At 47.0% G+C, this 57,671-nt stretch carries 51 protein-coding genes (1 of these 51 cut by a window edge); 29 read left to right on the top strand and 22 right to left on the bottom strand.

Annotation, left to right across the window (positions count from 1 at the left end):
* The 3 genes from KN811_RS13555 to KN811_RS13545 form a co-directional block, all read right to left on the bottom strand.
* Positions 1 to 35, bottom strand: the beginning of a protein-coding gene (locus KN811_RS13555; protein WP_187963678.1) for an asparaginase. Its footprint begins 994 nt before the window's first position; only the first 35 of its 1,029 coding nucleotides appear in the window; the start codon lies at positions 33 to 35; the stop codon falls past the left edge of the window.
* Between the two features lie 120 nt (positions 36 to 155).
* Positions 156 to 1,289: a 1-acyl-sn-glycerol-3-phosphate acyltransferase gene (locus tag KN811_RS13550; RefSeq protein ID WP_247716500.1), complete on the bottom strand. Its 1,134-nt coding sequence runs from the start codon at positions 1,287 to 1,289 to the stop codon at positions 156 to 158.
* Positions 1,290 to 1,571: 282 nt separating this feature from the next.
* Entirely contained in the window at positions 1,572 to 2,339 is a 768-nt protein-coding gene (locus KN811_RS13545; RefSeq protein ID WP_187963676.1) for a TatD family hydrolase, read from the bottom strand.
* A gap of 207 nt (positions 2,340 to 2,546) precedes the next feature.
* On the opposite strand from KN811_RS13545, the gene KN811_RS13540 reads away from it, so the two are divergent.
* Positions 2,547 to 3,023, top strand: coding sequence for a retropepsin-like aspartic protease family protein (locus KN811_RS13540; protein WP_187963675.1), 477 nt, complete (start codon positions 2,547 to 2,549; stop codon positions 3,021 to 3,023).
* A 314-nt stretch (positions 3,024 to 3,337) separates the two neighbouring features.
* Complete coding sequence (locus KN811_RS13535; protein ID WP_187963674.1) at positions 3,338 to 4,048, top strand: LexA family transcriptional regulator; 711 nt, start codon at positions 3,338 to 3,340, stop codon at positions 4,046 to 4,048.
* Positions 4,049 to 4,114: 66 nt separating this feature from the next.
* Here the strand turns inward: KN811_RS13535 and KN811_RS13530 are convergent, their stop codons facing one another.
* The 7 genes from KN811_RS13530 to KN811_RS13500 form a co-directional block, all read right to left on the bottom strand.
* On the bottom strand, positions 4,115 to 5,185 hold the full coding sequence (locus tag KN811_RS13530) for an alanine racemase (protein WP_187963673.1): 1,071 nt from the start codon (positions 5,183 to 5,185) through the stop codon (positions 4,115 to 4,117).
* 2 nt (positions 5,186 to 5,187) lie between these two features.
* Positions 5,188 to 6,612 (bottom strand): sodium:solute symporter family protein, encoded by a 1,425-nt coding sequence (locus KN811_RS13525; RefSeq protein WP_187963672.1) that lies wholly within the window; start codon positions 6,610 to 6,612, stop codon positions 5,188 to 5,190.
* A 6-nt stretch (positions 6,613 to 6,618) separates the two neighbouring features.
* The gene (locus KN811_RS13520) at positions 6,619 to 7,062 is read right to left on the bottom strand and encodes a GNAT family N-acetyltransferase (protein ID WP_187963671.1); all 444 of its coding nucleotides are present in this window, start codon (positions 7,060 to 7,062) and stop codon (positions 6,619 to 6,621) included.
* Between the two features lie 314 nt (positions 7,063 to 7,376).
* Positions 7,377 to 8,540 (bottom strand): acetyltransferase domain-containing protein, encoded by a 1,164-nt coding sequence (locus KN811_RS13515; protein ID WP_187963670.1) that lies wholly within the window; start codon positions 8,538 to 8,540, stop codon positions 7,377 to 7,379.
* Between the two features lie 11 nt (positions 8,541 to 8,551).
* Positions 8,552 to 10,939, bottom strand: a complete 2,388-nt coding sequence (locus tag KN811_RS13510) for a TonB-dependent receptor (RefSeq protein ID WP_187963669.1) — start codon at positions 10,937 to 10,939, stop codon at positions 8,552 to 8,554.
* Between the two features lie 170 nt (positions 10,940 to 11,109).
* Positions 11,110 to 12,909 carry an IucA/IucC family protein gene (locus KN811_RS13505; protein WP_187963668.1) on the bottom strand — a complete coding sequence of 600 codons (1,800 nt, stop codon included), beginning with the start codon at positions 12,907 to 12,909 and terminating at the stop codon, positions 11,110 to 11,112.
* Between the two features lie 20 nt (positions 12,910 to 12,929).
* On the bottom strand, positions 12,930 to 14,735 hold the full coding sequence (locus KN811_RS13500) for an IucA/IucC family protein (protein WP_187963667.1): 1,806 nt from the start codon (positions 14,733 to 14,735) through the stop codon (positions 12,930 to 12,932).
* A gap of 160 nt (positions 14,736 to 14,895) precedes the next feature.
* Between KN811_RS13500 and KN811_RS13495 the strand changes: the two genes are divergently transcribed.
* From KN811_RS13495 to KN811_RS13480, 4 genes are all read left to right on the top strand, one after another.
* Positions 14,896 to 16,578: a pyridoxal phosphate-dependent decarboxylase family protein gene (locus KN811_RS13495; RefSeq protein WP_247716499.1), complete on the top strand. Its 1,683-nt coding sequence runs from the start codon at positions 14,896 to 14,898 to the stop codon at positions 16,576 to 16,578.
* A gap of 109 nt (positions 16,579 to 16,687) precedes the next feature.
* Positions 16,688 to 18,010, top strand: a complete 1,323-nt coding sequence (locus KN811_RS13490) for a lysine N(6)-hydroxylase/L-ornithine N(5)-oxygenase family protein (RefSeq protein ID WP_187963666.1) — start codon at positions 16,688 to 16,690, stop codon at positions 18,008 to 18,010.
* A gap of 11 nt (positions 18,011 to 18,021) precedes the next feature.
* The gene (locus KN811_RS13485; protein ID WP_187963665.1) at positions 18,022 to 19,419 is read left to right on the top strand and encodes an MATE family efflux transporter; all 1,398 of its coding nucleotides are present in this window, start codon (positions 18,022 to 18,024) and stop codon (positions 19,417 to 19,419) included.
* A 95-nt stretch (positions 19,420 to 19,514) separates the two neighbouring features.
* The gene (locus KN811_RS13480) at positions 19,515 to 20,111 is read left to right on the top strand and encodes a GNAT family N-acetyltransferase (protein ID WP_187963664.1); all 597 of its coding nucleotides are present in this window, start codon (positions 19,515 to 19,517) and stop codon (positions 20,109 to 20,111) included.
* Between the two features lie 28 nt (positions 20,112 to 20,139).
* On the opposite strand, the gene KN811_RS13475 is transcribed toward KN811_RS13480, so the two are convergent.
* Positions 20,140 to 20,619 carry an acyl-CoA thioesterase gene (locus KN811_RS13475; protein ID WP_187963708.1) on the bottom strand — a complete coding sequence of 160 codons (480 nt, stop codon included), beginning with the start codon at positions 20,617 to 20,619 and terminating at the stop codon, positions 20,140 to 20,142.
* A 338-nt stretch (positions 20,620 to 20,957) separates the two neighbouring features.
* Here KN811_RS13475 and KN811_RS13470 point away from each other — a divergent pair, with 338 nt between their 5' ends.
* The 3 genes from KN811_RS13470 to KN811_RS13460 all read left to right on the top strand — a co-directional run bounded on the left by KN811_RS13470 (position 20,958) and on the right by KN811_RS13460 (position 22,949).
* Positions 20,958 to 21,446 (top strand): c-type cytochrome, encoded by a 489-nt coding sequence (locus KN811_RS13470; RefSeq protein ID WP_187963663.1) that lies wholly within the window; start codon positions 20,958 to 20,960, stop codon positions 21,444 to 21,446.
* A 245-nt stretch (positions 21,447 to 21,691) separates the two neighbouring features.
* Positions 21,692 to 22,276 (top strand): GDP-mannose pyrophosphatase NudK, encoded by a 585-nt coding sequence (nudK, locus tag KN811_RS13465; protein WP_187963662.1) that lies wholly within the window; start codon positions 21,692 to 21,694, stop codon positions 22,274 to 22,276.
* Positions 22,277 to 22,283: 7 nt separating this feature from the next.
* Positions 22,284 to 22,949, top strand: a complete 666-nt coding sequence (locus KN811_RS13460; protein ID WP_187963661.1) for a VOC family protein — start codon at positions 22,284 to 22,286, stop codon at positions 22,947 to 22,949.
* A gap of 109 nt (positions 22,950 to 23,058) precedes the next feature.
* On the opposite strand, the gene KN811_RS13455 is transcribed toward KN811_RS13460, so the two are convergent.
* The 3 genes from KN811_RS13455 to KN811_RS13445 all read right to left on the bottom strand — a co-directional run bounded on the left by KN811_RS13455 (position 23,059) and on the right by KN811_RS13445 (position 26,508).
* Positions 23,059 to 23,991, bottom strand: coding sequence for a TIM barrel protein (locus tag KN811_RS13455; protein ID WP_187963660.1), 933 nt, complete (start codon positions 23,989 to 23,991; stop codon positions 23,059 to 23,061).
* A 152-nt stretch (positions 23,992 to 24,143) separates the two neighbouring features.
* Positions 24,144 to 24,785, bottom strand: coding sequence for a gluconate 2-dehydrogenase subunit 3 family protein (locus KN811_RS13450; RefSeq protein ID WP_187963659.1), 642 nt, complete (start codon positions 24,783 to 24,785; stop codon positions 24,144 to 24,146).
* Between the two features lie 10 nt (positions 24,786 to 24,795).
* On the bottom strand, positions 24,796 to 26,508 hold the full coding sequence (locus KN811_RS13445) for a GMC oxidoreductase (protein ID WP_187963658.1): 1,713 nt from the start codon (positions 26,506 to 26,508) through the stop codon (positions 24,796 to 24,798).
* Between the two features lie 145 nt (positions 26,509 to 26,653).
* Between KN811_RS13445 and KN811_RS13440 the strand changes: the two genes are divergently transcribed.
* The 9 genes from KN811_RS13440 to KN811_RS13400 all read left to right on the top strand — a co-directional run bounded on the left by KN811_RS13440 (position 26,654) and on the right by KN811_RS13400 (position 36,239).
* A complete protein-coding gene (locus tag KN811_RS13440) occupies positions 26,654 to 27,664 on the top strand; it encodes a sugar phosphate isomerase/epimerase family protein (RefSeq protein ID WP_187963657.1) in 1,011 nt (336 codons plus the stop codon).
* A gap of 115 nt (positions 27,665 to 27,779) precedes the next feature.
* The gene (locus KN811_RS13435) at positions 27,780 to 29,009 is read left to right on the top strand and encodes a nucleoside permease (protein WP_187963656.1); all 1,230 of its coding nucleotides are present in this window, start codon (positions 27,780 to 27,782) and stop codon (positions 29,007 to 29,009) included.
* 263 nt (positions 29,010 to 29,272) lie between these two features.
* Positions 29,273 to 30,406, top strand: a complete 1,134-nt coding sequence (locus KN811_RS13430) for a Gfo/Idh/MocA family protein (RefSeq protein WP_187963655.1) — start codon at positions 29,273 to 29,275, stop codon at positions 30,404 to 30,406.
* A gap of 188 nt (positions 30,407 to 30,594) precedes the next feature.
* Positions 30,595 to 31,734 carry a Gfo/Idh/MocA family protein gene (locus KN811_RS13425; RefSeq protein ID WP_187963654.1) on the top strand — a complete coding sequence of 380 codons (1,140 nt, stop codon included), beginning with the start codon at positions 30,595 to 30,597 and terminating at the stop codon, positions 31,732 to 31,734.
* A 69-nt stretch (positions 31,735 to 31,803) separates the two neighbouring features.
* Entirely contained in the window at positions 31,804 to 32,871 is a 1,068-nt protein-coding gene (locus KN811_RS13420) for a sugar phosphate isomerase/epimerase family protein (protein ID WP_187963653.1), read from the top strand.
* 33 nt (positions 32,872 to 32,904) lie between these two features.
* Positions 32,905 to 33,666 (top strand): 3-keto-disaccharide hydrolase, encoded by a 762-nt coding sequence (locus tag KN811_RS13415; RefSeq protein ID WP_187963652.1) that lies wholly within the window; start codon positions 32,905 to 32,907, stop codon positions 33,664 to 33,666.
* Positions 33,667 to 33,857: 191 nt separating this feature from the next.
* On the top strand, positions 33,858 to 34,580 hold the full coding sequence (locus KN811_RS13410) for a 3-keto-disaccharide hydrolase (RefSeq protein ID WP_425596666.1): 723 nt from the start codon (positions 33,858 to 33,860) through the stop codon (positions 34,578 to 34,580).
* A gap of 21 nt (positions 34,581 to 34,601) precedes the next feature.
* Entirely contained in the window at positions 34,602 to 35,057 is a 456-nt protein-coding gene (locus KN811_RS13405) for a GNAT family N-acetyltransferase (protein WP_247716498.1), read from the top strand.
* Positions 35,058 to 35,102: 45 nt separating this feature from the next.
* On the top strand, positions 35,103 to 36,239 hold the full coding sequence (locus KN811_RS13400; RefSeq protein WP_187963650.1) for a P1 family peptidase: 1,137 nt from the start codon (positions 35,103 to 35,105) through the stop codon (positions 36,237 to 36,239).
* Positions 36,240 to 36,250: 11 nt separating this feature from the next.
* On the opposite strand, the gene KN811_RS13395 is transcribed toward KN811_RS13400, so the two are convergent.
* Positions 36,251 to 37,111 (bottom strand): aminotransferase class IV, encoded by an 861-nt coding sequence (locus KN811_RS13395; RefSeq protein ID WP_187963649.1) that lies wholly within the window; start codon positions 37,109 to 37,111, stop codon positions 36,251 to 36,253.
* A gap of 236 nt (positions 37,112 to 37,347) precedes the next feature.
* Between KN811_RS13395 and KN811_RS13390 the strand changes: the two genes are divergently transcribed.
* The 3 genes from KN811_RS13390 to nadD all read left to right on the top strand — a co-directional run bounded on the left by KN811_RS13390 (position 37,348) and on the right by nadD (position 39,471).
* Positions 37,348 to 38,205 (top strand): YicC/YloC family endoribonuclease, encoded by an 858-nt coding sequence (locus KN811_RS13390; protein ID WP_187963648.1) that lies wholly within the window; start codon positions 37,348 to 37,350, stop codon positions 38,203 to 38,205.
* Between the two features lies 1 nt (position 38,206).
* A complete protein-coding gene (gmk, locus tag KN811_RS13385) occupies positions 38,207 to 38,797 on the top strand; it encodes a guanylate kinase (RefSeq protein WP_187963647.1) in 591 nt (196 codons plus the stop codon).
* Between the two features lie 86 nt (positions 38,798 to 38,883).
* The gene (gene nadD / locus KN811_RS13380) at positions 38,884 to 39,471 is read left to right on the top strand and encodes a nicotinate (nicotinamide) nucleotide adenylyltransferase (RefSeq protein ID WP_187963646.1); all 588 of its coding nucleotides are present in this window, start codon (positions 38,884 to 38,886) and stop codon (positions 39,469 to 39,471) included.
* 78 nt (positions 39,472 to 39,549) lie between these two features.
* On the opposite strand, the gene KN811_RS13375 is transcribed toward nadD, so the two are convergent.
* Complete coding sequence (locus KN811_RS13375) at positions 39,550 to 40,548, bottom strand: NAD(P)H-dependent glycerol-3-phosphate dehydrogenase (RefSeq protein WP_187963645.1); 999 nt, start codon at positions 40,546 to 40,548, stop codon at positions 39,550 to 39,552.
* A 225-nt stretch (positions 40,549 to 40,773) separates the two neighbouring features.
* Between KN811_RS13375 and KN811_RS13370 the strand changes: the two genes are divergently transcribed.
* The 7 genes from KN811_RS13370 (at position 40,774) to KN811_RS13340 (ending at position 50,951) form a co-directional block, all read left to right on the top strand.
* On the top strand, positions 40,774 to 41,181 hold the full coding sequence (locus KN811_RS13370; RefSeq protein ID WP_187963644.1) for a hypothetical protein: 408 nt from the start codon (positions 40,774 to 40,776) through the stop codon (positions 41,179 to 41,181).
* A gap of 359 nt (positions 41,182 to 41,540) precedes the next feature.
* Positions 41,541 to 43,955 carry a penicillin-binding protein 1C gene (pbpC, locus tag KN811_RS13365; protein ID WP_187963643.1) on the top strand — a complete coding sequence of 805 codons (2,415 nt, stop codon included), beginning with the start codon at positions 41,541 to 41,543 and terminating at the stop codon, positions 43,953 to 43,955.
* A 157-nt stretch (positions 43,956 to 44,112) separates the two neighbouring features.
* Entirely contained in the window at positions 44,113 to 44,616 is a 504-nt protein-coding gene (locus KN811_RS13360) for a GbsR/MarR family transcriptional regulator (protein ID WP_187963642.1), read from the top strand.
* A gap of 12 nt (positions 44,617 to 44,628) precedes the next feature.
* Positions 44,629 to 45,756 (top strand): efflux RND transporter periplasmic adaptor subunit, encoded by a 1,128-nt coding sequence (locus KN811_RS13355; RefSeq protein WP_187963641.1) that lies wholly within the window; start codon positions 44,629 to 44,631, stop codon positions 45,754 to 45,756.
* Positions 45,757 to 45,765: 9 nt separating this feature from the next.
* Positions 45,766 to 48,915: an efflux RND transporter permease subunit gene (locus tag KN811_RS13350; RefSeq protein WP_187963640.1), complete on the top strand. Its 3,150-nt coding sequence runs from the start codon at positions 45,766 to 45,768 to the stop codon at positions 48,913 to 48,915.
* A gap of 22 nt (positions 48,916 to 48,937) precedes the next feature.
* Positions 48,938 to 50,341 (top strand): efflux transporter outer membrane subunit, encoded by a 1,404-nt coding sequence (locus KN811_RS13345; protein ID WP_187963639.1) that lies wholly within the window; start codon positions 48,938 to 48,940, stop codon positions 50,339 to 50,341.
* A 13-nt stretch (positions 50,342 to 50,354) separates the two neighbouring features.
* Positions 50,355 to 50,951, top strand: a complete 597-nt coding sequence (locus KN811_RS13340) for a TetR/AcrR family transcriptional regulator (protein ID WP_187963638.1) — start codon at positions 50,355 to 50,357, stop codon at positions 50,949 to 50,951.
* Between the two features lie 113 nt (positions 50,952 to 51,064).
* Here KN811_RS13340 and KN811_RS13335 read toward each other — a convergent pair whose 3' ends face one another.
* On the bottom strand, positions 51,065 to 51,553 hold the full coding sequence (locus KN811_RS13335) for a YciI family protein (RefSeq protein WP_425596665.1): 489 nt from the start codon (positions 51,551 to 51,553) through the stop codon (positions 51,065 to 51,067).
* Positions 51,553 to 52,023, bottom strand: a complete 471-nt coding sequence (locus tag KN811_RS13330; protein WP_187963636.1) for a CYTH domain-containing protein — start codon at positions 52,021 to 52,023, stop codon at positions 51,553 to 51,555. The genes KN811_RS13335 and KN811_RS13330 overlap by 1 nt, the downstream gene beginning before the upstream one ends.
* Before the next feature lie 48 nt (positions 52,024 to 52,071).
* Here KN811_RS13330 and dinB point away from each other — a divergent pair, with 48 nt between their 5' ends.
* A complete protein-coding gene (gene dinB, locus KN811_RS13325; protein ID WP_187963635.1) occupies positions 52,072 to 53,154 on the top strand; it encodes a DNA polymerase IV in 1,083 nt (360 codons plus the stop codon).
* A 195-nt stretch (positions 53,155 to 53,349) separates the two neighbouring features.
* On the opposite strand, the gene pyk is transcribed toward dinB, so the two are convergent.
* The 4 genes from pyk to fabF form a co-directional block, all read right to left on the bottom strand.
* Positions 53,350 to 54,780, bottom strand: coding sequence for a pyruvate kinase (gene pyk / locus KN811_RS13320; RefSeq protein WP_187963634.1), 1,431 nt, complete (start codon positions 54,778 to 54,780; stop codon positions 53,350 to 53,352).
* Between the two features lie 2 nt (positions 54,781 to 54,782).
* Positions 54,783 to 55,250: an IPExxxVDY family protein gene (locus KN811_RS13315; RefSeq protein WP_187963633.1), complete on the bottom strand. Its 468-nt coding sequence runs from the start codon at positions 55,248 to 55,250 to the stop codon at positions 54,783 to 54,785.
* A 97-nt stretch (positions 55,251 to 55,347) separates the two neighbouring features.
* Positions 55,348 to 56,079 carry a ribonuclease III gene (gene rnc, locus KN811_RS13310; RefSeq protein ID WP_187963632.1) on the bottom strand — a complete coding sequence of 244 codons (732 nt, stop codon included), beginning with the start codon at positions 56,077 to 56,079 and terminating at the stop codon, positions 55,348 to 55,350.
* A 16-nt stretch (positions 56,080 to 56,095) separates the two neighbouring features.
* Positions 56,096 to 57,346, bottom strand: a complete 1,251-nt coding sequence (fabF, locus tag KN811_RS13305; RefSeq protein WP_187963631.1) for a beta-ketoacyl-ACP synthase II — start codon at positions 57,344 to 57,346, stop codon at positions 56,096 to 56,098.
* Positions 57,347 to 57,671: the final 325 nt, after the last annotated feature.

Here is a 57,671-nt window from a genome sequence, read left to right as displayed (position 1 = left end):
GTATATATGAGGAGGATGTCTGATCTTTTACCCATTCTGCAGCACAGTTTTACAGTTTCGTCTATATTTGTTTTCGGAAAATCGGTGATTTAATTAGTGTACAAGGAGGTTTTTGTTGCTCACCTTCCTGCACTTTATGCCTTCAGGCAGGTTAGTTAGTCCTCTTCATATTTCATCCGGTTCACCACGGGATTGGCATACATGGCGAGAAAATTCTGCCGGGCCACATGATTTCCTTCCCCTACTCTTCGCTCCAGCCTTCTTTCGAATTGCCGCTTTTCTTTTTCGTTGTACTTGTCTGCATATTTCGCAGTGCCGTTCAACAGGTCATAAGCGAGGTAATTGGTGGGCCACAGCCGGTAGTTTTTATGGATTTGCTCGTCAATGTGATCGGCAAGCATCTGAAACTGCCTGTTTATCGGTTCATTCCTGTTCTTTATTTCATCCAGTTCGGTATCCAGGACATCTCCGATTTTTATACAGATACGTTTTTTTTGTCCCAGGGCTCCCTTTAAAATGGAATTAAAGTCTTCGTTACTGGTCTTCACATATTCGAGGTCGTAATGCCTGGCCATCAGTTCGGGCATTTTCAGCAGGTCGGTCGGGTCGTATTCATAGGAGATGGACACCGGAGCGATCCGCAGCTTCTTAAAATAGTCCATGATCTCCTCTTCATCGCTGGCCAGTGCGAGCATCTTAAGCACACCCTGTTGTGTCTGGTCGTTACCATCCTTTGTTCTTCCTTCTCGCTGGGCGATCCATACCGATCGGTTCTCGTCCTTCAAAAGATGCCGTATGTACCCCGATACGTTCCTGGAACTCTCCAACATTTCGCGGGGAGACAAACCTCTCTGTATCAAAAAATTCCTCACCAGCTTGGAAAGTGCCAGCAGGAAAGGTTTCTTAACCAGATTATCCCCTATGGCCGATGCCGTCATGACCAGGTGGTTCTCTAACAAGGCCACATTGAGAAGGGAAGTATCCATAACAATATCGCGGTGATTGGATATAAAAAGGTAGGATGTGTCCGGTTTAAGTTTTTCAAAACCGGAGGTAAAAAAGCCTTCCGAACTTTTTTCAAGCACGTTCTTTACGCTTTGATATATTACCTTAGCCTGAAAATCGCTTACGGAATTGCAGGAGGCGAGTATCTCCCCTATTTCTTCTTGCGACTTGTCCGGAAAAGTAAAATAAAGCAACGCACGGATCATTGGATGATCCTTGTGCTCTTCCAGAGCTCCTCTTACCTCACTGTCCAGATAGGGACGAATTTCTTTATAATTATCCAAATGATCAATCTTTATAGAATGGCCTAATCTCCACGATGACAAGACAATGAAAAAAACAGCACCATTAAAATCGTGAACAACAACCATCTATGGCCGGCAACAAATTTAAGCACATAGAGCAAATGAACAAAAATTTATTGACTTTACCGTTTGTAAGGGATTTAAAATTCCGGACAAACACATCATAAAATCATAATTTATGGGCTGAAGGTTGCAGGTTACAAGTTGCAGGTTGCTGATTTTAATTCAACCCGCAACCTGCAACTCCGGATACCAAACCTTTTACACCCCAAAAACCGCTCTGGAATTTTGTGTGGTGATCTCCGCCACTTCTTCGGGGGACATCCCGTAAATTTCACTCAGCTTCTGCAAAACGTTAACAATATATGCGCTTTCATTACGCTTGCCCCTGTACGGCACCGGGGCCAGGTAGGGCGCATCGGTCTCCAGCACAATATGTTTTATATCCACTTCATCCAGGAACCGGTCTATCCTGCCGTTCTTAAAGGTCACCACTCCGCCTATGCCCAGTTTCATATTGTAGGAAACCGCCTGACCGGCCTGTTCGCGATTGCCTGTAAAACAGTGAAAGATACCGAAAAGGTCATCGCCTTTTTCTTCTTCGAGAATATCAAAAACCTCATCAAAAGCCTCCCTGCAATGTATTACTATGGGGAGCATATGCTCTTTAGCCAGTTGTATCTGCCACCGGAATGCATCCTGTTGCTGTTTTATATAACTTTTGTCCCAGTAAAGATCTATCCCTATCTCCCCTATGGCATAGTATTTATGCCGGGAGAGCAACTCTTTTACATGGTTCAGTTCGTCCCGGTAATTTTCCCTGACATGGGTGGGGTGCAAACCGGCCATCAGGAAAATACGGTCGGGATAATCCTTTTCGAGTTGCAACATCCTTTCTGTATAGGAAGAATCGATAGCGGGAATAAAAAATCGCTCTACACCCGCCCCCAGGGCACGTTGTATCATCTCGTCCCGGTCTTCATCAAAAGATTCGCTATATAAATGTGTATGGGTATCGGTAATTATCATGAGGCAAAAATAAAAACATTAAAACTATCTTTGCACATCCTTCGACTTTAGTTTATCCTGAGTTTAACCGAAGGACTCAGGAGCCAAAAAACCGAAAAGCAACAACCAGACATCAACACAACACATTTATTACAAGCGTATTACAACGATAAAACAACAAAAACCCCAAAGTAAAATCGCCTTCAAAATTTTGAAATAAAAAAATACATGAAAAATTTAAAGACCTTCCTTCGCGAAAAAGGTTTTGTACGGGTACCCCTGGTACTCACCAACACTAATCACTTTGAAATAAAGGCGGAAATCAACGGTATCGAAGGCCGTTTTATACTCGATACCGGGGCCTCCAGCACCTGTGTAGGAACGGATTGCATAGCACATTTTAACCTCAGCTCAGAAGACTCGGAGGTGAAAGCCGCCGGGGCGGGAGCTAACAATATGGATACCCGGATCTCCAAAAAGAACAGCCTTTCCATCGGTTCCTGGAGCAAAAAGAAAGTGAAACTGGTCTTGTTTAACCTGTCTCACGTCAACGAGGCCCTGGTGCAGCACGATTCCCTTCCGGTCCATGGTATTATCGGGGCCGATGTTCTGAAAAAAGCAAAGGCCATTATCGATTACGACAAAAAATGCGTCTACCTGAAAAAAAGCCGCAATAAGAAGAACGGAACAACTGCACAGACATAAAGGTCATTGACCTGGAATTGATTGAGTTTTATGGATATTCACAGGGATTCCCAGAGGCTTTCCAGTGAGAAGAAGATACGACCGAAAATCAACATCGAGACACTGCAAATCACCACAAAACAACATCGCGAAAAAACACTTTCCCGGCCTACAAGTGGCAAAAAATAATTATCTTTGAAAAGCCCCCTGCATCTTTCCGCCTGCTTAGGCGCATTTCTAAACACCAAATAATTAACCTGAATATCATTTCACTGTCCCTTTACCCATGGGAATGAATCAGTGATATGATCTCTTAAATTCAAACAACCCATCCTATGAATGTTATTTCCGTGTCAGAAAAGAAAAAGAAGCATCCGGTCGAAACAGAGACAGTATTGCAAAGACTGAAAGATCGTCTGGGCATCCGGACCAATGTCGAATTATCCGACATCCTGGATATAAAGCCCAACACCCTTTCTACCTGGAAGAAAAGGAACACACTCGATTACAAGAGGATCCTAAACGTCTGCCATACCTACAGGCTGGACATTAACCGATTGTTTTTCAATCACAACACTCCCCCGTCTCCCAGATCAGGGAGAGAAAAAAGGGGCTTTTTCGTAGTTCCCAGGGAAGAATACTACCCGTACGTGACCAATTACCGGGATCCATCTTACATCAACACGCTCCCGAGGTTTGACTTTCCCTTTGTTTCCGGCAGTAAGGTCCGCGCTTTCCAGATCGTGGGTTCGGGGATGTCTCCCCGGCTCAAAGACGGAGATTTTGTCGTCGGGGAATATGTCGAGAATACCGATGCTATTACAGACCATTATATATATGTATTGGTGAGCAAGGTAAAAGGAATCTTTATCAATAGAGTGAAACAAGATCCTGAATCGCCCGGTTTTCTCCTTCTTATCAACGACAGAAAACAGGTTTCCCCTGGCGTCAGGATGTCTGCAGACGAGATTGTGGAATTATGGAAAATAAATTCTGTATTCTCTCTCGACCTCATCGGGGAGCGCGGCAAGAGCAAAGTGCTGTAAGTGTACACTCCCGGAGCCTGTTAGCACTACCGGAAAAGGACGATTTGAATATGCAGTAAACAGGCTCTAGTCCAGCCGCTTTTCGATATACTTGGAATTGAGAAGGCGAAGGGCTCCCATGTAGTTGATGTGAAAGGGCACCATATCTCCTGCCTTGATATTATGCTTATTCGTCCCCACATCCAATACGATCATGTCGGAGCTCCCTCCTTCCAGGTGATATTCTTCGTAAAGGGGTCTTATATTATCGATCTCTATATCCAGTATCCCGATATCAACCAGCACCCGGACACTGGTCTCAGAATAGTCTTCTATTTCAAAAACCGGGGTTTCACCGGCCACATTAGACCCTACATACCCGGTGGGATTGATCGGTTTTTCCATCACCTCCAGCACTTCGGCATAGAGCATAAAAACATCCTGTTTCATCCCTTCCATGGACGAATCGTCAAACAAATTGTTTCCAAAGAACAGGCTTTCCCCTATCCGGAAGTGATTAACGCCTTCGGGCACCAGGTTTTTGAGCAATAGTGGCAGGGTTACCGAAGTGCCCAGCGACACCCAGGGGATCTTTTTGTTGAACTTCGCCTCCACGAGCTGTTCGTATAAACTCAACTGAATGAGCTTATCGTGAGATGGCATAATGCCGTTGAGACAATTCAGATTGGCCCCGATCCCCATGACTTCCACAGCTTCCAGATCGAACACCCTGGCGTAGAAATCCACAAAATCTTCCCGCATCACCCCCTCGCGAAGGTCCCCCATTTCTATCATAATAACGATCTGATGCACCTTACCCGCTTTCTGTGCATACCGGTTTATCATCTCAATGGTTTCGAACTGGGTGTTAAAGGAAATGTCTGCTACTTTGATCAGTTTTTCCACATGGCGTTGTGGCGGGGGTTTAATATATCCTGTCTTGATCTTCGGATTGATCTTTTTCACCATCTCAAGGTTGCTCAACCGGGAATCGAAAATACAATCGGGATGTAATTTAATCACCTGCTCCAGGAAGAGTTTGCTTCCGCACAACACTTTGGTCACTACCCCCCAATCCTTACCGTGGCTTTTAAAGAGCTCGTCTAAAAACAGAAAGTTATGTTTCAGTGCACGTGTATTCAGTTTGAGATATGCCATGGTTACTTTGCTTGACTGTTAACCGCCAGAAAAACTATGGCGGATAAAGTGATCCCCACGATGATCGGGTCAAAACCAAACGGAATGGGAATACTATCAAATATACTAAAAGTCAGCGTACCGACACCTCCTGCGAGCATGGCCGCCAACGCTGCCGCAGGTTTCACTTTTTTGGCAAACAACATGCCGAGAACGGGAACAAAAAGGCCCGATACCATAAAAGCATAAGAATTCAGCATCAGGGTCAGTACATTTTGCATCTGGTAAGCGAGAAGAATGGCCAGCACACCGATGATGAGGGTGATCGCTTGTGATACCCGGATCACATTCTTGTCTGTACTCTTCAACCCCAGGATATCGGTGACAAAATTGCCTGAAGCCGCCATCAGGCAACTATCTGCCGTAGACATGATCGCCGAGAAATAGGCCGACATCATCAGCCCTGTCAATCCCACCGGGAGTATGGAGCGCAATAGCAGTGGTAGTCCCATTTCCGAATCGGTTTCGGCCATGATACTGCCCGAGGCAAAGCCATATTCGGCAAACATCCCGGCATCTGCCGCGACACGGGCAAACACTCCCAGCAACACCCCCATAAAAGCCATCACCGGATATTCGAACAAACCGGCAATATACCAGGCCCTTTTGGCCGTTCTTTCATCTTTACAGGAAAATATGCGTTGATAGAGCGTCATCCCTATAAACCATATAGGCACTATCGTTATCAGCCAGTTGATGAACTGCACCCCTGTGAGGTTGGTAAAGCTCAGAAAATCGTCCGGCAGGCTTTCTCTTATGACTGACATGCCTCCTAGCTTTATATAGGCCATGGGAATCCCGATGCAAATAAGGCCTCCCATAAGGAGCAGCCATTGAAAAGTATCGGTATAGATCACGGCTTTTATACCTCCGGCGACAGTATAGACCACGGCCACCACTCCCATAATGATCAGGGCATTCTCCATGCTAAGGGCCGGAAAAGTACCTGTTGCCAGTTTGGCACCTGCCAGGAGTTGAGAAGAAGTAAAACCGAGATAGCCTACAAAAGAAATGATCCCGGCCAGAAAAGCCACATGTTGCCCGTAGAACTGCCGTAACAGTTGTGGAAAGGTGAGCAGCTTGTGCATATGCCCCATCTTTATCACCTTGGGGATGAGGAATACCGACGCTAGCCACGCCCCTACAAGTCCGGTGAAAAGCATCCAGGAGCCGGATATCCCCATCACAAAACCCAGGCCGCCCAGGCCTATGGAAAAACCACCTCCCACATCGGTGGCCACTACGGAGAGCCCCACGTGAAAACTGCTCATATTCCGTCCGCCCACATAATAGTCTTCATTGCTTTCGTTTTTGAGATAGTAATACCACCCCACGATCATGACTCCTATGATGTAGGCACAGAAAATAGCGATATCAATGAAACTCATGTCCCGTTATTTGGTGAAGCGCATTTCGAGATACTTGTTTACAAATCCCAGTTTTTCATACAGGTGTTTTGCAGGATTGTCGGGTTCTACATGAAGGGCTATATCGCCATCGGCAAGATCAATGGCTTTCTGCATCAGTTTTTTTCCGATGCCCTTTCCCCTCATATCCTTGTGTGTGGCAATATATACGAGTATGTTTTCAGGAATATAGCCTTTCATTCCCGTACTGTTAACCACGGTCACGGCAACAATCTCTTTTTGCTCTTTGCCTACCAGGACAAACCCGCCCATAGAGGGAATGGTATCCCGCATGGCAAAATCGATAGCTTTGAGAATGTATTCTTTGTCATCGCCGTAATTTTCGAGATGGGTATGCAAAAAGTCCGCCACCTCCTGTTTTTGGTCATCCGACAGTTTTTGATTGGGATTATAAATAACAAACGTCATCATACAGGTAGTACTTTATAGATTGTGGAAAAATGGAAACAGGACAAAAGAGGTCCACACTCTTTCCGCAGGCATGGATTGCCGGAAAGACGAATTGCGAAAAGATTAGGGCGGGGATACGGTCTTGAAGAACTTTTTCAGAGAAGCAATGTCCACAAAAGTTCCCCAAACCCGGTTCCGATAATCGATTTTGACTTTTTTATGCATTACCAAACAAATATAGGGAATAATAGAGAAAATGATTTTTTACCGCTAAAAAATCGCCAATAATATATGATTTCTTAAAATTCTCCTCCAAATACAGCCACTTCGGACGGTCACCGGCGGAGCAATTTTCCTTTTAACATTTGAAAGTATTTAAGCAAAAAATACAATATCAGCATAAACCCCATCCAGATGAAGTACACGATTCCCAGCTTGTACCCGTAATCTTTTAACGGACTGCCATTACCATAAGAGGCAGGTATGATGATCATATCCTTCCAGTTATTGCCCTGTAACCGGAGTACAAGGGCTGCTGCAGCATGAATGAGATACGTACTGGAAAGGTAACAAAATACGGGCGTGTTTCCAAAGACCGTAAAAAAGGAGGCCAGCCTACCGTTCTTTACCTTATCGGAAGCAAGCAGGAAAAGCCATACGGGTCCCAGGGTAATAAGCAGAAAATCGAGAGAAGCCGGATATTTGGTAAGGTTTAAAAAAGACATTACGGTACGTACCGGATCTTCCTGAACGGCCCAGGGGTCCGGGTCGCCATAGATTTGAGCACCTCTCCACAGAAAAAAAAGGACAATGGCCGCTATACCAAGGCGAAACAGCCATTTTCTCCTCGTACTACCATCATATTCCCCGGAATACAAAGGCCCCATTCCATATCCCAGCAGCATCACACCCAGCCAGGGGAACAAGGTGTAGTTAATGACAAAGACCCTTTCCCCGACCAGGAAAATCTTGTGCTGATGAAATATATACCAAACTACTGATATAGCACCGGTCCCCTCCATCCGGACATCATCCAGCACATGGTGCAGCGCGATAATAACCACACCAATTGCAACAAGCCACCTCACCGGAAGATATATCAGGACGGAAAAGAGCAGCAGGCAAAGACCTATCCCCCCGAAGATAAACACCCCTACGGTGCGATAGTATATGTCAAAAGTCCAGGAAAAATTGTCCGGCATCAATTCCAGTACCAGAAAGCCTGTCCCCAGCAACAATAAATACCGGGAGAGCCCGGGTTTTGGCCTTTCTCTACCGGCCAGGTAAACGGTAATTCCCGTAACCAGATATATAGCGGGAACAAAATAATGGGAAATAAACCTGGTAAAAAACAGGAATGGGGTGGTTTCCGGACCATAGGGATCGGTATTCCAGAAATGAAAGAACAATCTCGTATGGTCCAGAATGGCCAGGGACATTACCACCCCCAGCAGCAGGTTAAGCGGTTTTGTAATTCCGGACGCTTTGGGGACGATCATAATCGGAATATTTAAAACTTAAAACTGATCCCTGCAATAAAATTCAAGGGTTTCTGCGGCCGGAAATAGACCCCGTCGCTGATCCAGTATTCTTCGTCCAGCAGGTTGTCCAGTTTCAGGCTGATGCGATATTTGGACCGGTTATAGAACAGGGTGGTATTCAGTTTGGTATAGGAAGGCAGGGTGTATTCATTGGCACCGTCTACATAAACCTCGGAGACCATTTGCCCTCCCGCACCGATGCCAAAACCCTCCAGCGCTCCCTGAAGCACAGTGTAACTGGCCCATAGGTTACCCACCTGTTCCGGGGCACCCGTGGTCCTCTTGCCGAGGATAGCGGCATCTCCTTCGGTATATTCATTATCGTTATAACTGTACCCGGCAACAAGGTGTAACCCGGGAAAGGGATTGGCTATCACTTCTGCTTCCACCCCCTTGCTCTGCTGCTTTCCACCTTGTACCCTGAAAGCCTGCGGACCGTTGGCTCCGTCGACTTCCCGCATCTCCGTGTACAGGGCGTCACTGACCCGGATATCATAGTAGCTCGCCGTAGCGCTCAGTTTGTCTCCGAAGAGTTTTACTTTTATTCCTCCCTCCCACTGATTGGCCTGTTGTGGCTCAAAATCGGAGCTGGTGCCATCGGGATATATAACATTGTCCAGGTTTTTAAAACCGTTCATATAATTGACAAAGACAGATACCTGCTCTTTAACCGGCTGGAAAACCACCCCGAATTTGGGAGAAAATGCCAACTGATCAAACTCATCCGGGCCGGACCAGGCACTTTTCTTTACGAATTTATCGGCACGCAGGCTTGCCATGACCATCAACTGATCGGTAATATCCAACATATCGGAAACATATAAACTATAAGTATTTTGCTCTATGCGTACGGAGGATATGGCCTGCTGAGAGATCAGGGTATCTACCGATTGCTTTCCTATTTCGTTTATCGGGGAATTGATATCCACTACATCAAGAGGGATCCACTTATAACGTATATCCCGGTAATCGTTCATATAGTCCAGCCCGAGAAGCAATCTGTTCTTCATCCTGCCCAGTTTAAAATCGCCGATAAAGTTTTGTTGTAACTGCGTACGGCCGGTCTTGTCCGGAACATATACCCCAATGGCCCGGGAAACCGTATTGTCTGATGTCCAGGAGTTGATAAAATTATAAAGATCGTTATAGGCGCCATTACTCCAGGCCAGTTTGGTCTGCGAAGTCCAGTTCTCCGATATTTTATAGTCGGCTTGTAAAAGGATATTACCGGAACTTCGATTGCTGGCCAGGGAATTATTGATCAGCGACTGATCGTAATCCAGTTTCAGGTTTTTGATGTTTTTGGTTTGCAGATCTCCTGTAACGTTCCATCCCGCATAGGCAGTCCCTTTGATCAGCTGAAAATCTGCCCCGAGGGTAAAGGTAAGCCTGTCCGACGGTTTATAGATAAAGCTGGGGGCGAAGACATAGGTATTGGCATACCCCTGGTTCTGGAAAAAATTTTCTTTCTGTACCGCTGTATTCAACCGGAACAAAACTGATTTATCTTCATTGAGCGGTGTATTTATATCAGCAGTAAGGCGGCCCAGGTCCCAGCTACCGAGCTGAAAGGAGACCTCTCCTCCGAATTCTTCATAGGGTTTCTTGGTTACGTAGTTGACGATCCCCCCAAAGGAAGTGAGCGTTCCCCCGAACAAGGTTGAAGACGGCCCCTTGATCGTCTCTACCCGGTCTACTATGGCCAGGTCTACTGTTGTGGCCAATGAGGTCACCATCCCGTCCCTGAAGTTATAATTGGCCAGAAAACCACGGGAGAAAAACGCCGGCATACCGGCTCCCGTCTTGGCCGGGGCTGCTCCGGGGATATTGATAAAGGCTTCTTCCAGGGTAAGGGCCACCTGCTCCTGGATGAGTTCTTTGTCCACCACATTATATACCTGCGGGTTTTCCATATATTCCAGGGGCATCCGGGCTACATATTCACTGGCTTTTTTGGATAGTTTCCTGTACTTGTCACCCACCAGCAAAACCTCGTTCAGGGCTTGGGTATATTCTTCCAGCACCAGGTTCACTTCCAGTACTTCCCCTTCCTTCAGGACAATTTCTTTCGGATCCGAATTACTGTTAAAATAGCTGGCACGAAGCCTGTGGGTTCCCGGACGAATTCCGCTCAGTACATATCTGCCGTTTTCATCGGCCTGTGTCTGTTTTCCCCCGACAATCCCTACCGTGGCAAAAGGAATAACCGCTCCGCCGGGAGTGGATACCGTCCCCTTGATCTGTCCGGTATCCTGCAAGGGATATCCGTATCCCCATGCCGTACAGAAATGCAGGGCCAAAACACATAAACAGGATTTAACTAAAGTGCTACCGTGTAAGGTTAGAAATGATTTCATAGTTTTTAACATTGATTTTTGTTTGGTTTTGAGGTCAGATGTCCGAGGCGCGAAGTCGGAAGTGTTATTTATAATTAATTCTACTTCGGACCCTTCGACTGTGCTCAGGGCATTGCTTCAGACTTCGGACTTTTTCGTCCATAACACAAGCGGTTAAGTATTCACGGTATTTATTTCTCAAAGCGGGCTACGGGGTTGGCCACATTCTCTATATATTTCACATTAAAAGGGGTGGCCCGGTTACGAAGCTGCCTGTTGTTCCGCAATTGCAGGCGATTCAATGCATCGGGACTGATCTCCGGGACAAAAAGATCGTATTTCCGGATCTTTTCCTCCAGCTGCGGATGCGCCAGACCGTAATTGTGGATACATTCGGCTATCAGCTCCCAGAACCGTTCTTCCGGGTATCCGGCATGTTCATGGAGTATGGCCGCAATAAACCGGAAAATGGAATCGAACAGCTGTGTAAAAATGGGCCGGACCCTTTCCCCGTCAGATACTTCGACGGCGATACGCCTTATTTCTTCCGGCAGGCCTGCACCCTTGTTCATTACGGACACTTCTTCTCCCAGGTCTTTCATAATGGCCCGTACGGGAACGTGATCTTCCATCACCAGGATAAGGTTTTCCCCATGGGGCATAAAAACGAGATCATATCGGTAAAAGCAATGCAACAACGGGCTCATATAGCAGTGCAGATATTGCCTTATCCAAGGGTCAGTGTCCAGCCCGGAAGCCCGGATAAGTTCGGGAAGAAAAGCTGCACCTTCTGTGTCTGTATGTAATAAGGCTGCCATCGTCATCAATCGCTGGCCTTTTTTCATTTTGGGCAGAGGGCTTTCCCTCCACAGGCAGGAAAGCATTTTTTTGTAAGGGCTGTTTTCCCGGGTCGATCTTTCACAATTCATGTTGGTATAGCCTGCCCCGGCGATCTCCCGTAACACGCAAAACCCGGTTTCCCGGAGATAGCTATCTCCTTCCACCAGTTCCTCTACCCATTTGCTTACGGGCGGGTTGGTTTGCATAAAACCGGGGGAAAGGCCCCGGACATACCCCATATTCAGTATGGAAAGTGCTGTTTTTACATAGAATTTATCCGGGTTGCTCACATTAAAAAATGTACGGATAGACTGCTGTGGCAGGTATTCGTCCTTTCCGGGACCGAGATAGACAAGACGGCCGGCGGCAATATCCGAAGCAAAAACAATGGCCAGTTTGTTATACCACTGCCAGGGATGTACCTGTATAAAAATGTATTCGTCCGGGTCCAGGCCCTTTTTGGTAAGCAGTCCCCGGAACAATCCCAGTAACTCTTCTCCCAGTTCTTGCAGGAGGAGTTGTTGATAAGTCAGGGGTTCTATACTGGTAAATACCGTCCTTTCACGGTGCCCTGCCACCCAAATGAGTGAAAAGGCACTGGCTGCTTCAGGGGCATAATCCCGGTAGTCGGCCGTATCAAAACCTATGCGGCCATTATTGGCGATAAACCGGGGATGTCCGGTCATGGCCCTTTCTATCTCCTGGTATCCGGCATGAATAAGATCTCCGGAGCGAACGGTGCTCTGCATATGCATATACGCACTTCCGCAAAGGGTACTGCTCACCTCTTCCATATATACGGGCAGGGATTGTTCGTCTATGCCCATCGCTTCCCTGAACTCTACAACAAAACGGAGGGAATCGAGCCTGTCTGGTTTTCCCTCTGTATATTTTTCGAGAGAATCCCTGTCTATATACCAATGATTGAGAGATCCAATCTTGGCCCGGAAGCGGTATTGTACGTTAAAAGAAAAGGCATGGAGCACATAATGCCCCCAACCTTCGTTTTCATATTGTTTTTCCGGAATGATAATGTTTTCGTGGGCAAACTCGGAAATGACCTTGCATAAGTGCAGGCGGTTGACCCTGGCCCAGATGACCGGTGTGATGTGGGAAACAGCTTCCCGGGGGGACAAAGTTTCTGTTATCATGGCAGGTTCTTGTTGAAAGATTAAACGGTAGTTGTCTTAAAGGCAGCCAGGGGATTTTTCATGGCCCCTGCAAACTGCTGTTTTTTAAAGGGGTCTGCATTGTCCATCATTTTCTGGTTATCCCTGATCTGCAGACGGTTGAGGCAGGTTTTTACCATTTCAGGGGCAAACAGGTCGCAGGCGTCATATTTTTCTTCCCGTTCCGGAAACCTTTGCTGGTACTCCCGGACACATCCGGCTACGAGCTCCCAGAACCCCTCTTCCTTATAATTACAGTGCTCTACAAGGATTTGCCCCAGGAAACGGAAAAAACAATCGAATATCTGGGTGAATATGGAAAGTACTTTCAGTTCCTCAGGGACCTGTATTGCTACTCGTTTTACCGCTTCAGGCAGGGTGTCCTTCCAGTTTACAGCGGCTACCTCCTCACCTACGTCTTTCAGTATCACCTTTACGGGCACATGATCTTCCAGCACCAGTATGATATTTTCCCCGTGAGGCATAAAACGGATATCATACGTATAAAAGCAGTGAAGGAGCGGGATCAGATAGGCAGAAAGGTAGTGCTTCAGCCAGTCTGAAATACTCAGCCCGGAGGCATCTATGAGTTCCGGCAACAGGGCTGTTCCGTACATATCCGTATGCAGCAGGGACGCCATGGTCATCAGGTGCTGACCAGGTGCCACCTTTTGGGCCGGGCTTTCGCGCCAGAGAGCAGAGAGCATTTTTTTATAGGCACTGTCCGATTGCAGGGCATCTTCGTAGTAAGTATTGGTATAGCCGACAGTAGCCACTTCCTTCAAAATGATGAATCCCTTTTCCTCCAGGTAGTCGTCATTTTCCACAATACCGGCCACCCATTCGTTAATGGCCGGGGTGGTACGCATAAAGTAAGGTGACAGCCCTCTCATAAAACCCATATTAAGGATAGACAAAGCAGTTTTGACATAGTGTTTTTCCGGATGACTGACATTAAAGAATGTCCGGATAGATTGCTGCGGAAGGTATTTGTCCGGCCCGTAGCCCAGGCAAACGAGATACCCGGCGGCTATATCTGCGGCAAAAATATGTGACAGCTTGTTGAACCACTGCCAGGGATGTACGGGAATAAAGAAATAACGTTCCGGATCAAGGCCTTCTTTGGTCAATATCCCGTTAAATTCGGCCCTGGTCTCTTTTCCCAGCTCTTCCCGGATCAGTCTATCGTAATCGAGCCCCCGTACTGAGGTAAATTCCAACCTGTCCCTATGCCCTGCGAGCCATATCAGCGAGAGAGGGGCAGCAGATTCGGGGGCGTATTTGCGATAATCGTCCGTATCAAAACCGATACGGCCATTATTGGCCACAAAACAGGGATGGCCGGCTATCATAGCGTGCTCAACCTCCTGGTACCCGGCATTGGTGAGTTCTTTTGCCGTAGGTCCCCCTAGGGAATGCACATAGCAGGCGCCATAAAGCGTACTGCTCACTTCTTCGAGGTAGGCAGGCAGAACCTTATCATCAAAGCCCAGCACATCCTTGAATTCAATAATAAATTCGATAGAATCCAGTGGAGCATCCCTACCTTCTGCACTTTTTGTAATGGAATCGGGAGCAATATACCAGTGATCCAGGCTCAGTATCCTGGCACGGAAGTGGTATTCCGCAGCATTGTCCGGAATTTTAAGCCGGTATATCCCCCAGTCATCGTCCGAATCCAGTAATTCGGGTTCCAGAAGGCGTTCATGGGCAAATTCGGAAATGATCTTTCTCAGGTGAAACCGGTTGACCCGGGGCCATATGCCGAGGTGGTTCACAGTTTCTTCGGGGCGGAGGGTTTTCCTCATATTTTTATAATTTTTTCAGTAAAATTTATTTTTATTTAGTCTAAATATATACATTTGCATCGACAAAACTAATATTATTTAGACTAAATAGCAATAATAATTTAGATTTTTGTTTGCACGTACGGAAGCCCCAAATCACTGTCTGCCGAAAATACAGTCAATGACGATCATATTCCCGGTTATCCGGAAATGGCCCGTACCGAACACCCTGAATCTGTACCATTTAACCAATATCAAAGCTATGATGGAAAAAAAATCCTGCTCTGAAGTTTCCATGTCCGGCGTACTTACAACCGGGCTTTCCTCCGATACGTTTAAAGATATTTTCCACGGAGGGGCTTCCCTGTCCTACGACGAAGCCATTGATCGTGCCAAACAGGTAGTGCTCAACTTTCTCCGGCAAAAGCAGCAGCCTTTCAGCGGAGTCAGGCCGGCAGACCTTCATACTCCGTTTTCAGAGATCGACATGGACATCCCTCTGGACAACTACGAAGAGCTGATGAAAGAGGTACAACGGCTCTATACCGACCACGCCGTTGCCTTTCATCTCCCCCATTACATTGCCCATCTCAACTGCCCGGTGGTAATCCCGGCCCTTGCTGCGGAAGTACTGATAAGCGCCATCAATTCTTCACTAGACACCTGGGACCAGAGTGCAGGTGGCACACTTATGGAACAACGATTAATAAGTTGGACCGCCGAACAGTTAGGGTTCGGTACCGATGCCGACGGGGTATTCACCTCCGGGGGTACACAAAGCAACCTTACGGGACTTTTACTGGCCCGTGACCACTATGCTAGGAAAAGGCTCGGACACTCGGTCAAACGATCCGGGAATCCACCACAGGCAGCGCGCTTTCGCGTTTTTGCCTCGGAAAAAGCCCACTTCAGCAACCTGAAAAACGCTTCGCTTCTCGGTTTGGGAGAACAAGCTATTGTAGAGGTAGGAACAGACCACCGTTTCCGTATGGATCCCGAGGCACTGCAAAATGCCCTGCAAAGGGAAATACAGGCCGGTAATATTCCCATAGCGATCGTCGCCACGGCCGGGACCACTGATTTTGGAAATGTGGACCCGCTGGATGAAATAGGCAGTATAGCCCGGCAATACGGGCTCTGGTTTCACGTAGATGCCGCCTATGGCAGTTGTTTACTGTTGACGTCCCTTCACAGGCACATGCTCAACGGTATAGAGCTGGCGGACTCCGTTACCATAGACTATCACAAATCCTTTTTTCAGCCCATAAGCAGCAGCGCAGTGGTAGTACGGGACAAAAGAACCCTTCAGATCATTAAGCACCATGCCGATTACCTCAACCCGGAGGACCAGGATTACGAAGAGTTCCCGGCACAGGTAAACAAATCGGTTTCCCAGACCACACGCCGGTTCGATGCCCTTAAGCTATGGTTTACCCTGCGCCTGCTCGGAAAGGAAAAACTCGGGGATTATATCGATACCATCATCCATACCACCCGGCAGGCCGCCCGGATCATTGAACACGACCCGGAACTGGAATTGCTCACCCGTTCGGACATCAGCGTATTGCTTTTCCGTTATATCCCCGATCAACGAACGACCTCAGACCTCTGTAAATTGAACGAATACATCCGAAAAAAAACTTTTAGCGACGGGAAAGCCCTGGTGGCAGGTACCCGGGTCGACGGGAAATTCTACCTGAAGTTCACCCTGCTGAACCCCATCACCACCGAAGAAGATATCCGTAGCATACTGGACATCCTCAAAGGCCATGGCAATTCTTATAAAGAGGAGAAAAAGATTCCCGTATCCGCAGGCACTTCCATCCAGGATTATCCGGGACCAGGACAGGTGTATACAAACTAATCCCAACAAAGACATTCGGCATGGCTAAAGGGGAATTTCCAGCAGGACTTTCTTTCAACACATCCCATCCGTTACGCTAAAACCCGATAACCCTCGAAATAAATATGTTATGAAAAACAAGGATAAATATGATATTATAGGCATCGGTACAGGTCCGTTTAACCTCGGACTGGCTGCATTGATGCATCCCGTAAAAGACGTCTCTGCCCTGTTCCTGGACCGGGCGGAAGGTTTTAACTGGCATCCGGGCATGTTGCTTTCTGATTCCAGGCTGCAGGTACCCTTTCTCGCCGACCTGGTGACCCTGGCAGATCCCACTAGTGAATTCAGTTTCCTGAATTACGCCAAACACCACAAAAAGATCTATTCTTTCTATATCCGGGAAAACTTTTTCCTGCTTCGCAATGAATACAATATGTATTGTCAATGGGTGGCAGAACGATTGCCCGCCATACGATTCGGAAATGAGGTCCGGGAAGTGCTTTATAACAACACCGAAAAATGCTATGAAGTAGTATCGCAATGTACCTCGACAGGTGAGGCAAAGGCCCGTTACGCCAAAAAGCTGGTCCTCGGAACAGGCACGGTTCCTTTTGTTCCTAAGGGTTGTGAAGGTATCCGGGACAAAGCCATTCATTCCGCGGCCTACCTGGATCACAAACAGGCATTACAACGCAAAAAATCCATCACCATACTGGGCAGCGGTCAAAGTGCCGCCGAAATCTATTACGACCTGCTCCTGGACATTGACCACTACGGGTACGAACTACACTGGATAACCCGGTCCCCACGCTTTTTTCCCCTGGAATACAGCAAACTTACCCTGGAAATGACCTCGCCGGACTATGTGGATTATTTCTATGCGCTTCCTTACGAAAAGAAACAGAGGCTGCTTTCCGAACAAAAGCAACTGTACAAAGGCATTAATACCGATCTTATCAACGATATATACGACCTGCTATATACCAAACGATTATCCGCTCCGGTACGCACTTCCCTGCTGACCAATTCCGAATGCCGGAACGCCGCCTATACGGAAAACCGCTTTACGATGGAACTCTACCAGACAGAACAGGAAAAGGAATATACCTTCAACACGGAGGGGCTTATACTGGCCACAGGCTATACTTACAGGATCCCGGAGTTCCTGGAACCTGTTTCCGATCGTATCCTGTGGAATAAGGAAGGAAAATACGATGTAGGCAGGAACTATACGATAGACAGGGATCACAATGAAATATACGTTCAGAATGCAGAACTGCACACCCACGGTTTTGTAACACCGGACCTGGGGATGGGCGCATACCGGAACTCAAGGATCATCAACAGTATTTCGGCCAGGGAAATATACCCGGTGGAAAAACGGACCGCCTTTCAACAGTTTGGTACGGAACACACAGATGTTTTTGCAGAGAAACTGTTCATGTCGTAAACAACAGAGAAATGCCCGCTAAGATCCAATCCTTATTCGGTCTATTCAAAACAGCGGTCCGGGGGACGGAAAAGGATTTCACTTCCGGCAACGTGGCCCGGGCCACTTTTCTGCTGTCTTTTCCTTCCATGATGGAACTGGCACTGGAATCCCTGTTCGTAATGGTGGACCTCCTTTTTATAAGCAGCCTGGGCGAAAGTGCCGTTACCATATCGGGAATTACCAATTCGGTAATTATTCTTTTTCATTCGGTTGCCGTGGGCCTAGGTATCGCCGCCACGGCCATAATTTCCAGGCGTGTCGGGGAAAAGAAAGGCCGTGAAGCAACATCTGCTGCGGTGCAGGCCATTTATTCGGGAGTAGTCGTCGCCCTTTTATTCAGTGGCACGGGAATGGTTTTTCACAAAAACATACTGAAATTCGCCGGAGCATCGGAAAACATGGTCCTGGAAGGGAGCAGCTATACGACCATTATGTTCGGAAGCGTGCTGTTCATGGTCCTGCGGGTATTGATGAATGCCATATTCCGGGGTGCGGGCCAGGCTGCAATGGCCATGCGTTCCCTGTTGCTTTGCAATGCCATCAATGCAGTGTTGTGCGCCGTTCTTATTTTCGGTCCCGACCCCTTCCCTGCCCTCGGCCTTCCGGGAGCGGCCTGGGCCACCGGGTTTGCCAACCTTGCTGCCGTTCTATACCAATACATTTACCTTCGAAGAGATCAAAGTGTATTGTCTTTTGACAAACAACAGTGGAAACCCGTTATAGCGGTCATGAAAAAACTATGGCGCCTGGGAGCCGCAGGAACAGCCCAATATCTGGTACCTGCATCGAGCAGGTTTCTTATGATCGCTGTGGTTTCATTACTCGGAGAAAGCGCCCTGGCGGGTTATGTCATCGCCAACCGTATTATCCTGTTCACTGCCCTGCCCGCCTGGGGCATCGCCAATGCGGCAGGCGTACTGACGGGGCAAAACCTCGGGGCAGGCCAGCCGGAAAGGGCAGCACGGTCTGTCTGGATCACCGGGATATTCAATATGGCATTTCTCAGTGCCATTGCCCTTGCGCTTTTATTGTTCACAGACTCGGTGGCTTCCCTGTTTACCGATGATCCGTCTGTCGCAAAAAACACCGTGCTGTATCTCCGCTATATGGCCATCGCCTACCTCTTTTTCGGATATACCATGGTGATCTCCCGCTCCCTGAATGCCGCAGGGCAGATCAATACCGTTACCCTGCTTTATATACTGACCTTCTACATCGTTCAACTTCCGGCAGCCTACATACTGGCCATCCTTTTGAACGGAGGCCCCAAAGGCATCTTTATTGCTATTGTAAGTTCGGAAGTCATTCTGGCATTGTGTTGCATTGCCGTATTCAGAACAGAAAAATGGAAATCTATAAAACTATAAACTGCTATGAAATGCCCATTAACAATTTGTGCAAACCAGCCGATATGTTCTTTGGGCATTACATCTGACCTATGAAAAACAAATAAAAAAAACAGATGAAACATATTGAAAATTCGCTATCAGGCCCCGGCATATTCACAAGATCCGTCCCGGGCCTCGGAGATTTTTCCCTGTCCCCGTTTAACCTGGAACAGGATTGCCACGACCTCCACCGCTGGGTCAACCATGAACGTGCAAAATACTGGCAAATGCTCAACACAAGTGTTGATGATGTAAAAAAGGCTTATGACGAATTGATAAACAGCAGGCATACCGATGTTTTCACCGGATATTTTAACGGGAAAAAGAGCTTTTTGCTCGAACGTTACTACCCCGGGCTCACCTCTTTAAAAGAACATTTTGAAGTACAGGATTCCGATATGGGCATGCATGTTCTCGTAGCTCCGCCCGAACGCCGGATCCCTTCATTTACCCGGCATATATTCACCACCATACTCGATTTCCTGTTCAGTGAAGAAAGGATACAGAGAGTTGTCGTGGAACCCGATGTCAGGAACAAAAAAATACACCGGCTCAACAAGCGCGCGGGATTTGTATACCAAAAACAGATCTCCCTGCCGGAAAAGGACGCTTATCTGGCATTTTGCAGCAGGGAACATTATATTTCAGCCCGATCCGGGATCCCGGACTAGCAGGGCAATAAGCATCCCGATAACTCCATTATCCTTCCAGATCTTTCGGCTTTTTACCGAATTTACGGGTGTCTTCGCTGGTGAGCACCTTAAAGCCTTCGGTCTTAGGCAGGTGGTCGAGGATATGTAGAAAATCGGGGGGAAGCCCGGTGAGTTTCCTCGTATTCATATCTATCCAGGCCCCCATCATTTCGCAGTGGGCAAAATTCCTCCCTTTGTGGTCATAAAAATTGTGGTGAAATTCAAAAAACCTGCCGTCCTCGCTCGTGCCGGCCAACTCCAGGGACACTTTAACCGGTTTTCCGGGAAAGACCTCCCTGAAATAATACACATGCTCATAAAACACTACCGGCCCTACACGGTGTTTTGCCAGTTCTTTTTGAGTAAGCCCGTTCGCTATAAGGAATGACATACGGGTATGACTCATAAAATTGATATAGGCCGAATTGGCCAGGTGACGGTTGGCATCAATATCGCTCCACCGTATATCAAATTCTTTGAAATACATCATCGCTCTCTTTTAAATCTTATGCACGCATAATAGTTGTAAAGGTAAGATTTTTTTTAGTTTTTGGAGTTTTGGAGTTAAGGAGTTTCAAGCCGGTTATCAGAGAGGTAAGAACATCCTCATAAACTCCCAGACTCCCGAACTCCAAAACTAAACAACGCTTCCAAATATCACAAAAAGAGATTTAAAATATACTAAAACACCCGGAAGAATCTGTTTTATTACTTATATTAGTGGCTTAAAACCATTAATAACGAAAAAGCCGGTCCGGATATATCTCATTATCCGAGTTAAAAGTATGTTTTACGACTTATCCCCCGGCTGCAAACGCTTAACAGATGAAAAAAATATTGCTAACAATGGCACTGGGCACTGCCATGGTATTGGTAAGTTGCGGAGAGAAAAAAGAGAAAAAGGAAAAATTCAGCTACGAAAGAACAAAGACCGAAAAGAAAGCCGACAATGCAGGTGCAGAAGCCTCCAAGGTCCCGGTTGACCTTGATAATAAGGGAATAGGCCCTATTGAGGAAGTAGAATTCGGGGATATCGACCAGAACATGGTGTCCCAGGGAGAAGAAGCATTTAAAACCAAATGCACGGCCTGCCATAAAGTAGACCAGAAATTCATAGGCCCTGACCTGCAAGGGATTTACGAACGCAGGAGCCCGGAGTGGGTGATGAACATGATGCTCAATCCCGACGTCATGCAAAAAGAAGACCCCATTGCAAAAGCCCTTGTAGAAGAATACAACGGCACCCTGATGCTCAACCAGAATCTCACGGAAGAAGAGGCCCGGGCCATTGCTGAGTTTTTGAGAACACTTTAGACAGGGCTTTGTTTATTTTCCCGGACAAACACGCTATATGCAGAAAGATGGGGCTAAATCGTGATCGGTGTTCGATGTTACAGGTTACAGGTCACAGGTTGGATTAAAACTTACAACCTGCAACCTACAACTTTAAACCTTGAACCACTCCGTGCTTCAATTATAATTTTATGACATATATGATCCATCCCTCTTCCCTTTTTTTGGGAATGAGGGATTATTTTTTGTAAATTAAGGGAAGAATTATGAGTAACTCCAAAATAAGGAACCTGAAGATCGATATCCTGTCGGATAACTGGTACATTTTAAAGAAAGCCACTTTCGAATACCGGGAGAAAAACGGAAAATGGCAGGTCCAGCAACGGGAAGCATACGACCGTGGCAATGGCGCCACCATACTGCTCTATAACCAGCAGAACAAAACCGTTGTACTCACCAGGCAATTCCGGATGCCAACCTACCTCAACGGTAACGACACCGGAATGATGATCGAGGCTTGTGCAGGGCTGCTGGACGAAGACAGCCCGGAAGAGTGCATCAAACGGGAAGCGGAAGAAGAAACAGGATACAGGATCACCGAAGTCCGCAAGATATTCGAATCCTATATGTCTCCCGGCTCTGTTACGGAGATCATTCATTTCTTTACCGGCGAATACACCCCGGAGATGAAAGTGAGCGAGGGCGGCGGAGTAGCCAGCGAGCACGAAGAGATCGAGGTCCTCGAAATACCTTTCGAGGAGGCCATGAACATGATCGCCGACGGCCGGATAAAGGATGCCAAGACCATCATGCTCCTGCAATATGCCCGGATAAACGGACTGTTTTCCTGAAACCAAAATGAAACTAAAAGAGATACACCTGTTAACAGACGACCTGTCGGGGACCGAAAATTTTTACCGCAAGGTCCTGGGGTTCCGTGTTGCGCCCGGCGAGGCATCGCTACTCCGTATCGAAGCGGGAATGACCACACTGTTTTTCCACAGGTCAGAGGGGCTTCACCCCGTATATCACCTGGCTTTTGACATTCCAAACAACAGGCTGAAAGAGGCCCATGGCCAGATGAAGGAAAAAGTGCACATCCTGCCCGTGTCACCCGGAAAGACCATAGCAGATTTCACAAGCTGGAACGCAAAGTCCTTCTATTTCTATGATAACAATGGAAATGTACTGGAATACATTACCCGCTACGATCTGAAAAATGTATCGGGCAGGACATTTGACGGGTCTTCTGTGCTTCATCTAAGCGAAATAGGCCTGGTGACAGACGATGTTCCGAAACTGGCCTCGGCCATAACCTCCGAATATGGCGTAGACCTGTATCCCAAGCAACCGCCACAGGAACACTTTACCGTTATGGGGGATGAAGACGGCCTGTTTATCCTAGCGAGCAACAGGAGAAACTGGTTCCCAACAGACAAAAGATCCACGGCCTACCGAACCAAGGTTATATTTACCACAAACCAGCGCGACTGCGAATTTACCCTGGACCCGGAAAAAAAGTAAGAGGGTATCTAAAAAGTCTTATAACTCCTCGTCATTCTCAACTTGTTTCAGGTTGACGGAAATGCTACTTTTTAGACTCCCTCTTTTTACATGTGATGCGCCTATTGGTTTACAGAAAGTCGTCTACTTTTTTATAGGCTTCTATCACGGCAAGTTCGCCTTCGGTATCCGGCCTGGAATTTCCATGTTCCATACCTACTATACCCTTAAACCCTTTGTCGTAAATGTATTTGAATACGTTCCTGTAGTTTATTTCGCCCGTAGTGGGTTCGTTTCTTCCGGGGTTGTCGCCTACCTGGAAATAAGCGATCTCGTCCCAGCTGGCTTCGATATTCGGGATAAGGTTACCTTCGGTGATCTGTTGATGATAGATATCGTAGAGTATCTTGCAGGAAGGCGAGTTTACAGCCTTACATACTTCATAGGCCTGCGCAGACTTGGTGAGGAACATCCCGGGGTGGTTCATATAATTGAGCGGTTCCAGGACCATGGTTATACCGTGCGGTTCGAGGATCCCGGCCGCCTGTTTCAGGGATTCCACTACATTGGCTGTCTGATAACCGGGTTCTTTCCTGAGATCTACATGACCGGGAACAACAGTTACCCATTTGGCATTAACCCGTTTGGCCACCTCAACGGACTTCCGGATGTCAGACAGAAATTCTTCGCGTTTCCCTTTATCCCCGCTGGCCAGGTTGGGTTCAGACCAGTATATTTTATGGGCTACGAACACCCCCATCTCTATGTCAAGGTCCTGCATGGTTTTGGCCATAGCTTCCTGCACATTGACAGAGCGCCCGCTCATACCATTGTCTTCAAGAGCAGTAAAGCCCTGTTCGGCCATGTATTCGAGCTGGGAAATAATATCTCCCCCGGCATTGTGTTTGAACATCCCTTCATGAGGGGCATACTTCAGGTTAAAATTGTGTTTTCCTTGTTGTTTTTCTTTCGCATTCCCTGCAAAACCGAAAGCTCCGGTGGTAGTCACCGAAGCTCCCAGGGTTGCCATAAGAGAATTTTGTACAAATGTTCTTCGTTTCACAATGGTTGGTTTAAACAATCAAATGGTGTCCGGGACCAAAACAAGCTCCGGGCAATAGTTCGCTTCAATTGGGGTTATTGATGGTCGGTATTCGGTGGTTGGTAATTAGCAGTTGATTACTGAATACCGACCACCGGATACCGATTACCATTTTACAGGGACCACAGCTTTCCTCCGGTGGCCTCTTCCAGGGAAATACACCCTTTCTGTTCTTTCGGAATAGGATCGTAGGCAAGAACCTCTTCTCCGATATATTCATTGATCTTAAATCCGTAGATCGTCTTTCCGCGTATTTCTTTAACAAAGCCAAAGACCAGAGCTTCTTCATTTTCGGGAGAAGCACCGTCGTCTGTATCTTTATAATCCCTTAGTTTCCTTTCCAGGTCTTTTCTCTGGCTCTCATCAACTCCCAGGGAAGAAGCTATTACTTTTTCGACCGCTTCGGCCTTGACCCCTGGAAGGTCCTTCGGATCTTTTACGCCGAGTTTATTTACAAAGGCCGCCATACCATCCCTGACCAGTTTCTGATCTTCAGGACTGTATATTTCATTGATGTATTTATCTATAAACTGAGGCACGTTCAATTCTGCAGCACCAGGAAGATCGTCGGTCTTGGGAAGAATGATATCTACCATTTTAGACAATACACTACCTTCTTCGGGAGTAAAAAATTCCGGGGTCCATTCCACTTTCGGGGTTCCCGTACAACTTTGCAATATGCTAAACACGGTCGGGGTAGCTGCAACAAACCCCAGGGAAAGCCCTATATTTTTTATCGCATCTCTTCTTTGCATGGCATTTGTTTTAGAGGTTCATTTTTTTCAGTTCATTTACAGCATGGTCCGCTGCCCTGGCAGTAAGTGCCATATAGGTCAGGGAGGGGTTTACACAACTTGCGGATGTCATTGCCGCACCGTCGGTCACATAAACGTTAGACACGGCGTGTAACTGGTTGTGCGCATTGAGCACGGATGTCTTGGGATCCCTTCCCATACGTGCCGTTCCCATTTCGTGGATACCGAGACCGGGGGCTCCGGGGTTGTCGTAAGGGGTGATATCCTTAAATCCTGCCGCTTCCAGCATATCCACAGCCTGCTGCTTCATGTCTTTGCGCATGTTAAATTCGTTTTCCCTGAACTTGGCATCGAAGGTCACTGTGGGTAAGCCCCATTTGTCCTTTTTATCATAATCCAGGAACATCTTGTTGTCGTGATGCGGTAACATCTCACCGAAGGCGGTCATTCCAACGCTCCATCCTCCTGGCTTTAAGATCTCCTCTTTCAGTTTTGTACCATAGCTCAATTCTTTTACGGACGAAGCCCAATCGCCTCTTCCGCCGCCGCCCTGGTAGCCGTAACCACGCAGAAAGTCTTTCTTGTCGGTATTACCTCCCAGGTTACGGAACCTCGGGATGTAAAAACCGTTAGGCCTTCTTCCCTTATAATATTTGTCTTCATATCCTTCCACTTTTGCCGAGGCCCCCACCCTGAAGTGGTGGTCCATCAGGTTGTGGCCGAGTTCTCCGGAATCGTTACCCAATCCTTCGGGGAAACGTTCGGATTTGGATTGCATCAGGATAGAAGTCGATCCGATCGCGGAGGCACACACAAAGATCACCTTGGCTTTGAATTCCAGCGTTTCATTGCTTTCGGCATCAACGATCCTCACACCCGTAGCGCGTTTTTTATCCTTGTCATACAAGATCTCGTGTACAATAGAAAAAGGTCTCAGGGTCATGTTCCCGGTTTTTTGGGCCGCAGGAAGTGTAGAAGCATTACTGCTGAAATATCCACCGAAAGGACACCCTCTTATACACCGGTTCCTGTACTGACAATGGCTCCTGCCATCAAACTGGCCATCGGTGATATGGGCCACCCTTCCTATGGTCAGTAACCTGCCGTCATCAAATTTCTGAGACATCGCCTTTTTCAGGTCTTCCTCAACACAATAAAGTTCCATCGGAGGCAGAAACTGTCCATCCGGTAATTGCGGAAGTCCCAGTTTTTCACCACTTACTCCTATATATTTCTCTACATAATCATACCACGGTGCTATATCTTTGTACCGTATAGGCCAATCTACCGCTACACCTTCTTTAAGGTTTGCTTCAAAATCAATATCACCATGTCTGTAACTCTGCCTTCCCCACATAATGGAACGTCCTCCTACGTGATATCCCCGCATCCAGTCAAACCGCTCTATTTCATTATAGGGATGTTCCAGGTCATTGACAAAGAAATGTTTGCTGTCCTGCCGAACGGTATAGCCCGTCCTTGCCTGCTTTGCCTGTTTACGAAGATCTTCCTGAGTGGGAGCTCCACCGTTTTCCATATCCCAGGGATCGAGGTGCATGGTAGGGTAATCCTCTATGTGCTTCACCATACGCCCCCGTTCCAGAACCAGGGTCTTTAATCCTTTTTCACACAATTCTTTAGCGGCCCATCCGCCACTCACACCGGTGCCTATAACAATAGCATCGTACTCCTCTTGCGGAGGGTTATAATACATAGTGCCCATTATTTTGTTTTTGTTTTTATATTAGAGTAAGCTCCAAATATATAAATTTTATACATGTTTCAATAAATTTTTTTGTGAGATATACACCTATTACTTTTAAAACTTATTATTTTAGCAATTCTGAAAATCGAAAATATTCACTACAATGAACAGACGAAATTTTATCGAAAACTCGGGTAAAGCCAGTATAGCCTTATCGTTATTAGGACTATATGCTTGCAAAGATTCGAAAAAAAATGCGGAAACCACCACAAAAAATCCCGAAGAAACTGCAGCCGAAACCGAAATTTCTCCCTTTTTTAAACTCTCCCTCGCTCAGTGGTCTATCCACAAAATGATCATGGAACAGGGATTCGACCCCTTAAAATTCGCCGAAAAAGCAAAAGGATGGGGTTTTGAAGGACTGGAATACGTAAATCACCTGTATGCCGAAGAGCTCAAAAAAAATTCCAATACGGCCCTTGCCATTGACAATCTTGTAAAAGAACTGAACCAGCGCAGTGCAGACAACGATATAAAAAACCTCATCATCATGGTAGATGGCGAAGGGAACCTGAGCATCAGGGACAAGGCAGAGCGAACAAAAGCAGTAGAAAACCACCACAAGTGGGTAGATGCCGCTGCCGGACTGGGCTGTCATTCCATACGGGTAAACCTTTTCGGAGAAAAAGAAGCCGATGCCTGGAAACAGTATTCTGTGGAAAGCCTTTCCCAACTTGCGGAATACGCGGGCAAATCCAACATCAATGTGTTGGTGGAAAATCACGGGGGTTTTTCTTCCAACGCAGCCCTGCTCGCAGAAGTCATGCAGGAAGTAAATATGAACAACTGTGGCACCCTCCCCGATTTTGGGAATTTCTGCCTGAAAAGGGAAAACGGCGAGCCCTGGGGAGCTCCATGTGTGGAAGAATATGACAAATATAAAGGAGTCAGGGAATTAATGCCCTTTGCCAAAGCAGTCAGTGCCAAATCCTACGATTTCGACCAGGCAGGCAACGAGACCGTCATAGATTATGTAAAAATGTTGCAGATCGTAAAAGACGCGGGCTATGATCAATATATAGGTGTGGAATACGAAGGAGACCGGCTCAGCGAAGAAGAAGGCCTCCTCGCCACCAGAAAACTGTTGCTGAACGCCTCAAAACAACTTTCATAAACCATCTCTCGGCTCCCTTTGCTTCGACTGTGCTCAGCACAGGCTCTTCCGCTCAGGGGCCACCGCTAGGGAACCGAAAGTCTAATATCTCACATCTAAAATCTAACATCTAACTATGAATGTAAAAACACAATTCCAGCTATCCCTGATGATGTTCCTCGAATTCTTTATCTGGGGGGGATGGTTTGTTACTCTGGGAACATTTCTCGGAAAAAACCTGGAAGCTACGGGAGCACAATCGGCCATGGCATTTTCAACCCAGTCCTGGGGGGCCATTATTGCTCCGTTCATCATCGGACTTATTGCCGACAGATATTTTAATGCCGAAAAAATATTGGGGATACTTCATCTTGTCGGCGCGGTACTATTGTACCAGATGGCCCACACCACCGATTTCGGGGCGTTTTACCCCTATGTCTTAGGCTATATGATCCTCTATATGCCCACATTGGCCCTGGTTAATTCCGTATCCTTCAACCAAATGAGCGACCCCGGAAAACAGTTTCCCTTTGTACGTGTTTTCGGTACCATAGGCTGGATCATAGCCGGGTCATTGATCAGCTTTTTTGCCTGGGACAGTGACCAGGGCGTTAAAGACGGCCTGCTGAGCAACACCTTTTTAATGACGGCAGGTGCCTCTGCCCTTTTGGGTATATTCAGCTTTACACTTCCCAAAACACCACCAAAAGTCGACAAAAATGAAAAAGTAAGTGTTTCCGATATGCTCGGACTTGAGGCCTTAAAACTGCTGAAGGACAAAAACTTCCTGTTCTTCTTTATCGCTTCCATACTCATATGTATTCCGCTTGCATTTTATTATCAGAACACCAGCCCTTTCCTCACTGAAATAGGAGTTGAAAATTCAACCTTCAAAATGTCGTTCGGGCAAATGTCGGAAGTACTCTTTATGCTGCTGCTCCCTTTCTTCTTTAAACGGTTTGGCTTTAAGATGACCATCCTCGCAGGAATGCTTGCCTGGACCGTACGTTATCTGCTCTTTGCCTATGGCGACGCCGGAGAACTTGCGTTTATGCTTATTATAGGTATCGCTTTGCACGGACTATGTTATGACTTCTTCTTCGTATCCGGGCAGATCTATACCGATACCAAGGCAGGAGAAAAATACAAAAGTGCCGCCCAGGGGCTCATTACCCTGGCCACCTACGGCGTAGGTATGCTGATCGGTTTCTGGGTAGCCGGCGAGATCACCGACAAATTCCTGGCGGCCGACGAAACACACGACTGGCAATCGATATGGACATACCCGGCCTTCTTTGCACTTGGGGTCATGGCCCTTTTCGTGCTCTTCTTTAAAAATGAAAAAATAGAATATAAAGACGCATAGGCCCATCCCGAATTGAATATCGGCATAATACTTATGGGGCAAATAAAATCCAAAGCGAAGGAGCTTTATCAGCACCGGAACTTTTTTAAATGTAACAAACGGAAATCCGGATGATCCGGATTTCCATTTAATTTTTTTACCCCTGATTTTTATTTTAAATTTAAGCGCAACAACAAAAAGCCGGAAGACAGAAGTCAGAAGTAATAACTACTTATACTTCGGACACCGGACTTCGGACTTCAGACAAAAAAACAAACTAAAAAATGAGCAATAAAATCAGATTAGGAATTCTCGGAGGTGGTGGCGATTCGTTAATTGGGGTACTGCACCGCGTGGCTTCCTCCATGTACGATAGTTATCAACTGGTAGGCGGCGTGTTCAACCCTGATCTAGACCAGAATATCGGGTTTGCCGAAAAGATCGGTATCCCTACCGACCGGGTATACAAGGATTTTGACACCCTTATCGAAGAAGAGCTCAAGCTCCCCGAAACCGAAAGGATGCAGGTGGTTTCTGTGCTGACCCCCAACTTCCTCCACTTCCCGATGGCAAAAAAGCTGTTGGAAAACGGGTTTAATGTTATCTGTGAAAAACCGATGACCACCACTTATGAGGAAGCCAGGATATTAAAAGATATTCTCGACAGGTCCAACGCCATCTTTGCCGTAACCTATACCTATACCGGGTACCCCATGATACGGCAAATGAAGGAAATGATCGCATCGGGAGCTATCGGCACTGTACAGAAAATCGACGCGCAATACTATCAGGGATGGATCAACCCTATTATCCACGACGGCGAAAAACGCGCTGCAACCTGGCGACTGGACCCTGAAAAGTCGGGGATCAGCTGTTGTATCGGAGATATCGGCACCCATGCTTTTGATATGATAGAATACGTTACGGGCATGGAGGTCAAAGAAGTACTTGCAGACCTCAACTATGTATACAGTGACAATAAAATGGATGTTGACGGTACCGTACTCCTTCGTTTCTCCGAATTTGTAAAAGGCCTGATCAGAACCAGCCAGATCGCCACCGGTGAAGAAAATAATTTTACCGTAAGCATCTACGGAGATAAAGGCGGATTGAAATGGGAGCAGGAAAACCCTAATTACCTCTATCACCTCACGGAGACCGAACCCCTGAAAGTTTTAAAACCCGGGCATGCCTATAACAGTGAATTATCCCTCGACGGCAGTAAATTGCCCCCCGGGCACCCCGAAGGTATCTTCGACTCCATGGGCAATATATACAAAGGTGTAGCAAGGGCCATCAGAAAAGAGAAATACCATCCCGGGGAATTCCCCACCATGAACGATGGTGTTCGCGGTATGAATTTTATAGAAAGAGTGGTTGAGTCGCACCAAAAGGGAAATACCTGGGTAAAAGTATAAGTGATGAACTGCGATTGGCAGGTATAAAATTGATGGAGATTGATTTCGGGAGATGATCGCATTACCTTTCAACCTTTATCAATCTCAGTCAATCTCCTCACAATCCTTAATAACCGGCTCAAAAATTTTATAAGTGTTATGTTTCCACTAAATTCGTGGTAAAATCCAAAAACATACATCAGAACGACATGAGAAAACTAAGAATGGGCATGATCGGTGGCGGCATCGGTTCATTTATGGGAGGTGTTCACCGCAAGGCATCTGCCATGGACGGTATGATAGAACTGGTATGCGGTGCTTTCAGCAGCACATCGGAAAAGTCCAGAGAAACCGGAAAATCGCTTTACCTGCCGGAAGACAGGTGCTATGGTAGTTTTCAGGAAATGATCTCAAGAGAAAAGGAACTTCCCGAAGGGGAGCGTATGGACTTTGTATCCATTGTCACCCCCAACCATCTTCATTTCGAACCTGCAAAAATGGCCCTGGAAAACGGTTTTCACGTAGTATGCGACAAACCCATGACCCTCACGGTAGAAGAAGCCAGGAGCCTGGAAAAACTGGTTCGGGAAACCGGGCTTCTATTTGCCCTGACACACAATTACACAGGCAATGCCATGGTAAAACAAGCCAGGGCCATGGTTAAAAACGGCGACCTGGGAGATATCAGAAAGATACACATACAATACCTGCAGGGATGGATGGCCGCGGAACTCGACGAACAGGCTGCTATAAAACCCTGGAGGGCCGACCCGAAAAAATCGGGCGTAGGAGGTTCCCTGGCCGATATAGGCACCCATGCCGAAAACCTGGTGTCTTACATCACCGGAACAAAGATCACCGAAATTGCGGCCGATCTCGGAAGGGTCGGTGAAGGCCGGGTGCTGGATAACGATGGTAACATCCTTTTCCGGATGGAAAACGGGGCAAAAGGCACCATGTCCATCTCACAGATCGCCACAGGCGAAGAGAACGACCTGGCCATTCGGGTATATGGAAGCAAAGGAAGCATCCAGTGGAACCAGGAAGATTCCACCCGCCTTTATACCAAATGGATAGATAAACCCGAACAAACCCTTACCCCGGACGGAAATGACATTTACGACGAGGTAAGGGCCGTTTCCAGGATCCCCAAAGGACATCCCGAAGGATACCTGGAAGCCTTTGCCACTATTTACAGGAATTTCGGCAGGCACCTGGTCAGCGTTCTGGAAAACAACCCTATCGAAAACCCGGACTACCCTACGGTAAGCGATGGCGTAAAAGGGGTTCAGTTCATATATGCCGCGGTGGAAAGTGATAAGAACAATGCTGCCTGGACCCAAATTTAACCACAAACAGCCTGGCAAGACGTCACCGGATTTTGAAAAGAAAAAAATTAAATATAAAAAGTCATACCAATGAAAACAATAAAAGGCCCCGCAGTATTTCTCGCACAATTCGTAGACAGTGAAGCCCCTTTCAATTCCCTGGACGGAATGTGTAAATGGGCAGCCGGGCTGGGCTACAAAGGCATCCAGATCCCTACCTGGGAAACCTTCCTTATCGATCTCGACAAAGCCGGAAGTGCCGACGAAGCGGAAGGACAGGCCTACTGCGACGAATTAAAAGAAAAAATAAATTCCTACGGACTGGAGATCACGGAACTCTCCACCCATTTGCAGGGGCAACTGGTAGCCGTTCACCCGGCCTATGATATCATGTTCGATAACTTTGCCCCCGACGCCTACAAAAACAATCCCAAAGCCCGTACCGAATGGGCCGTAGACCAGGTCAGCAAAGCGGCATTGGCCAGCCGGAGGCTGGGGCTTAAAGCACATGCCACTTTTTCCGGTTCCCTGCTGTGGCACACCGCACATCCCTGGCCACAACGCCCGGCCGGACTCGTGGAAATGGGCTTCGAAGAACTCGCCAAACGCTGGAAACCCATCCTCGACCTCTACGACGGGAATGATGTGGACGTCTGCTACGAGATCCACCCCGGCGAAGACCTCCACGACGGCGATACTTTCGAAAGGTTCCTGGAAGCGACCAACAACCACAAAAGAGTGAACATTCTATACGACCCCAGTCACTTTGTACTGCAACAACTCGATTACATCACTTATATCGATCACTATCACGAATTCATAAAATCTTTCCACGTCAAAGATTCCGAGTTTAATCCGACCGGCAAAAAAGGCGCTTTCGGCGGATTTAACGACTGGAGGGACCGGGCCGGAAGATACCGCTCGCTCGGAGACGGCCAGGTAGACTTCAAGACCATTTTTACCAAGCTCACAGAATACGGATGCGACGTCTGGGCCGTTATGGAATGGGAGTGCTGTATAAAATCGCCCGAACAAGGTGCACGCGAAGGTGCTCCGTTCATACAAAGCCATATCATCGAAGCCACAGAAAAGGCATTTGACGACTTTGCGGGAGCCGAGATCAATGATGAAAAACTAAAAAAAATACTGGGGCTATAAGATCATCGTCCCGGATAATTAAACACACAAATAATGAAAAAGATTGGATTTTGCGCTCTTTCCCTGCTCTTCCTGGTAGGATGCAAAGAGGCTAACAAAAAAGACACTGAAGAAGCGGCAAAAAAAGAAGAGGCCGCTGTTGTCGAAACCCAGGAAAAACAGGATGGCGAATGGGTATCCCTTTTTGACGGTAAAACCTTCTCGGGCTGGCATGGTTATAATTCCGATGAGATCTCCCCCGAATGGAGCATCCAGGACGGGACCTTGGTACTCACCCCAAACAATGACCGCAAGGTTGAAGGTAAGAACCTGGTTACCGATAAAGATTACACCAACTTTAAGCTCTCCCTGGAATGGAAAATATCCGAAGCAGGGAACAGCGGTGTGTTCTGGGGAGTTAAAGAGGTCCCGGAACTTCACGAACCTTACCAGACCGGACCGGAAATACAGGTCCTGGACAATGAAAGACACCCGGATGCCAAGGCAGGCACTACCCACCAGGCAGGAGCCCTGTACGATATGGTCCCCCCTTCGGAAAAGGTGGCAAAACCCGCAGGAGAATGGAACACCATGGTCCTGAAGATAGACCATAATGCCAACGAAGGCGAAGTATGGCTCAACGGTGTGGAGATCGTCAACTTCCCTGTACACGGCGAGGAGTGGGAAAATATGATAAAAGATTCCAAATTTAACGGCTGGGAAGGCTTCGGAGCCTATAAAACCGGGAAGATCGGCCTGCAACATCACGGTAATGAGGTCTCTTTCCGAAACATAAAGATCAAGGAATTACAATAAAAAACTTCCATGATCAATTCTCATACCCATGGGAAAATGATTAACTTTTTAAATGAACATATACAGAATGGAGGACCGAAGACAGATGACAGGGGCATACATCGGTCATCCGTTACCGGTCACCGGTCATTGATCTTCCGTTTAAAAATAAAAAGATGAAAAAGACATACGTATTAGTCTTCGCCCTCCTTATGAGCGGTATATATACCTACGCACAGAAAAAAAACATGCAAAAAGAACCCACAAAACCCGAAGAAACGGAAATTTACCACCCCGTTCCGCCAAAAGTAACTCCGGCTGCTGATAACGGGGCTCCCAGTGATGCCATTGTTCTGTTCGACGGCAAAAACCTGGACGAATGGGTCAGCGAAAAAAATGGTTCCAAAGCTCCCTGGACCTTAAATTCCGATGGCAGCATGTCGGTAAAACCCGGTGCGGGCGACATACAGACCAAAAAGGATTTCGGAAGCGTTCAGCTTCACCTGGAATGGAAATCTCCCGAGAAAATAAAAGGAGATGGCCAGAACCGGGGCAACAGCGGCGTATTTCTGCAAGACCGTTATGAGATCCAGGTACTGGACAACAATAACAACGACACTTATGTAAACGGGCAGGTAGGCTCCCTGTACAAACAAAGTGTCCCCCTTGCCAAAGCCTCCGTAAAAACCGGGGAATGGAATACATATGATATTATTTTTCACGCTCCCGAATTCAACAATACCGGAGAAAAGATCAAACCGGGAACCATTACCGTGCTCCACAACGGCATTCTGGTTCAGGACCACGTAGAGATCAAAGGGACCACCGAATATATAGGCTGGCCCAAGAACGACCCCCACGGCAAAGCACCGATAAAATTACAGGACCACGGCAGCGAAGTGAGCTTCCGCAATATCTGGGTAAGGGAATTATAACCCTTACCCCTTACTTTACCCATGCTGAACTTTCGAAAAGCGACAGAAAAAGACCTGCCCTTCATCGTGCAGATGCTGGCCGATGACAAGCTGGGGCAAGCCCGGGAAAACTATCGCCAGCCGCTCCCGGAAGAATACCTGGCCGCTTTCGGGAACATAGACAAGGACCCTAACCAGGAATTGATCGTTGTGGAGAACGGAAGTGGAGAAATTATCGGCACACTGCAGCTCAGCTTCATCCAGTACCTCACCTATCGCGGCGGAATACGGGCACAGATCGAAGCGGTAAGGATCAGAAAAGACCAAAGGGGAAAAGGCATAGGGCAGCAGATGTTTGCCTGGGCCATAAAACGCGCCAAAGAACGAAACGCCCATGTACTGCAACTGACCACCGATAAAAAGCGCCCCGAAGCCATTGGGTTTTATGAAAAACTGGGATTCCGGGCTACGCACGAAGGGATGAAACTACACTTTTAACCACCGATACCCATGAACACAAATCTCATAAGTCCCCGATTAACAATGTATTCAAAAGCGGCCCTCTTTCTCCTGCTCTTTTGTTTCCTAGCATCAGGCACATATGCCCAGGAGCGAATAAGGGATTACGGGATTGAAATAGGAGTTATCCCCACGGGGACACAAAATGCCATAACAGATGTTTCAGGGGTAAAAGTAGGGCACACCACTCTGGTAAAAGGCGATTCCATAAGAACCGGGGTCACGGCGATCCTTCCGCATGGAGGAAATATTTTTCAGCAAAAAGTGCCTGCTGCTGTCTTTGTGGGAAACGGGTTTGGAAAACTTGCAGGAAGCACACAGGTCAACGAACTGGGGAATATAGAGACCCCGATCATCCTGACCAATACCCTAAGCGTTGCGACTGCCATGGATGCCGTTATAAAATATACGCTCCGGCAGAAAGGCAATGAGAATGTCCGCTCGGTGAATGCGGTAGTAGGCGAAACCAATGACGGCTACCTAAACGATATCAGGGGCCAGCATGTCAAAACCCGGGATGTGCTTTCAGCGATCAATAACGCTACCGAGAACAATGCACAGGAAGGAAATATCGGAGCCGGAACCGGGACGGTCTGTTTTGGGTATAAAGGTGGAATAGGCACCTCATCGCGAAAACTGCCCGGGAGCCTGGGAGGCTATACCGTAGGTGTACTTGTACAAGCAAATTTCGGAGGGGTGCTGCAGATAGCCGGTATCAATGTTGGAAAAGAATTAAGCCGCTTTGCTTTTAGCGATCAGCTTTTAAACAATGTAGACGGCTCCTGCATGATCGTAGTAGCCACAGATGCTCCCCTGGACCATAGAAATTTAGATCGCCTGGCCAAACGCGCCTTTATGGGGCTTGCCAAAACCGGGGGTATTGCCTCGAACGGAAGCGGTGACTATATCATTGCATTTTCAACAGCCAAAGAAACACAGATCGCTTATAAAACCACACACCTGTTGAAACAAGAAGTCGTCGCCAACGACTATATGTCCCCATTGTTCATGGCCGCTATTGAGGCTACCGAAGAAGCCATTTTAAACGCGCTCTTTACAGCCAAAGCCACCACGGGAAAGAACAACAGAAAGATCGAGGCGCTCCCTGTATCAAAAGTGCTTGATATCTTAAAAGAACATCGTATTATAAAGAAAAAATGATCCTGCCCCTTTTACAGGCTTCCGGTTCGCTTTATAAATTGCTGCTGGAGCTTTTTAGTGATCGTACCTGCCCCCTCTTTCCTGAATTTCAATACGCCATCCATCATCATTTCACCAACAGCCGTGATCTGAACTGTTGTTCCGGCGATAAAAACTTCATCAACATGAGCTGTATCGTCTATATGTAATGCTTTTTCCCTGACTTCGATCCCCAGCTCTTCACATAATTCAATAACAGCTTTCCTGGTTATCCCCGGTAAAATATGATGCCCTTTCGGATGGGTATAAACAATATTATCCTTCACAAAAAATACCGAGGTATGCGATCCTTCCGTAAAAAGGCCATCCCTTTGCAATACATTTTCATAAAATCCCTGGCTGTATGCATCATTATTGAGCCCTACATTGGCCATTAACGAAGTGGACTTTATATCGCACCGATGCCAGCGAAAATCCTCCGAGATCAAAACTTTTACCAGCTTGTTTTCAAAACCCTTCATCACCAATGGAGAAGCATATATCAAAATTGTCGGCTCTGCATCAGCAGGAAAAAAATGAGACCGGGGAGCGATGCCCCTGGTTACCTGCATATATACGGTCCCGTCTCTATGGGTCAGTTCTGCTTTCTCCACGGCTGTTTTCAACACATTTTCAACAGCACTTACCTCAAACCCGATCCGGGTTTCATTTAATCCGTACTTTAACCGGTCTAAATGTTCTTCCAGCAAGAAAAACTTCCCTTCATAAACCGGGATCACCTCATATACACCATCCCCAAACAAAAAACCACGATCAAAAACAGAAACAGATGCTTTTTCACTTTCCATCCATTCCCCGTTAAGATACACGGCCTTCGGATACGTTTTTTTCATTACTAACCATTTAAGCGCTCAAATATAAACCAAGTCTGGTAAAAACCGTATTCTATAACGAATAAGTTCAAGGTTTAAAGTTGTAGGTTGAGCATGCCTGCAACTTGCAACCTGTAACCCGCAACTTTAACCGTTATTGAACCTCATCGCACAGCTTAAGATATGTGTACCATCATCTTTTTTCTTAACTTTTCTATTTTACTTACCTTTGTGCAACTTTTCTTAAAAAAAACCGGATGATACAATCTATGACGGGCTTCGGGAAATCCATAGTACAACTTCCCACCAAGAAAATAACAGTTGAGTTGAAATCACTCAACAGCAAGAGCCTGGATGTCAATGCCAGGATACCTTCCCAGTACAGGGAAAAAGAATTGCAGATGCGAAGCACCATTGCCAATGCCCTCGTACGCGGAAAGGTAGACTTTGGCCTGTATGTAGAGATCACCGGGGAAGAAACCACGTCCCAGGTCAATGAGGCTGTGATAAAGCAATACATGCAACAACTGAAAAACATCGTAAACGGGGACGAGACCGAACTCCTGAAAATGGCTGTCCGCATGCCGGATGCCCTCAAGACGGAGCGCAATAACATCGATGAGGAAGAATATGTAGCTATTGCCCGTGCCCTCGAGGACGCCATTGTTGAGATCAGGACCTTCAGGAACGAAGAGGGCCTTGCCCTCGAAAAAGATTTTCTGCTGCGGATAAACAATATCTCAACTTTGCTCGAACAAGTCAAGGAACTGGACCCCGAACGCATGGTACAGGTTCGGGAACGCCTGGAAAAGGCCGTGGCCGATGTCAAGGAAAATGTGGATAAAAACCGCTTCGAGCAGGAGCTTATTTATTACCTCGAAAAATTTGACATCACCGAAGAAAAAGTGCGTCTGGCCAACCATCTCGAATATTTTCTCAGCTCCCTGAATTCTGAAGATTCTAACGGAAGAAAGCTCGGCTTTATCTCCCAGGAAATAGGAAGGGAGATCAACACCATCGGTTCCAAGGCCAACTACGCACCCATGCAAAAGCTGGTGGTGCAGATGAAAGACGAACTGGAAAAGATCAAGGAACAAGTCTTAAACGTTCTTTAGCATGGCAAACAACAGCGCCAAAAAAGGCAAGCTCATTGTATTCTCCGCACCTTCGGGAAGTGGAAAAACCACCATAGTCCGTCACCTGCTCGGCATTGAAAAGCTAAACCTCGAATTTTCCATCTCCGCCACTTCCCGTGAGCCCCGGGGGAATGAGGTAGATGGCAGGGACTATTATTTTCTCAGTCTCAGGCAGTTCAAGGATCACATCAAACAAGGCGATTTCCTGGAATGGGAAGAAGTATACCGGGACAATTTTTACGGCACCCTGAAAACCGAAATAGAACGTATCTGGGCCAGGGGTAAAAACGTTATTTTTGATATCGACGTGGCCGGGGGGCTCCGTATTAAAAAGAAATTCCCGGAAGAAACCCTTGCCGTATTCGTAAAACCGCCCAGTGTGGATGAATTGAAAATACGGTTGAAAAAGCGAAAAACAGAACCGGAAGACAAGATAAACATGCGTATAGCCAAGGCTTCCGTAGAACTGGCTACTGCTCCGCAATTTGACAGTATCATCAAGAACTACGACCTGGAAACCGCCCTGGCAGAGGCCGAACAACTGGTGGATGAGTTTATCAACAAACATTAAAACAGAAACCTTCAACCCGTCGCCCTGAACTCGCCTGCACTAAGCGCAGCCGAAGTGTCGAAGGGTTGAACTTTAAACTTGAACCTTTGAACTCCAGAAAGAAAACCGGCTTATATTTCGGAACCTTCAACCCGGTCCATGTGGGGCACATCATCATTGCCAATCACTTTGCCGAACACAGCGACCTGGACGAAATATGGCTCGTGGTCACGCCCCACAACCCTTTCAAAAAGAAAAGTTCGCTCCTGCCGGACCACCACCGCCTGGAAATGGTGCACAGGGCCACTGAAAAATACAATGACCTGAAGCCCTGCGATATCGAATTTAAGCTGCCGCAGCCGAGCTATACCGTAAATACCCTGGCACATTTACAGGAAAAGTACCCTCAGCGGGAATTTTGCCTCATCATGGGCGAAGACAACCTGAATGGCCTCCACAAGTGGAAAAACTACGAAATTATCCTGGAGCATCATTCGATCTACGTATATCCGAGGATCACCTCAACCCGGGAAGTTCCCCTGGAAAAGCACCCCCGCATCCATAAAATAGACGCCCCGATCATTGAAATATCCTCTACGGCCATACGCAAAGACATCAAAGCCGGAAAAAACGTCTCCCCCCTGCTCGACCCTTCCGTCTGGCAGTATATCGACCAAATGAATTTTTACAAATAGGGCTTCGGCTCCACTACCAGGCCTGGCTTTAGTTTATCCTGAGCTCGCCGAAGAGCTCAGGATAAACTAAAGCCGGAGTCAATCAAGTTTTTCGGAAAGTTTCCTGAACACCTTCTTGGCCTCCTTGCCTTCATACAGCACATTATACACCGCGTCCATAATGGGGGTTTTAATCTTGCGCTCATGCTTGTTGTTGATAATATGCGCACTTTTGGCCGCGTAATAACCTTCAGCAACCATACTCATTTCCATCATGGCCGACTTCACCGTATATCCTTTTCCAATCATATTGCCGAACATACGGTTACGGGAAAAAACAGAATATCCCGTGACCAGCAGGTCGCCAAGGTAAGCGGAATTGTTGATATTCCTTTTCATCTTGTGCACGCGTTTTATAAAACGCCGCATTTCGCGTATGGCGTTACTCATCAAAACGCTCTGAAAATTATCGCCATATCCCAGTCCGTGTGCAATACCGGCAGCAATGGCATAGATGTTCTTCAGTACGGCTGCATATTCCGTACCGATAATATCGTCAGATATCTTGGTCTTTATATAATCGCTGGACAGGTTTTTAGCCACAGTCCCGGCCTTTTTCTCGTCTGCACAGGCAATGGTGAGGTACGACAGCCTTTCCAGGGCCACTTCTTCGGCATGGCATGGCCCTGTAATGACCCCAATGCTTTCAAACGGAATATTATACCGGTCGTGAAAATGTTCGCCTACAATAAGCCCGGTTTCCGGGACGATCCCTTTGATTGCAGAAAAAATGACCTTGTCCTCCAGAGACACCGTAAGTTTTTCCAGTTCCGAATGCAAAAATGCCGAGGGCACGGCAAAAATGATTATATCGGCATAGGCCACTGCTTCGTTGATATCACCGGTAAGCCTCAGTTGTTCCGTATGAAATTCTACCGCACTGAGATAGTTCGGATTGTGTTTCTGGTGCAGTATATGCTCCCTGGCAAAGGTATTGCGCATATACCATCCTATTTCATCCAGGTTTTCCGACAACATCTTTACAATGGCGGTAGCCCAGCTGCCTCCGCCGATCACTGCAAATTTTGTATCGCTCATGAATATATTTCGTTAAGTATTTTTACTTGTCTTATCCTTTTCCCCGTAAAACAGGAAGAACATCCGCTTTATCGATTTCATTCCCGCATCCTTTATTTCACGGTGCCCCGGCATTCAAAAGTAACCAAAAAACAGGGGATTACATGAGGCACTGACAATCAAATTCTTACATTTTTGGCACGGGAATTGGTGATAGTTCTGTCAAATACCGTAAACATATAAACTATGAAAGGCATAAAACTATTCTTAGGATGTATTCTGATTATGGGAGTCGCAGCTTCCTGTTCCACAGAAGACGATTATTTTGAAGATGATATATCCCTGGACGAACTTTTAATCTCCTATGAATCCTGGTATGTAGATCATCGCATGACCGAGGGGAGACTTGCGGTCCCTTTTCTTGAAGATGCCTTTACAGTATCTTTCTGGGACGGTGTATTCTATGTCAATTACGACAATACCCGAAATGGTATGGGCATAGATGTAGGATATTATACGGCATACGACACTTTTGTAGTTATTGACCATGATACTGACGGTGTTTGGGAATTTGACGTCATACAACATGGAAACAACGAAATAGAACTTTACGACCGTACCTCCGGAACTTCTTATTTCCTCGTAGGCCGTTAATAAAAGAAAACATTTCGGTGGAGTTGATCTCTTATTTTCCCGGAAAACAAGATCTTTAATATGGCAGGCAACTCCTGCCCCAAAATTTTAACATTACATTATGAGACAAAAAACAATCGACAGTCCGAACCCATCGTTATAAATGACAAAACGATACAATGATAAGACGTTGATCCGGACAGGATATAAGAATTTACCGGAAGGTGGTTCGTCGAACACCTGAAAGCAGAAAATAAAGGTTAGTTGATTTTTGGTTGGTTATTTAGTTGGGAAACCGCTCTTTCGTAGAGATACGTAAGGGGCGGTTTCTTTTTTATTGAACTCATTTAAACTTTTTCGCTTCAATCAAAAAAGTTTAAATGAGTTCATATTATTTTTCCGCGTCTCCCGAAAAAAGAATAATTTCATCCGGAAAACAATTTCTTTTGAACCAGGTCCTGTGCTTCATAAAAAAACACCGTATTAAGGCTACGATCCTGGCCATACTCCTCATTGCCTACTATTTTTGCCTGCCGGACCCCTTATTCCGGACACCCACCTCAACGGTCATAGAGAGCAGAAACGGGGCATTGCTTGGTGCCCGAATAGCCGAAGACGGGCAATGGCGTTTTCCCGAAACCGATAGCGTTCCGAAAAAATTCGAACAGTGCATCCTCCATTTCGAGGACGCCTATTTCTATACCCACCCGGGTTTTAACCCCATATCTATCGGTAAGGCCCTGGTCCGCAACATCAGGGCGGGCAATGTGGTCCGGGGCGGGAGTACGCTGACCCAGCAGGTCATCCGGCTTTCCCGGAAGGGGAAAAAGCGGACCTATTTCGAAAAAGTCCTTGAGATCATTCTGGCTACAAGACTGGAACTGCGCCATTCTAAAAAGGACATTTTAAGGCTCTACGCCTCTCAGGCCCCTTTTGGCAGCAATGTAGTAGGGCTGGACGTGGCTGCCTGGCGTTATTTCGGGGTGCAACCCCACCAGCTCTCCTGGGCCGAAAGCGCTACGCTGGCCGTACTGCCCAATGCCCCGAGCCTTGTTTATCCGGGGAAAAACCAGGAAAAATTGCGCATCAAGCGAAACCGTTTGCTGCACAAACTGCGGGAAGCAAAGCTCATCGACTCTACAACCTATCAGCTTTCTATCGCAGAACCACTTCCCCAAAAGCCTTTTCCCCTGCCCCGGACCGCACCTCACCTGCTACAACGTATGGCACGGGAACATCCCGGGCAAAAAGTACGCACCAGTATTGACCCGGCACTTCAGGACCGCGTCAACACTATCGTAAAACAGCACCACGAAATACTGAAGCAGAACGAAGTATACAACGCCGCAGTATTGGTGATGGATGTCCACACCCGTCAGGTCCTGGCCTATACGGGAAATACTCCTACGGACAAAAAACACCAGAAAGACGTGGATATTATCAACGCCCCCAGGAGTACGGGCAGCATTATGAAACCTTTTTTATATGCGGCCATGCTGGATGCCGGTGAACTGCTTCCCAACACCCTGGTACCCGATATCCCTACCCGGATCTCCAGCTACACCCCCGAAAATTTCAATCCTGAATACGACGGGGCCGTCCCTGCCGGGAGCGCTCTGACCAGGTCACTGAATATCCCGTTCGTCCGGATGTTACAGGACTACGGGCTGGAACGTTTCAGGGACAAACTCCAGGCCTTCCGCCTGCGCGATATCGACCGGCCGGCGGATTACTACGGCCTTACCCTCATCCTTGGCGGAGCCGAAAGCAACCTTTGGGACCTGTGCAAAACCTATGCTTCACTGGCTTCTACCGTAAACCACTTTCACGAAACCTCCAGCGAGTACTACACCGGTGAATTTGCCGAACCTGTATTAAAAGCAAATGAAAAAGCCGGTTTCGGGACCGTGTCCCGCCAAAAGACCGTATTCGATGCGGGGAGTATTTTCCTCACCTTTCAGGCCATGAGAGAGCTGAACCGCCCTGAGGGCAACGAAGCCTGGCAGTATTTCGACTCTACGAAAAAGATCGCCTGGAAAACAGGCACCAGCTTCGGCAACAGGGATGCCTGGGCCATAGGAGCTACCAAAGACTACGTTATAGGGGTCTGGGCCGGAAATGCCGACGGCGAGGGACGGCCGGGGCTTACAGGAGTGACCGCAGCCGCCCCCATACTGTTCGATGTATTTGATGCCCTGCCTTCGTCATCGTGGTTCGACATGCCTTATGACGAGCTGGTCGAAGCCGAAGTGTGCCGCAACAGTGGTTATCTCGCCTCTCCCCTTTGCCCTAAAACCACCGCCTGGATCCCTCACAGCGGACAACGTACCGGCCCCTGTCCATACCACCATCTGGTTCACCTGGACAGCAAGCGGCAATATCGTGTAAACACCTCCTGTACACCAGTTACCGATATTATTGCGGAGCCCTGGTTTACCCTTCCTCCCCTCATGGAGCACTATTATAAAAACAATCATGCCAACTATAAAAGCCTGCCCCCTTTCCGGGCCGATTGCTTTACCGATGGCCCCGTGGCCATGGATTTTATCTATCCAAGAGAGGACCAGGACGTCATATTACCCAAAAACTTTGAGGGCACTACCAATGAACTGGTGGTCAAAGTAGCCCATTCCAAACCCGGCACCACAGTTTTCTGGTATGTTGACGACCGCTTCCTGGGGCAAACCAGGACCTTCCACGAAATGGCCATTATTCCCAGGGAAGGAAAACACCTTATCACGGTGATCGATGAATTCGGGAATGAGATCAAACGAACCGTCCGGGTAAAGAAATAGATCGATGATAGATGACCGGTGACAGGGGTATGCACCCGTCATCCACCACCGGTCATCCGTCCCTCCCTTTTTATTTTAACAACAAATTAACTTCTTTTGGTTCGGTTCAAACCGAACTTACTATATCTTTGCCCAAAATTTCAATCTTGGAGTACATATGCAGTGTGAAGAATTAGAAAAGGAAAAATGTGGTCTGGTAGAAGAACTGGGGGTTTATTTTGAAAAGAATGAAGCATTCTCCCCGCTCTCGGCCAGGATTTTTTCCATTATGGTCCTTACGGGGGAAGAGGGAGTTACTTTTGACGAACTCCTGGAAAAGCTGGAGGCGAGCAAAAGTTCCATCTCTACCAATTTACAATTATTACAATCTACGGGAAAATTAACATATTTTACTAAAACAGGAGATCGAAAGCGATATTTTAAGATCGCGCCGGACCAGATGCTGGTCCGCCTGGACGAAAAAATAGAACAATGGAAAAAAGAAAAAGAGTTACTGGAAAAAGTACATTGCTATAAAATGAGGTACATCCAGAAGAACGGCCAGTCCGATCCCGATAATGCGGGACTTTTGTTTAACCGGCATTACATAGAATTTGCAGAACAAATGTTAAGCAACCTCATCAGACTCAAGGAAAATATTTCAAACGCCATAAATCAATAATAAAAAGCAGACATGAGAACAAAAACTATTTTAAAATATATGGTGGCAATGGCGGTGATTGCCCCATTACTCACAAGTTGTAACCAGGCACAACCCCAGGGGCAACAGGCTATGGCCATACCATTCCCTACCGTTAAAGTTGCCCGAAAAGACATCGTAGCCCACAAACAATTTCCCGCCAGTATAGAAGGTGTGGTAAGCAGTGAGGTACGTGCCAAGGTTTCCGGGTACATCCAGGACGTTCTGGTAGACGAGGGTGAAAACGTGAGAAAAGGCCAACCCCTTTTCCGCCTGGAAACCCAGACACTCAGCCAGGATGCCGAAGCGGCCAAGGCCCAGGTCAATGTGGCCCAGGTAGAAGTGAACAAACTCGTTCCCCTGGTCGAAAAAGGCATTATAGGCGATGTGCAACTGGAAACAGCAAAAGCCAATCTGGCCCAGGCCAGGAGCAATTACAACAGTATTGCCGCAAATATAGGCTATGCTACGATTAAAAGCCCGGTGGACGGGGTGGTAGGCTCTATTCCATTCCGAAAAGGAACGCTGGTAAGTGCCGCAGATGCTGTTCCCCTGACCACGGTTTCGAGCATAGAAAACGTATATGCATACTTCTCCATGAATGAAAAGGATTTTATTTCCTTTACCCGGAATGTAGAAGGCAAGACACTGGACGACAAAGCCAGAAACATGCCCAAGGTAAAATTACTGCTTGCCGATGGTTCCAGCTATGAAGAAGAAGGCACCATTGAGACCATAACCGGCCAGATCGATACACAAACAGGTACTGTAAGTTTCCGGGCCACTTTTCCCAACCCTACCTTGCTGCTCCGAAACGGAAGTAGCGGTACTATAATGGTTCCGGAACGTTATGACGATGCGCTCGTTGTCCCTGCCCTTTCCTCCTTTGAACAACAAGGGAAGAAGTTTGTTTATATCGTGGCAGACAACGATTCCATTTATGCCAGGTCCATACAGTCCTCAGCAGAGGTAGACAACCTCCTGGTTATAAAAGACGGCATAAAGGAAAACGAACAGATCCTGGGCAAGGGTGTGGGCAAAGCACGTCCCGGAATGAAGATCACTCCGCAACCCACCAGCATAGATAGCATCGTAAACTCGTTCAACACCGTATTCAAATAGGAAAAAACCATGCTAAAAAAGTTTATTGAAAGACCGGTATTATCTACCGTAATATCGATCATTATCCTGATATTAGGGGTCCTGGGGCTTTCAACCCTACCGGTTACCCAATACCCCGATATAGCCCCTCCTACCGTGCAGGTAACCGCCAGTTATCCGGGTGCTAATGCCGAAACCATACTGGAGAGTGTCATTGTTCCCATAGAAGAACAGATAAACGGTGTGGAAGGGATGACCTATATGACCTCCACCGCCAGTAACAACGGTAGTGCAGAAATACAAGTATATTTCGAACAGGGTTACGACCCTGATATTGCGGCCGTAAACGTACAGAACCGTGTGGCCAGGGCAAATTCAGTATTGCCTTCTGAAGTAACACGCGCCGGGGTTATTACCCAGAAAAGGCAGAACTCCGCATTGATGTATGTAGCCTTGCTGTCTAAAAACCCGGATTACGATGACACTTTTGTACAAAACTATCTGAACATCAACGTAAGGCCCGAACTGCAACGGGTTAATGGTGTAGGTGAAGTAAGTGTCTTCGGAGCCAAGGATTACTCCATGCGTATCTGGCTGGATCCGACCAAAATGGCAGCCTACGGTCTCACGACCAATGATGTTATCGGGGCCATAGGAGAACAAAGTCTTGAAGCCGCTGCCGGATCCCTGGGGCAAAACTCGGGGGAATCCTTTGAATATGTTATTAAGTATAAAGGAAGGTATAAAACGGCAGAAGAGTACCAGGACATCGTAGTAAAAGCCCTGGGCAACGGGAAGTATTTAAGAGTAAAAGACGTGGCCAAAGTAGAGCTCGACGCCTTTTCTTACTCAACAGTGAGCCGTTCCATAGGCTATCCCGGAGTAAACTTCGGAGTTTTCCAGACCCCGGGGTCCAATGCCCAGGAGATCATCCAGGAACTCCATGAAAAACTGGAGGAAATGAAGAAAAGTTTCCCGGAAGGAATTGATTACCTGGTAAATTACGATACCAATAAATTCCTTACGGCATCTATCGACAAGGTAAAACACACCCTTATCGAGGCTTTCATACTGGTGTTTATTGTGGTCTTTATCTTCCTGCAGGATATTAAATCCACACTCATTCCGGCCATAGCGGTTCCGGTAGCAATTATAGGTACCTTCTTTTTCCTGCAGTTGTTCGGATATTCCGTTAACCTGCTCACGCTTTTCGCCCTGATCCTTGCCATTGGTATTGTGGTCGATGATGCCATTGTGGTCGTCGAGGCGGTCCATTCAAAGCTGGAGGAAGGTTATGACAATGCGAGAAAAGCCACCATATCGGCCATGAGCGAAATAAGCGGGGCCATTATATCGATTACCCTGGTTATGGCTGCTGTATTTATTCCGATTACCTTTATACAGGGACCTTCCGGGGTATTTTACGAGCAGTTTGGGGTTACCCTGATCGTGGCCATCCTTATTTCTGCTGTAAACGCATTGACCCTTAGCCCCGCACTGTGTGCCATTTTCCTGAAACCACACAAGGATCATCCGGATGCCAAAAAGAATATATTGCAACGTTTTTACGATGGCTTCAATATCGCTTTTAACAGTATGACCCAAAAGTACACCAAATCACTGGGCTTCCTCACCAAACACAAGTGGATAACCGTGATCATCCTGGGTGCAGCCGTATTGGGCATCCTATGGGCCAGCAAAACCACACCTACCGGTTTCGTTCCGTCAGAAGACAGGGGGGTTGTTTTTGTCAATGTGGAGTTACCGCCAGGTTCTTCCCTGGACAGAACATATGGGGTTACCCAGGAACTGTACGAAATTATAAACGGTGTAGACGGTATCAGGGCAGCATCACTGATCAATGGAAGTAGTTTCTTTTCAGGTGCAGGTAGCTCTTACGGCATGGGCTTTATTATTCTCGATGACTGGGAAGAACGGACTACCGAAGCGACCTCTCTGGATGCCATTGTAGGGCAGCTTTTCCAGAGATCAGCGGCTATCTCAGATGCCAACATTATTTTCTTTACACCGCCAAGTGTCCCCGGTTTCGGTACTTCCGACCTCGAAGTACAGATCCTTGACCGTGCGGCAGGAGACCTTAAGGACCTCGACAATGTGGCAAAACAATTCGTAGGGGCCCTGAACCAGCGTCCTGAGATCGGTTTTGCCTCCAACTCCTTCAGTACGAACTTCCCTCAGCTGGAAATGGACATTAATGTCCCTAAGGCCAAGGAAGCAGGAATTGGAATAAACGACATCCTTTCCGCACTCCAGGGATATATCGGAGGATTCTATGCCACGGATTTCAGTAGGTTTGGAAAACAGTACAAGGTATTTGTGCAGGCTGAGCCCAAGGATCGAAAAGACGAATTGAGCCTCAACAGTATGTTTGTCCGTAACAACAACGGGGAAATGGCTCCTATTTCGGAATTCGTTACCCTGAAACGTGTATATGGTCCGCAGACCGTAAACCGTTTTAACCTGTTCAACTCAGTAACTGTCAACGGTGCTACCTCCCCGGGTTACAGTACCGGAGATGCCATTGCAGCGATCAACCAGCTTGCCGAGGAGACATTGCCCAACAATTACGAAGTTGCTTATTCCGGAATTACCCGGGAAGAGATCAATTCTTCCGGACAATCGGTCATTATATTTGCACTGAGTATTCTTTTTGTATACTTCTTCCTGGCAGCCCAGTACGAAAGCTATATATTACCGCTATCCGTACTGTTATCCCTGCCTGTGGGAGTTGCGGGCGCATTTATTGCGACCAAACTGGATGGCTTGCAGAACAATATTTATTTCCAGATTGCCCTGATCATGCTTATAGGGCTGCTGGCCAAGAACGCCATCCTCATCGTGGAATTTGCCCTTCAAAGGCGCAGACACGGTATGCCTCTTATTGAAGCGGCCATAGATGCCGGAAAGGCACGTCTCCGTCCTATTCTTATGACATCCTTTGCGTTTATCGTGGGCCTTATGCCCCTGGTACTGGCCAAAGGTGTGGGTGCAGAAGGTAACAACTCCATCGGTACGGGTGCTGCTTTCGGTATGCTTATAGGTACCGTGATCGGGGTATTTATCATCCCTACCCTCTTTGTAGTGTTCCAGTGGTTACAGGAACGCATCAGCGGTGCGCCCGAAGCCGTAAAGGTACAGGAAGAAACAAAAGAAAGCTAAAAACATACCTACACGACGAGATATGAATTATAGAAGAATTTTTAAAATAACTGCGATAGCAGGATTTGCATTCCTCATGCAATCCTGCTTCGTGGCCAAGACTTATGAACGTCCCGAAGTGGAAGAAACCGAAGGTCTTTATCGCACGGACGAGCTGCCACAAGACAGTACTTCCATGGCTGATATATCCTGGGAAGAACTGTTCACTGACCCGTATTTACAGGACTACATCAGAAAAGGACTGGAAAACAACCTGGACGTCCGTATAGCTATACAGCAGATAGCTGCTGCCGAAGCCTATATGAAGCAAGGTAAAGCCGGATATTTCCCAACACTTAGTGCCGGAGCTGATGTAAGCCGCCAGTACCTGGCAAAAAACAGCCAGTTCGGGTCTTTCTTTAGCGGGCATATCGACCAGTTCCAGCTTACCGGAAACCTCTCCTGGGAAGCCGATATTTGGGGGAAAATAAGAAGTAACCGGAGAGCTTTTCTGGCTTCTTACCTGCAAACTGTTGCCGCCCACCAGGCGGTAAAAACGGAGCTCATAGCTTCTATTGCCTCTTCGTATTATCAGTTACTGGCCCTCGATCAGCAACTGAAGATTACCGAGGAGACCATAGAAAACAGGGAATCCAGCCTGGAAACCACCAAAGCACTGAAAGTGGCCGGAAGTGTCACCGAGGTAGGTGTAAAGCAAACCGAAGCGCAGCTCCATACGGCAGAGGCTCTCCTGGTAGACATTAAGGCTAACATCAAGATCATGGAGAATACCCTGAGCATCCTTTTGGGCGAAATGCCGCATACCATAGAAAGGGGTAAACTGGAAAACCAGAGTATCGATACAGAACTGAAAGTAGGGGTTCCCGCCCAGTTATTACAAAACAGGCCGGATGTAATGGCTTCTGAATACGGGCTTGTCAATGCCTTTGAGCTGACCAATGTTGCAAAGAGTAATTTCTATCCCTCATTAACGCTTACAGCCACGGGCGGATTCCAAAGTGTAGAATTCAGCAAATGGTTCGATTCGGGCTCCCTGTTTGCAACCCTGGCAAGCGGATTGACACAACCCATCTTTAACCAGCGAAAGATACGTTCGGAATACGAAGCATCACAGGCACGGCAGGAAACTTCCCTGCTGGAGTTCAAACAAACCTTACTCAATGCCGGGAAGGAAGTTTCAGATGCCCTGTATACCTATGAGGCAGAAACCGAAAAAATAGATATCCGTAAAAAGGAGCTGGATGCCTATACACTTGCCACGGAATATTCGGAAGAACTGCTCAATAACGGTATGATCAATTATCTTGAAGTGCTTACCGCAAAAGAACAGGCGCTGAACTCAGAGCTGAGCTATATAGACTCCAGGTTCCAGCAGCTCAATGCCATTATTACCCTGTATAAGGCCCTGGGTGGCGGATGGAAATAAGCCCGGAAAGAATATGATAACCAAAGAGGAGTTTTTAAAGTTATCTATAACTAATTTTACCCGGTTCGGCAGCCGTAATTTCACTATGGATCAGCTGGCTGCCGAACTCGGTATCTCCAAAAGAACGATCTACCAGCATTTTGCTAATAAACAGGAACTGGTATTGACCAGCTTCCAGTATCTGCTCAATACCATTAAACGCGAAATGACGTGCATTGAGCAAAAACAGAAAGGAAACCCTTTGCCGTGCATCATTTATTTTTACAAACTGGGATTGGAGAAATTACAGTCATTCAACCCTTCTTTTTTACACGGCCTCAGGAAATACTATCCGGAAGCCTACCTGAAATTCGAGGATTTTAAAAACGACGTAGTTTACGGCAAGGTCTATCACTTTTTAAAAACCGCACAGGAACTGAAGCAGTTGAGAAAAGACATTGATCTCGGCCTGGTGTGCAAACTCTACCTGTTGCGTATGGATGAGATCGTTTTTACGGGAAACCTTTTTGAAGATTACAGCAAAGAAGTCCTGCTCGAACACCTGATCACCAACAACCTGCGCGGACTCATGACCCCGGAATATGTTGAGAAATACAATTTTTCATTGTAAGGTCAACAGATGCCGGTAAGGAATACACAAAAATAGTTTTTGTTTTTCATTTTAATAAATGGTTAATTGGTGAAAACCGTTCGTATTTGCACCGCAGGTACGGACGGTTTTTTTTAGCGCAGCGGGAATCCTTTGGCGGCCCACCACGGATGTGTCTCCACGATCAGCCTGCCCGATTTTACCATAGGGTCTATTCTGGCCAGGCTGTCTGCCATTTCAAGGGTTGGAGTATTGTAGATCGTTATCCCCCGGATATCCCCGTCATCGCCGAAAGGTCCGGAAATCGATGCATATCCCTCCTCGTACATTCTTCCCAGGTGTTCCATATGTAACGCCATTAAACTGTCCGTTTCTTCTTTACCACCGGAACGCTCGGGGCCTTTTTTGAGAAAAACGATAAAATATTGTTGCATGAGGTAGGTCGTGTCTTCTTCCTCGTCTTTATATTCAAAGATTTGATATCCCTGTTCTACCAGACCCTTTTTAATGGAATCCAAAGGTATTTTCTCCATACCTTCCTGTATTACTTCCTTCTCCTGTACAGCATTATTCCCGCAGGAACAAAAGCCTCCCAAAACCAACAGAAGAAGCCTTTTTTTGATTACATCCATTTCGTATACGGTTTTTTACTCAACTGCGAATTGTAGTACCTCACATCGCCGGTCACCTCTTCTCCAAGCCAGTCCGGCCGGTAAAAATCCTCGTTTTCCGAGGCCAGTTCAATCTCTGCGATCACCAGTCCGGTGTTCTCCCCCAGGAATTCATCAACTTCGATCAGATGCTTTCCGGCTTTTATTTCATGCCTTATTTTTTCTATCACTCCTTTTTCGCACAACGGCAAAAGCGCCTCTGCATCGGCTACGGAAATTGCTTTCTCCCATTCAAACCGCGACAGCCCGCTTTTGTCCGATTTCCCCTTGACGGTAATAAACCCTTTATCTCCCTTTATGCGAATCCTCACGGTCCTTTCGGGATGGGTATTCAAAAAACCCTGTACGATGCGGGTAGCGGACTGTGTTTCTTCCCGGAACACTTCCGATCTCACTAAAAATTTGCGCTCTGTTTCTATCATTGTGGTTTTATTGGGCAAAGTTTCGGAACTTTGTAAAGTTAGCTAATTATGGCCGATAAGCTCACATACCGGAAAATTATCCACATCGACATGGATGCTTTTTACGCTTCCGTGGAACAGAAGGACAATCCCGAACTCCGGGGCAAACCCATTGCCGTAGGGGGCGGGAGCAAACGCGGTGTGGTTGCCGCAGCCAGCTATGAAGCACGGAAATTCGGGGTCCGCAGTGCCATGAGCGGTATATTGGCCCGGAAGCTCTGTCCGGAGCTTATTTTTGTAAAAACAAGGTTTGACCGTTATCGCGAAGTTTCCCGGAAAATACGGAGCGTATTTTATGAATATACCGACCTGGTGGAGCCTCTATCCCTGGACGAAGCCTACCTCGACGTCACCGAGAACAAAAAGGGAAACCCGTCGGCCACCCTGATCGCCCGGGAGATCAGGCAACGTATATATGACGAGACCGGACTCAATGCTTCCGCAGGGATATCCATTAACAAATTCATAGCCAAAATAGCTTCGGATTACAATAAGCCCAACGGCCAGAAAACGGTAAATCCGGAAGAGGTGGTCCCTTTCCTGGAAGCCCTGGATATCAAGAAATTCTACGGGGTGGGAAAGGTAACGGCCGAAAAAATGTACAAGCTGGGTATTTTTACGGGGAAAGACCTGAAAGAAAAACCGATAGAATTTCTGGAAGAACAGTTCGGCAAATCAGGGAAACATTATTACTACATTGTCCGTGGCATACACAACAGCCCGGTAAAGCCCGACCGTATCCCGAAATCGGTAGGTGCGGAACGCACGTTTTTTGAGAACCTGTCTTCAGAGATCTTTATGCTGGAACGCCTGGAACAGATCGCCATTGAGCTCGAAAACCGCCTGCTGCGGAACAAGATCTCCGGAAAAACGGTTACTCTGAAGATCAAATACAGTGATTTTACCCTGCAGACCCGGAGCAAGACCCTCCCCTATTTCGTTGCAGACAAAAACCTTATCCTGGAAGCCGCCAGGGAGCTGCTATACCAGGAAAAACCACAAAATTCGGTACGGTTACTGGGCATTTCCCTATCCAATCTCAATACTCAAAAAGAAGAACAGGTGGCGGTGCAGTTGAAGTTCGATTTTTAACAGGAATTCAATATCACTAAACGCGTCATTGCCAACCCTCCATAAGCAGCTAGAGCCAGCCCCTGGGTTTATCGAAAGGGGCAATCTCGCAGAGGCAGGCAGCCATCTCCAATGGCAAGCGAAAATCCGCAGGGAGATTGCTACACTTCGTTCGCAATGACGCGTTTAATAATATCTGACTTATTTATTTTCCCTCTAATGGATCTCCGTCACCCTAAGCGTATTTACCATTCCTTTTTGCTGGATCGGCATGGCGGCAAGGCTTATCATCATATCACTGGGTTCCACAAATCCCATTTCCCGGGCAAAGTTGTTTACGTCTTCTATGGTCTCGTCCGTAGATACATATTTATCGTAGTAGAAGGCTTTCACTCCCCATAACAGGTTGAGCTGTGTAAGTATCCTCCTGTTGGAAGTAAAGACCAGGATATGCGCCTGAGGCCTCCAGGCAGATATCTGGAACGCCGTATACCCGCTATTGGTCAGTGTTGAAATAACCTTGGCCTTGATCTCATTGGCCATCAGCGCTGCATGGTAGCACACTGATTTGGTAATGTACCTGCTGGTACGGATATACGGAGGTTCTTGGGGAACCTTTATCAGCGGAGAATGTTCTACACTGTTTATAATACTGGCCATTTTCTCGATAACCTGTACGGGATAACTCCCTACCGAAGTCTCACCCGAAAGCATCACGGCATCCGCTCCGTCCATGACCGAATTGGCCACATCGTTCACCTCTGCCCGGGTAGGTGTAAGGCTGGTGATCATACTTTCCATCATCTGGGTGGCAATGATCACCGGTATCCTGGCTTTCTTGGCGCGCAATACCAGTTGTTTCTGGATAAGGGGCACTTCCTGGGCCGGGACTTCCACCCCGAGGTCTCCCCGGGCCACCATAAGCCCGTCGCAATAAGCCACGATCTTGTCTATATTCTCCACGCCTTCGGGTTTTTCGATCTTGGCAATAACCGGTATTTTATGCTCCGAATGTTTATTGATAAGTTCCTGAAGGTCTATAAGGTCCTGGCTATCCCTGACAAAAGACAATGCTATCCAGTCTACCTCGCTTTTAATAGCGAAAATAGCGTCTTTTACATCCTTTTTGGTCAGTGCCGGCAAGGACACTTTGGTATTGGGCAGGTTAACCCCTTTTTTGGATTTCAGGGCTCCTCCCTGGATCACTTTTGCCTTTACGGTCGTTTTCTTGTCGGTGTCCACCACTTCGAAGATGAGTTTGCCGTCGTCCAGCAAAATACGCTCCCCGGGCCTCACATCTTTCGGAAAGGCCTTATAGTTCATGTATACTTTTTCCCTGGTACCTTTAAACTCCTCTCCGGTCACAAAAAATATTTCGTCTCCTTTATTCACCACTACGTCCTCTGCCATGACCCCCACACGCAATTTCGGTCCCTGGAGGTCACCCAGGATGGAAGTATTGTATCCCAGTTCTTCATTCAGGGCCCGTATCATCCCGATACGCTCTTTTACATCGTCATAATCGGCATGAGAGAAATTAATCCTGAAAACATCCACTCCCGCATCCATCATTTCTTTCAGCACTTCCTTCTTGCTTGTAGCGGGGCCTAGAGTGGCAACAATTTTTGTCTTTTTTCTGTTCGGCATTATCAAAAAATTAAATTGTGTTTTGATTTTAGTTGGTTTACGTCCACCTCATAGGCTGCAGCCACCTGAGGTATATCGTTTATTTTTTGTATTATTTGTTTTTCCAGGTCATAAGCTCCTTCGGCATTGTCTATTTTTAGAAAATAATCCACCTTTTTCATCTCCGGGATCAGGTAGCTTGTAATGGTCTGCAGGCCGGAAGAGAACAAATCGCTTTCCCCTGAAGAAGCCACTGTTTTAGTGGCATTGACTATAAGACCCCACACTGTGTCCTCCATCTCGTTTTCCCATTCATAGTATTCCGACAGCGTATTGCTTTCATCCGGGCTTTTCCCCAAGATCCTTTTCAGCCTTATCCGAAGACGTGAATTTAAAAGATAGGCCAGCCGGTATGCTTCCATCGTACAATGAACGGCAACTAAAGAGCAGGTGGGTTCATAAAAGTCATCTGATAGTTTTAATGTAGCCATATAGATTACATGGAAGTGTAAATATATAATACTACGGCAGACTAAACAACAATAACCAGAGGTTTAATCATAATTTAAAGACCGAAAACGATTTCGTTTACTGCATTTTATCCTGGAAAGCGTAATAGGCTCTTTTGGAGGCCTGTTCTTCGGCTTTCTTCTTGGATGTGGCCCTGCCCTTGGAGACCACTTTCCCGTCTATGAACAGTTTTACCGAGAAATGTTTAATGGCTTCATTGCCGCTGTCTTCATAAACCTCGTACCGGAATGTTCTTTTTTCTTTCTGGCACCATTCGATCACATAACTCTTATAGCTTATAATCTTACCTTCGAGCCTTTCTATGTCTACATAAGGCTCTATGACTCTCCGACCGACAAATTTTTCACAGTATTTATAGCCCCGGTCCAGGTAAATGGCCCCCAGGAGGGCTTCGAAAAGGTTTCCGTGCACATTTTCACCGAAACTGTCTTTGGATATCTTTGAGTCTATATGCGCAATGAGGTTCAGGTCTTTTCCCAGTTCGTTAAGGTGCTCCCTGCTAACCACCTTAGACCTCATTTTGGTAAGATAACCTTCGTCTCCCGAAGGTACTTCCTTGAACAGGTGATAAGAAATAATGGTACTCAGCATGGTATCGCCCAAAAACTCGAGTCGTTCGTAATTGAGCGGATTGCCCTTACTGTCTTTTTTATTGGCAGAACGATGGGTAAAGGCTTTCCTGTACGTATCCAGGTCCTTAGGTGTAAATCCCAGGATCTTTTTCAATGCTAAAAAAAAATTCCCGTCGTTATCTGAGCGGGAATTTAATATGTTTTGAACGAGTTTCATTCAATACCGGTCTCTACTAATCCAGTTTTTTAAACACCACACATGCATTGTGTCCGCCAAAACCAAAAGTGTTGCTCATGGCCACTTTGATATCCCTCTCCTGTGCTTTGTTGAGGGTAAGGTTCAGTTCTGGCGAGATCTTTTCATCCGCAGTACTGTGGTTTATGGTTGGCGGCACCAGGCCGTGCTGTATGGCAAGTATGGAAGCTATGGCCTCTATGGCCCCCGCAGCCCCCAATAAGTGCCCGGTCATGGACTTGGTGGAATTTATGTTAATGTTTTTTGCATGTTCTCCAAACACTTCGGTGATCGCTTTGAGTTCTGCCACGTCACCAAGCGGAGTGGACGTACCGTGCGTATTTATTGCATCTACGTCTTCGGGCTTTAACCCGGCATTCTCCAGACAGTTTCGCATTACCGCCTTAACACCTGTCCCTTCCGGGTGAGGTGCGGTCATGTGATATGCATCGGCAGAGAGTCCTCCGCCCATCAGTTCTGCATAAATTCTTGCTCCACGTGCCTTTGCGTGTTCATATTCTTCCAGAATGAGCGCTCCGGCTCCTTCGCCGAGCACAAAACCGTCCCGGTTCTTATCGAACGGCCTCGAGGCGGTTTTCGGATCGTCATTCCTGGTAGAAAGTGCGTGCATGGCGTTAAAACCTCCCATTCCCGCCGCCGCCACCGCAGCTTCCGATCCTCCGGAAACAATGACATCGGCATGGCCGAGGCGGATGTAATTCAGGGCGTCTATCATGGCGTTGGCCGAAGAGGCACAAGCCGACACCGTAGTGTAGTTAGGCCCCATAAAACCGTGCTTTATGGAAATAAGCCCCGGCGCCATATCCGCTATCATTTTCGGAATAAAGAAAGGATTAAACCTCGGAGTTCCGTCTCCCCTGCCGTAATTGAGCACTTCTTCCTGGAACGTTTCCAGTCCGCCGATACCGGCTCCCCAGACAACACCTACTCTTTCTTTGTTGATCTTGTCCAGTTCAATCCCGGAATCGGCAATAGCCTCGTCCGAAGCCACCATGGCATACTGAGAAAACTTATCCAGTCTTCTGGCCTCTTTACGGTCTATAAAGTCGGTGACGTTAAAACCCTTAACCTCACAAGCAAATTGTGTTTTGAACTTAGAAGCGTCAAAATGAGTTATGGGAGCTGCACCGCTCACGCCGTTTTTCAAGCCTTCCCAATATTCCTGCACAGTATTGCCTATTGGTGTTAAAGCTCCTAATCCTGTGACAACAACTCGCTTTAGTTTCATCTGTTAGTATTTATTATTTTGACCTGACTCAATACAGGTGTTTCTCAACGGTCAGATGTAATGCCTTGTGATTATATCGGTCTGTATCCGAAAAATCGGTTACGGGCATTTCATTCGAATAAATTTAGTCCAAACTATATTTTATGATACGCACCGCAAATCCCTCAGTCGTCAAATGTACCGTTGGTCTTTTCCGGTATGACCTGACCCCGTCCTGGGGGCGGCTGTCTTATCCATCCCCGTTCCCGATTGCTTTTCGGTATGCAATATATGGATTATGAATTACAATCTAAGGGGGAGGTAAACTTTTTCAACCTTGCAAAAT

The sequence above is a fragment of the Sinomicrobium weinanense genome (genome assembly GCF_018863395.1).
In the GTDB taxonomy this organism is placed as follows: domain Bacteria; phylum Bacteroidota; class Bacteroidia; order Flavobacteriales; family Flavobacteriaceae; genus Sinomicrobium; species Sinomicrobium weinanense.
This window is presented reverse-complemented; position numbering and strand designations above follow the sequence as displayed.

What these genes read in the sequence shown, in the direction of transcription:
- KN811_RS13545 (WP_187963676.1), bottom strand. Translation starts at nt 2,339, where the DNA reads ATGATAATTACCGATACCCATACACATTTATATAGCGAATCTTTTGAT.
- KN811_RS13540 (WP_187963675.1), top strand. Translation starts at nt 2,547, where the DNA reads ATGAAAAATTTAAAGACCTTCCTTCGCGAAAAAGGTTTTGTACGGGTA.
- KN811_RS13535 (WP_187963674.1), top strand. Translation starts at nt 3,338, where the DNA reads ATGAATGTTATTTCCGTGTCAGAAAAGAAAAAGAAGCATCCGGTCGAA.
- KN811_RS13530 (WP_187963673.1), bottom strand. Translation starts at nt 5,185, where the DNA reads ATGGCATATCTCAAACTGAATACACGTGCACTGAAACATAACTTTCTG.
- KN811_RS13525 (WP_187963672.1), bottom strand. Translation starts at nt 6,612, where the DNA reads ATGAGTTTCATTGATATCGCTATTTTCTGTGCCTACATCATAGGAGTC.
- KN811_RS13520 (WP_187963671.1), bottom strand. Translation starts at nt 7,062, where the DNA reads ATGATGACGTTTGTTATTTATAATCCCAATCAAAAACTGTCGGATGAC.
- KN811_RS13515 (WP_187963670.1), bottom strand. Translation starts at nt 8,540, where the DNA reads ATGATCGTCCCCAAAGCGTCCGGAATTACAAAACCGCTTAACCTGCTG.
- KN811_RS13510 (WP_187963669.1), bottom strand. Translation starts at nt 10,939, where the DNA reads ATGAAATCATTTCTAACCTTACACGGTAGCACTTTAGTTAAATCCTGT.
- KN811_RS13505 (WP_187963668.1), bottom strand. Translation starts at nt 12,909, where the DNA reads ATGATAACAGAAACTTTGTCCCCCCGGGAAGCTGTTTCCCACATCACA.
- KN811_RS13500 (WP_187963667.1), bottom strand. Translation starts at nt 14,735, where the DNA reads ATGAGGAAAACCCTCCGCCCCGAAGAAACTGTGAACCACCTCGGCATA.
- KN811_RS13495 (WP_247716499.1), top strand. Translation starts at nt 14,896, where the DNA reads ATGACGATCATATTCCCGGTTATCCGGAAATGGCCCGTACCGAACACC.
- KN811_RS13490 (WP_187963666.1), top strand. Translation starts at nt 16,688, where the DNA reads ATGAAAAACAAGGATAAATATGATATTATAGGCATCGGTACAGGTCCG.
- KN811_RS13485 (WP_187963665.1), top strand. Translation starts at nt 18,022, where the DNA reads ATGCCCGCTAAGATCCAATCCTTATTCGGTCTATTCAAAACAGCGGTC.
- KN811_RS13480 (WP_187963664.1), top strand. Translation starts at nt 19,515, where the DNA reads ATGAAACATATTGAAAATTCGCTATCAGGCCCCGGCATATTCACAAGA.
- KN811_RS13475 (WP_187963708.1), bottom strand. Translation starts at nt 20,619, where the DNA reads ATGTATTTCAAAGAATTTGATATACGGTGGAGCGATATTGATGCCAAC.
- KN811_RS13470 (WP_187963663.1), top strand. Translation starts at nt 20,958, where the DNA reads ATGAAAAAAATATTGCTAACAATGGCACTGGGCACTGCCATGGTATTG.
- nudK (WP_187963662.1), top strand. Translation starts at nt 21,692, where the DNA reads ATGAGTAACTCCAAAATAAGGAACCTGAAGATCGATATCCTGTCGGAT.
- KN811_RS13460 (WP_187963661.1), top strand. Translation starts at nt 22,284, where the DNA reads ATGAAACTAAAAGAGATACACCTGTTAACAGACGACCTGTCGGGGACC.
- KN811_RS13450 (WP_187963659.1), bottom strand. Translation starts at nt 24,785, where the DNA reads ATGCAAAGAAGAGATGCGATAAAAAATATAGGGCTTTCCCTGGGGTTT.
- KN811_RS13445 (WP_187963658.1), bottom strand. Translation starts at nt 26,508, where the DNA reads ATGGGCACTATGTATTATAACCCTCCGCAAGAGGAGTACGATGCTATT.
- KN811_RS13440 (WP_187963657.1), top strand. Translation starts at nt 26,654, where the DNA reads ATGAACAGACGAAATTTTATCGAAAACTCGGGTAAAGCCAGTATAGCC.
- KN811_RS13435 (WP_187963656.1), top strand. Translation starts at nt 27,780, where the DNA reads ATGAATGTAAAAACACAATTCCAGCTATCCCTGATGATGTTCCTCGAA.
- KN811_RS13430 (WP_187963655.1), top strand. Translation starts at nt 29,273, where the DNA reads ATGAGCAATAAAATCAGATTAGGAATTCTCGGAGGTGGTGGCGATTCG.
- KN811_RS13425 (WP_187963654.1), top strand. Translation starts at nt 30,595, where the DNA reads ATGAGAAAACTAAGAATGGGCATGATCGGTGGCGGCATCGGTTCATTT.
- KN811_RS13420 (WP_187963653.1), top strand. Translation starts at nt 31,804, where the DNA reads ATGAAAACAATAAAAGGCCCCGCAGTATTTCTCGCACAATTCGTAGAC.
- KN811_RS13415 (WP_187963652.1), top strand. Translation starts at nt 32,905, where the DNA reads ATGAAAAAGATTGGATTTTGCGCTCTTTCCCTGCTCTTCCTGGTAGGA.
- KN811_RS13410 (WP_425596666.1), top strand. Translation starts at nt 33,858, where the DNA reads ATGAGCGGTATATATACCTACGCACAGAAAAAAAACATGCAAAAAGAA.
- KN811_RS13405 (WP_247716498.1), top strand. Translation starts at nt 34,602, where the DNA reads ATGCTGAACTTTCGAAAAGCGACAGAAAAAGACCTGCCCTTCATCGTG.
- KN811_RS13400 (WP_187963650.1), top strand. Translation starts at nt 35,103, where the DNA reads ATGTATTCAAAAGCGGCCCTCTTTCTCCTGCTCTTTTGTTTCCTAGCA.
- KN811_RS13395 (WP_187963649.1), bottom strand. Translation starts at nt 37,111, where the DNA reads ATGAAAAAAACGTATCCGAAGGCCGTGTATCTTAACGGGGAATGGATG.
- KN811_RS13390 (WP_187963648.1), top strand. Translation starts at nt 37,348, where the DNA reads ATGATACAATCTATGACGGGCTTCGGGAAATCCATAGTACAACTTCCC.
- gmk (WP_187963647.1), top strand. Translation starts at nt 38,207, where the DNA reads ATGGCAAACAACAGCGCCAAAAAAGGCAAGCTCATTGTATTCTCCGCA.
- KN811_RS13375 (WP_187963645.1), bottom strand. Translation starts at nt 40,548, where the DNA reads ATGAGCGATACAAAATTTGCAGTGATCGGCGGAGGCAGCTGGGCTACC.
- KN811_RS13370 (WP_187963644.1), top strand. Translation starts at nt 40,774, where the DNA reads ATGAAAGGCATAAAACTATTCTTAGGATGTATTCTGATTATGGGAGTC.
- pbpC (WP_187963643.1), top strand. Translation starts at nt 41,541, where the DNA reads ATGAGTTCATATTATTTTTCCGCGTCTCCCGAAAAAAGAATAATTTCA.
- KN811_RS13360 (WP_187963642.1), top strand. Translation starts at nt 44,113, where the DNA reads ATGCAGTGTGAAGAATTAGAAAAGGAAAAATGTGGTCTGGTAGAAGAA.
- KN811_RS13355 (WP_187963641.1), top strand. Translation starts at nt 44,629, where the DNA reads ATGAGAACAAAAACTATTTTAAAATATATGGTGGCAATGGCGGTGATT.
- KN811_RS13350 (WP_187963640.1), top strand. Translation starts at nt 45,766, where the DNA reads ATGCTAAAAAAGTTTATTGAAAGACCGGTATTATCTACCGTAATATCG.
- KN811_RS13345 (WP_187963639.1), top strand. Translation starts at nt 48,938, where the DNA reads ATGAATTATAGAAGAATTTTTAAAATAACTGCGATAGCAGGATTTGCA.
- KN811_RS13340 (WP_187963638.1), top strand. Translation starts at nt 50,355, where the DNA reads ATGATAACCAAAGAGGAGTTTTTAAAGTTATCTATAACTAATTTTACC.
- KN811_RS13330 (WP_187963636.1), bottom strand. Translation starts at nt 52,023, where the DNA reads ATGATAGAAACAGAGCGCAAATTTTTAGTGAGATCGGAAGTGTTCCGG.
- dinB (WP_187963635.1), top strand. Translation starts at nt 52,072, where the DNA reads ATGGCCGATAAGCTCACATACCGGAAAATTATCCACATCGACATGGAT.
- pyk (WP_187963634.1), bottom strand. Translation starts at nt 54,780, where the DNA reads ATGCCGAACAGAAAAAAGACAAAAATTGTTGCCACTCTAGGCCCCGCT.
- KN811_RS13315 (WP_187963633.1), bottom strand. Translation starts at nt 55,250, where the DNA reads ATGGCTACATTAAAACTATCAGATGACTTTTATGAACCCACCTGCTCT.
- rnc (WP_187963632.1), bottom strand. Translation starts at nt 56,079, where the DNA reads ATGAAACTCGTTCAAAACATATTAAATTCCCGCTCAGATAACGACGGG.
- fabF (WP_187963631.1), bottom strand. Translation starts at nt 57,346, where the DNA reads ATGAAACTAAAGCGAGTTGTTGTCACAGGATTAGGAGCTTTAACACCA.